The following is a 42,909-nucleotide window of genomic DNA, read 5'->3' as shown; positions in this document are numbered from 1 at the left end:
CGGCGCGGTGCCGGCGGTCACGGCCCGTGCCGCCGCCGGCAGCACCGTCAGCGGCGTGGCGGATGCCAGCAGTGGCCAATACCAGGTCGGCGAACAGCTCAAGCAGAGCCCCGCCGTTACCGACCAGCCCTACCAGGCCTCGGGCAAGCTGGTCAACGGTTACCAGGAAATCGCCTGGGAAGCGCTGATCCCCAAGGACTGGGACCCGATGGCGCCGTTCAAGGACCTGAAGCTGGACCAGTTGACCGACGACGATCCGCGCGCCGATGCGGCCTTGTGGAAGGCCAAGAAATACTGGAAGGACGCCCCGGTGGATGCCTCCATGGAAGGCAAGCCGGTGCGGCTGCCGGGATTCGTGGTCTCGCTGGACCGCGAGGGTGAGGCGCTCAAGGAATTCCTGCTGGTGCCCTACTTCGGCGCTTGTATCCACGTCCCGCCGCCACCGGCCAACCAGATCATCCATGTACGCAGCGCCAAGGCCGTCAAGAACGTGCGCACCATGGATGCCGTCTGGATCAGCGGGGTGATCAAGGTGGAGCGCTCGGACTCCTCCATGGGCGCCTCCAGCTACAGCATGAAGGCGGTCAGCGTCGAACCCTATACGGCTCCGGACAAGGGCTGATCACTTTCTCTACCCCGAGGGGTTTATCCCCAGCTTCTCCTCTCCCCCGATGGGGCCTGCGCCAGGCAGGCCCTTATCCACACTTTCCGGGGGCAAGCTTGTGGACAAGGCTTTGACAAGCCTCCCAAGCCCTTGATTGCAAAGCCTTTTCTTTCCACGCCTTCGCACCGCGCAAGCAATGTGCAAACACCCTGCACGGATTTCCCAATGCATCGCTGCAGCCGCACCGTGACGGATATCCACATTTTTTGGGAGCAAGCCTGTGGAGAAACGCTGGGCAAGCCAGACAAGCCATTGATTCCAAAGCGCTTTTGCCCGGCGGCGCAGGTAGTGGCAAAAAATGAGCAGCTGCCTGTCGACCACTTGCCTGGCGCGCGACACGCGGCTGTCCACATTTTCTGGTGGCAAGCCTGTGGAGAAGGTCTTGACAAGCCATTCAAGCGATTGATTTCAAACAACTTTTCGTTGATGCAACAAAGCTCGGCAAAGGCCTGGAAACCGACCAGAATCCTCTCCCGGAGGCACATTCCCAGGATCGGGAAGCTACATTTCACCGGTCTTTGGCGGATATCCACATTTTTTGGGAGCAAGCCTGTGGACAATGCCTTGGCAACACGATCAAGTCCCTGATTTACAAGGATTTTTCATGTTCGACGCAGTCCGTGGCAGCGAACAGGCATCGAGCGCCAGGCCAGATGGGGCCTGGGTTTTGGCGAGATATCCCCGCATTTTGGTGGCAAGCCTGTGGACAAGGGCTGGACAAGCGCCTTAACACATTGATTCAAAAGGATTTTCTTGTTTCGACCACAATAAAATCAGTATCGACCACCTGGCCGGCGCCGGACGGATATCCACATGTTTTGGTGGCAAGCCTGTGGACAAGCGCTTAGCAAGCGATGCAAGTATCTGAAAGCAAAGGGAAAACAGCGGGAGTGCAAGCGGTGGGCAGCGGGAAGGATCGGGCAGGGAGGCCACGGGCCAGGGGCGCCAGCAAAACCGGCCAAAGAGGGGTCGACGCACCCCGCGCCGCGCACCGTCAGGCTAGCGCCCGGCGGGAAGGGAGGACCGCGGCTTCCAACACGTGTGCGTACTGCCGGGTTACGACGCCACTGTCCGGCATGGGCGTGAAGCTTGAAGCAAGGGAATCCGGCTGCCCGGCAGAAAAAAGCCTGCGATGCGCTCGCATCGCAGGCAAAACATCTGTACAGGTACAGAGGAGACAGGCGGCAGTCTAGCCAGCCCGTATGACCGTGCAATGACAGTGGAAGAAATGTGAAGGAAAAGCCGGAACGCGCGCGGCCAGAACAAGGTGATGGGAAGGGAGCACTGTCATCAAGCCGTCACATCAGCGACCTAATATAGGAACCCTAGTGCGGTACATGCAACCGATATGCATGATCGTACGGTGTGTTGGACGCCTGTCCAGCACACCCTCCCCTCGGAGGCATTCGCCTCATCCCGTCCCTGTAAAAACAACGGTGCGTCTTACCAGACGCCGTCGATACGCGTGGCTTGCAGCTTGATGCGCGAGACTTCGCCATCGGCGCCCTGCAGGGCCAGATCGTCCGGCATCGCCTTGGGCGGCTTGCGGAACCATTCCAGACAGAGTTGCGACAGATTGGTCAGGGCTTTCTTGGCCATGAACTGCTGCAGCAGTTCACGCGTGAGTTCCAGATTGGGGGCCAGGTGGAAGTCACCGGCTTGCGCCAGCCCTTGCACGCTCTCGCGCATGCGCCCGAGGTCCTTCTGGAACATCTGGCGCGGCACCGGCAGCGGATGGCCGGCCGACACCAGCAGTTCCTGGAACAGCGGCGCCATGAAGTCGATGGCATAGCCGTCGCACTGCACCCAGGCGTGGAACGCATCATGGGTGCTGGCCACGCTCTGGCCGTCGTCGGCCAACGTGCCGAAGGACAAGGCGCCGCCACCGTCCTCGCGGATCAGATAGAAGGCGGCACCGGCGACCGGGAAGGCATTGCGCTTGTAGAACTTCTTGAGGATCTGCGCGGCGGTGACGCTGAAGAAGAAACTGGCGGCCGGGATATCGGCTTCCACGCTGTGCAGCACGGAATGGATGACGCGGAAGATGCGTTGGTAATCGGCCAGGGGAATCAATGGGCGCAGGGACTGCGCGGAGGAGGATGAGCTTTGCATGGGCGCTATTTTCTCATGGAAAAGAACGGGCAAGCCGCTAGGCCGCTTCACGCAAACGCCGCACTGCACGTCTGCGTCGCGTGACGCGCGCTTTGGAACAAAAGCGGCTGCACGACTTGCCGTTCCACCCTCAAGAGATATTTGCTGCTACTGCCGTACTACTACTGCCACTGCTACTACTACTGCCACTGCAACTGCTACAACAACTGCGACTGCGACGACACCGACCACTGCAACTGCTACGACAACTGCAACCGCGCTACAACCTTGGCTCATGCTCGCTGCTGCCTGCTGCTCACTGCTACTGCGGAAACTGCCGATACTGCCGTATTGCCGTATTACCTTGTTGCAGGCACTACCCCTAGAACCTGCAACGCGACTGCTTCACTGCTTTACTGCTCCACTACTCCCCCACCTGCAACATCCCCACCTGCTACTTCCCCTCTTTACCGCTCCCCTCCAGATTCCCCTCAGGTATTCAGTCAGACTTCTTCTGCTCCGGCATGAAGCAGGTGCAATCCACATCGTGATACTGGGCGCAATGCTGCAACGAAGGCCGGGTCAGGCCGTTGTTGAACATCGAGCGTTCATCCCGTTCCACGGCCGCGTAGCGCATGGCGTTGGCCAGCGGCAGACGGTTCTCGGCCAGTTCATCGAGCGATACTTCCAGGCTGCCCCACTCGCGGTCGGTCCTCACGAAGAGGTACATCAACACGGTGCAGAACACCAGGTAACTGATGAACATCAGGGTGATTTCACCCGGTACGGATTCGGTGATGAAGTGCATGACTGGCTCCTGGCAAGATACTTCGGCGAGGTCTTGCGTGCCAATCACGACTCCACTGTGATGCCGGGAGTCAAAAGCACAGACCGCGTTTCATTGGTTCCCATGGTAGTCATCCGGCCGGGCGTCGAACATCGGGGAATTCCTGACCCCGCCACACTGCCTGATCCAGCTCAACAGTAGGCGGGCGCTGGGCTGGCGGGGCGCGAGAGGGATCTCGCAGGGGCAGCGGCAATCACGCGGCAGTCACGGCGGAGTTACGTTCCCGCGCAAATCCTCGTCGCGACAACGATAGGTGCTTCGGGGAAACATGCAAAAAAAGAAACCCGCCAGGCTTGCGCGTGGCGGGTTCAGGCTCGAATTGTCCAAGTCCAGGACGTCTGAGGAGACGCACCCACTGTAATGGCGCGCGGTGGCGGCGACAACGAAGCATTCGTCATGCGCTTATGCATTGCCGGAATATGCGCCGCAAGGCAGCGCCCGTCATCAACGTGCCATCAATGTGGCATCAGCCCGGCTTGACCGGCATCCAGCGCTCCACCAGCCGGGTCCAGTAGGCCGCGCCGACGGGGATGTTGTCGTCGTTGAAATCGTAGCCGGCATTGTGCAGCATGGGCTTGCCCTGGCCATTGCCCACGCGCAGGAAGCAACCTGGCCGTTGCTGCAGGAAGTAGGCGAAGTCTTCGCTGCCGGCAATCGGTCCGAAGGGGGCGATCACCTTCTCCGGCCCCACCAGTTCCTCGGCCACGCTGCGGGCGAAGTCGGTCTCCGCCTCGCTGTTGACCAGCACCGGATAGCCGCGCAGATACTCGATGCTGGCCTGCGCGCCATAGCTCTCGGCGTGGGTGCTGACCAGGGCGCGGATGCGTTGCTCCAGCAGCTCGCGCACTTCCGGCTTGAAGGAGCGCACGCTCAGCTCCATGGTGGCAAATTCGGGAATCACGTTGGATGCCTTGCCCGCATGCAGGCTGCCCACCGTGACCACGGCGGTTTCCATCGGATCGACATTGCGCGAGACGACGGTCTGCAAGGCCATCACCAGGCTGGCCGCGGCCACCACCGGATCGACCGACAGATGCGGGCGGGCCGCGTGGCTGCCCCGGCCGGTGATGCGGATCTTGACCGTATCGCAGGCCGCCATGAAGGGGCCGCTGCGGAACATGAAGGTGCCGGTCTCCACGCCCGGATGATTGTGGATGCCGAACACGGCATCGCAGGGAAAGCGCTCGAACAGGCCATCGGCCAGCATCTTTTGCGCGCCGCTGTCGAAGCCGGCTTCTTCCGCCGGCTGGAAGATCAGGTTCAGGGTGCCGTCGAAATGGCGGGTGCGCGCCAGGTGCTTGGCCGCGCCCAGCAGCATGGCGGTATGGCCGTCATGGCCGCAGGCATGCATGGCGCCGGGCTTGACGCTGGCCCAGTCCAGACCGGTCTCTTCCTGGATCGGCAGGGCATCCATGTCGGCCCGCAGGCCGATGCTGCGCGTGCTGCTGCCTGCGCGCAGGGTGGCCACCAGGCCGTTGCCACCGATATGGCGGGTCACGGCATAGCCCCATTCCTGCAGGCGCTCGGCCACCAGTGCGGCGGTATCGACTTCCTGGAAAGACAGCTCGGGATGCTGGTGGATATGGCGGCGCAGGCCGGTGATCTCGTCGTGGAGGTCGTGCAGGTCGGCGACCTCGCACAGCTTGTGCGGGTGGGGGTGATTCATGTCTTCTCCGGTGATGGGGCGCGTCGCGCCAGCACTTGCCGGCCCTGCTCGGCCAGGTCCCAGAACAGACCCGCCATCAGTTGCAGCGACTCGCGCGACACGCTGGCCAGTATATGCTCGTTGGGCGCGTGCTGTGAGCAGGCCGGATAGGAGTGCGGCACCCACAGGGTCGGCAGGCCCAGGGTTTCGGAGAACACGTCATTGGGCAGCGAGCCGCCCAGGTTGGGCAGGAGCGTGGGCTGCTTGCCGCTGGTCTCCTGCATCGAGGCCAGGCCCCAGCGCACCCATTCGTCGTCCGGGTCGAGCCGGGTGGCGGCGAACTGCACGCCCGAGAGCGTGACCTCGATGTCGTCATAGCCATGCTCGTCCAGATGGGCGCGGATGTGCTCGATGAAGTGCGCATCGTCGCTGCCGACCACGAAGCGGATCTGGCAATGCGCGCTGGCCTGACCGGGGATGGCATTGACCGGTGCCTCGGGATTGCCGGTCTTGAAGGCCAGCACTTCCAGCGTATTCCAGCCGAACACGCGCTCGGCCGGGGTCAGGTCGGGCTCGCCCCAGTCTTCGTCGATCTCGGGGTCGGTCGGTCCACCGCCCAGCTTCACATCAGCCAGGGCCTTGCGCACGCTGGGCGGCAGCGAATCCGGCAACAGCGCCGGCACGCGGATGCAGCCGTGCTCGTCGACCAGGCAGGCAATCGCATTGGCCAGCCGCACGCCGGGGTTGCGCAACAATCCGCCCCAGTTGCCGGAGTGGTGGCCGCCATCACGCAAATGGCACTTCAGGTCGAAGTTGCAGCCGCCGCGCGAGCCCAGGAACATGGTCGGCGTGGGTGCATTCACACGCGGCCCGTCGGAGGCGATGAAGAGGTCGGCCTTCAGGCGCTCGGCATATTGCTGGCAGACCGCGTTCAGTCCGGGGGAGCCGGTTTCCTCGCCCATTTCCAGGATCAGCTTGACGTTGTAGCCCAGCTGGCCGCCACGCACCTTCATGACCTCTTCCAGCGCGGCGAAGTTGATGGTGTGCTGGGCCTTGTTGTCGGCGATGCCGCGCCCATACCAGCGCTCACCCTCGACCACGATCTCCCACGGCGACAGGCCGCTGCGCCACTGCTTGTCGTAACCGCGCACCACGTCGCCATGACCGTAGGTCAGCAGGGTGAAGGCGGCGCCCTCCTCCGTGCGCTCGGCGATCAGGAAGGGGCTGCCGCCGGGCAGCGGATTGTCGATGATCTCGCAGCCAAAGCCCAGCGACTGCAGATAGGGCGTGATCTCCTGCTGCAGGTAGTCGTACAGGATGGGACGGCTGGCCGGTTCCTGGCTCTCGGTGCGGATGGCCACGCGGCGCTTGAGCGTGTCCATGAAACGGCCGTCGTCGAAGTAGGCTTCCACGCCGGCGATGGCTTGTGCTCTGCTCATGCTGCTGCTCCTCTGTAGGTGTGGTTGTGATCGCTGTGATCGCTGTGATCGCTGTGATCGTTGTGATGGTTGTGATTCGGGGGATACGTCCTCACGCCGCCGCAGCCAGTGCCGGGATACCGAGCCCCGGTTCGGGCGTAAGCGCCGAGGCCAGCAGCATGCGGGTGTAGGGATGTTGCGGATCGCTGAAGATCTGCTCGCGGCTCTGCAGTTCGACGATGCAGCCCTGGTTCATCACCGCCACCCGGTCCACCAGATGCTCCACCACGCCCAGGTCATGGCTGATGAAGAGATAGGTGAGACCGAACTCGGCCTTCAGGTCCAGCAACAGGTTCAGGATCTGCGCCTGCACCGACACATCCAGGGCCGAGGTCGGCTCGTCGCAGATGAGGATGTCCGGCCGCAGGATCAGGGCGCGGGCGATCGCCACGCGCTGGCGCTGACCACCGGAAAGCTGGTTCGGATACTGGGCATGGGTGCGCTCGGGCATGCCGACCAGGTCGAGGATGTCCTTGACCTGGCGGGCGCGGTCGGCGGCCGTGCCGATGCCGTGCAGCTTGAGCGGCAGGCCGACGATCTCGCCCACGGTCTTGCGCGGGTTGAGCGAGGAATACGGGTCCTGGAAGATCGGCTGGATATGGCGCGCATGTTCCTTGCGCTGCGTGGGATCGACTTCCTGGCCGTTGATGAGCACATTGCCCGAGGTCGGTGCCAGCAGGCCCAGCAGCATCTTGGCCAGGGTGCTCTTGCCGCAGCCGGATTCACCGACCAGGCCGAGGGTCTCGCCGCGATACAGCCGTAGCGACACATCGTTGACCGCTTTCAGTTGGCCCGGCGACTGGAACAGTCCACGCTTCAAGGGATAGACCTTGGACAACGCGCACAGCTCCAGAGCGATATCGCCCAGCGGGGCCGACGGCAGGGGACGATTGTCATTCATGCTGCCACCTCCATGGCGGACGCGAGTGAAACGGGAACATCGAGCTTGTGACAGCGCGCCGCGTGCGGTGCGGCCGCACTGCCCTGCTGCACCATGGGTGGATCGGTCTCGCAGACGCTGTCGGCCAGCGCGCAGCGATTGCGGAAGGCGCAGCCACTGACCTGACCGACCAGGCTGGGCACCACGCCGGGAATGGCCTGCAGGCGGCTGCCCGGCGGCGTCTTGCCGCGCACCGGGATGCAATTGAGCAGACCCCGCGTGTAGGGATGACGCGGCTGCGCAAACAGCGAGCCGACATCGGTGGTCTCCACCACCTGACCGGCATACATCACCGCCACCCGGTCAGCGATGCGCGAGACCACGCCCAGGTCGTGGGTGATGAAGATGACGGCTGTGCCAAACTCCTGCTGCAGCTCGCGGATCATGCGCAGGATCTGCGCCTGGATGGTCACATCCAGCGCCGTGGTCGGCTCATCGGCGATGATCAGATCGGGATTGCACATCAGCGACATGGCGATCATCACCCGCTGCCGCAGGCCGCCGGAGAGCTGGTGCGGATACTGGCGCAACCGGTCCTCGGCATTGGTGATGCCGGTGCGATGCAACAGGTACAGGGCGCGCTCGCGGGCCTCGGCGCGGGTGACGCCGGGCTGCTGCAGCATGGCCTCGCAGAGCTGGTTGCCCAGCGTGTAGGCGGGGTTCAGCGAGGTCATCGGCTCCTGGAAGATCATGGACATGCGCTTGCCGCGCAACTGCCGCAACTGCTTCTCGCTCATGCCGTTGAGGTCCATGCCATCGAAGCGGATGTGGTCGGCGCTGCACTGCGCCTTGCGCGGCAGCAGCCCCATCAGGGCCAGCGAGGTCATGGACTTGCCGCAGCCCGATTCGCCGACCAGGCACAGCATCTCGCCCCGGCGCACCTGGAAATCGATGCCGCGCACGGCGTGCAGCGTGCCGCGCTCGGTGGGCAGGTCCACCTTCAGATTCTTCACGTCCAGCAATACGCTCATGGTGTGCTCCCGGTGGGGTTCAGTTACGGCCGTCGGGCGCGTTGACATCGCGCATGCCATCGCCGACCAGGTTGATGGCCAGCACCAGCAGCGCCAGCGCCACGCCCGGGATGACGATCACCCACGGCTTGAAGAACATGTAGGTCTTGCCCTCGGCCACCATCAGGCCCCAGGACGGCGTGGGTGGTTGCACACCCAGGCCGAGGAAGGACAGCGTGGCCTCCAGCAGGATGGCGTGGGCCATTTCCAGGGTGACCACCACGATCAGCGCGCCCATGATGTTGGGCAGGATTTCGCGCAGCAGGATGTAGGGCGTGGAGGCGCCGATGGCCTTGGCGGCGGCGATGAATTCGGCGTCCCGCAGTTGCTGCGTGGCCGAGCGCGTGACCACGGCGAAACGGTCCCACAGCAGCAGCCCCAGCAGCAGGATCACCACCTTCAGCGAACCGCCCACCAGCGAGGCCATCGCCAGCGCCACCAGCACCACCGGCATGGCCAGACGGGTGGTGATGAGGTAGCTGATGAAGGCATCGGTACGACCGCCGAAGTAACCGGCCAGCACCCCCAGGGTGGTACCGATCAGGCCCGAGATGAGGGCGGCGGCGATGCCGATGGTCAGCGACACGCGGGCGCCATAGATCAGGCGCGAGAGGTAGTCGCGGCCCAGCTTGTCGGTGCCGAGGATGTGTTCCCAACTGCCCTGGGCCTGCCATACCGGCGGGATCAGGCGCGCCGTCACATCCTGGTCGAAGGGATCGTGCGGCGCCAGCAGGGGCGCGAAGATCGCCGCCAGCACGATCACGGCCAGGATGGCGGTACCCAGCATCAGGCCACGATGACCGAGCAGGCGACGCAGCTTGCGGCGCCAGGCCGGTAGCGGCGGCAATGCGGCCTGCAGCAGGGGCGTGGATGAGGTGGATGGCGTGGAAGGCATGGTGACGGAGGTACTGGAAGTGGCGGTCATGTCGGCTCCCATGGGCTCAACGGGTACGGATGCGCGGATCGAGCAGCGCATTGATGACATCGGCCAGGAAGGTCAGGCCGATGTAGAACATGGCGATGATCAGCACCACCGCCTGCACCACTGGATAGTCATTGCGGGAGATGGCGTCCCAGGCCAGCTGACCCAGGCCCTGCATGGAATAGACCGACTCGATCACCACCGAGCCACCCAGCATGAAGCCCAGTTCAACCGCCGCCAGCGCCACCACCGGGATGACCGCATTGCGCAACGCATGCTTGAACACCACCCGCGACTTGGACAGGCCCTTGGCGCGGGCGGTGCGGATGTAGTCCGAACCCAGCACCTCCAGCATGCCCGAGCGCGTCAGGCGCATCATGGCCGGCATGGCGTAGTAACCCAGCGCCACCGCCGGCAGGACGAAGTGCTGCCAGCTCTCGTTGCCGGCCACTGGCAGCCAGTGCAGCGTGACGGCAAAGATCAGGATCAGTGTCAGCCCGAACCAGAAGCTGGGCATGGCCTGCCCGACCACGGCAATCATCAGCGCCACGCGATCCAGCCAGGTATCGCGATAAATGGCCGCCAGCACGCCCAGCGGAATGGCGGTGAGAATGGCCAGCAGCAAGGCACTGCCACCCAGCTTGAAGGTGATCGGCAGGCGTTCGGCGATCATCTCCATGACCTGCCCCTGGAAGTAGAAGGACTTGCCGAAGTCCAGCTGCACCGCACGACCGAGCCAGTCCGCATATTGCGTGGTGAGCGGACGGTCCAGACCGAACTGGGTGCGTACCGATTCGACCTGGGCGGCCGTGGCCTCCGGCCCGGCGATGGAGACCGCCAGGTCACCCGACATGTGCAGCAGGGAAAAACTGACGACGGACACCGTCAGCGCCACGCACAGGGCGATAGCCAGGCGGCGCAGGATGTAGATCAACATGGCGACCCTTCCTTGAAGAATATTGCGTGATTCATCCAACACCCATCACCTACCGTTCGGACTGAGCAGGCCCCAGGGGCCGTATAAGGCGCTCAGGACGAACGGTAATCTGGACTGCCAGACTTACTTCCAGGAAGCCTCGTAGAAACGCGGCAGCTCGTCCGGGTAACCCTGGAAATTGAGCTGGGCGTTGTAGGCGTAGAAGGTCGAATAGGAGAACATCGGCGCCACGTAGGCCTGCTTGGAAATCAGTTCCTGGGCCTTGGTGTAGTTGGCCTTGCGCACTGCCGGATCGATCGAGGTATCGGCGGTCTGCAGGTACTGCTGCAGTTGCGGGTCCTTGGTGATGTCATCGGCGCCGCCCTTGAAATAGACACCGGCGAAGGCCGAGGTATCGTTCATCGAGAACGAGCCCCAGGAGTAGAAGCTCATTGGCGTCTTGCCGCTGCGGTACTCGGTCTGCAGCGCGGCAAACTTCATGTAGTGCAGGCGGGCGCGGATGCCGACCTTGCGCAGGTCACCGATGATGGCTTCGGCCACTTCACGTTCGCGATAGGCATAGATGTCGGTATCGAAGCCGTTCGGGTAGCCGGCCGCCGCCAGCAGTTCCTTGGCCTTGGTCGGGTTGTAGTCAAACTTGATGGCGGCATTGCTGTCGCAACCGAACTGGGTGCGGAAGCAGGCCGTATAGACCGGCTGGCTGCCGCCGCGCATCAGGTTCTCGGCATAGCCCTTGCGATTGATCGCATGGTTGACCGCCTGGCGCACGCGCACATCCTTGAACGGCGAATTGGGGGCCGAGGTACCGGTGGTGTCGAGGGTGATGAAACCGACCCGCATGGTCTCACCGCTCTGCACCGCCAGCTTGGGATTGGTCTTGAGCGAATCGGCCTGGTCCGGCGGCACGCGCCAGATCCAGTCGATGGCGCCGGTCATCAGTTGGGCGGCGCGGGTTTCCGGATCGGGGATCACCACGAACTTGATGTTGCCGATCGAAGGCTGGCCCTGCGGACTGTCCTTGAAATAATTGGTGTTCTTGACCAGGGTCACGCCCTGCCCCGGAGTGACACTGGTGACCTTGTAGGGGCCGGTGCCGATGGGCGCCTTGGAAAAGCCTTCCAGGCCGACCTTCTTGAAATAGGCGGCGGGATAGATCGGCAGCGGGCCGGCCAGGTATTCCAGCGCTGCCGGGAACGGTCCCTTCAGGTTGATGCGCACCTTGTAGTCGCCCAGCTTGTCGACGCTCTTGATCCAGTCGGTGTTCTGGCGCGTGACGGCCTTGGATTCTGGCGAGACCGCATAGTTGAAGGTGAACACCACATCATCGGCGCCGAACTTGTCGCCGTTCTGGAATTGCACGCCCTGGCGCAGGTCCAGCACCAGGGCCGTGGGCGATTCCCACTTCCAGGCGGTGGCCAGTTGCGGCTTGTATTCGTTGGTCTTGGGATCGCGATAGACCAGCGTGTCCCAGATCAGGTGGGCCAGGATCACGCCTTCACGCAGGTTGTTGTGATACTGGCTGATGTTTTCGACTTCGCTGTCGGAGGCATAGACCAGGGTGTCGTTGGCCTTGTTGGCATGGGCCGCAAAGGCCGTCATGGCGCCCGCCACCAACACTGCACATCGTGACCAGCCCAGCATGGATTTCTGTAGTGCGTTCATTCCAGCCCCTTCATTCGAATAAGAGAATTGTGAAAAAACAGCGACGTCGAAGGGCATACTAGGCTAGGATTTATCGATGCCACAATCATCAAATTTCTATGCCTGCGTTCGCAAACCAGCAACGCATAATTTGTGCACCACAATGTACACACCCCTGCCAAAGCCGCATCGCTACTGGGCCGGGGCCCTTGGCGCAGGTGCAGCATCGGCGTGCGGACGAAGGACGAAGGCCTTGCACCAAAGGCGTGAGGCGCGCACCAAATAAAGCAGTCTCCCTTGCTGCAAGCCGGCGCGAAAAGAAGGTCAGCATTGGTCAGGAATCGGGATTGATCCGAGCTGACCGCATCCAACGAGGTCAATGATGAAATCGCAGCATCTGCAAGACACCGCCCTGCGTTACTTCCTGGAAGTCGTTCGCTGTGGCTCCATCAGCGAGGCGTCGCAACGGCTCAACGTGGCGAGCTCGGCCATCAGCCGCCAGATCAGCAGCCTGGAGGAAATCCTGGACACGGTGCTGTTCGAACGGCGGCCACGCGGCATGGTGCTCTCGGCCGGCGGCGAGATGCTGGCCGCGCATGCGCGCAAGATGGCGCTGGAGGCCGACCGCGTAGTGGCCGACCTGCAAGCCCTGAAGGGCTTGCGCAGCGGGCGGGTCCGGTTGTCGGCCTCGGAGGGTTTCGCCATCGACTTCCTGCCGCGCGTGATCAACGCCTTCCAGAAGAAGTATCCGGGCTTCGTGTTCCAGTTGTTCGTGGGCGCGCCGGCCGTGGTCTCGCGCCAGGTGCGCGAAGGCAATGCGGACATCGGGCTGACCTTTGCGCGCCTGCCCGAACCGGAAATCAAGGTGGTGCACCGGCAGCCGGGACCGATCGGCCTGGTGATGCGCAACGACCATCCACTGGCGCGTTTCCGTCATCTCTCGCTGGGGCAGCTGAAGCCTTACCCGATGGCCCTGCCCGACCCCACCACGACGCTGCGCCAGCTCTTCGACATCGCCTGCAGCCGGCAACAGGTGGCCATCGAACCGGTGATGACCAGCAACTACATCCAGGCCCTGCACAACTACGTGCTGGACAACGATGCGCTCTCCATCACCGGCGACGTCACCGTGCGCTACCGCATCGCACGCGGGGAGCTGACCATGCGCCCCATCCGCGACTGTCCTGCCGATGGGCGCTTCGTCGAGGTGCAGACGCTGGCCGGCCGGACCCTGCCGCGCAGTGTGGAAATCTTCCTGGACTACCTGGTGGCCGAGTTGAGCAAGGATCTGTGAGCACCTGCCATCTGCAGCCCGGCCAACGAAGACCCGCCCCCCGGCGCCGCTCAACGACCCGTAAACGCTATGCGGCCGCTACGAGAGCGGCCGCATAGGGACTTCAGGGTTTCAGCGTGTCAGCGCATCCACGGATGGATCAGAAGCGCCAGCGCGCCTTGACCGACGCCGACTGGTTGATAAAGCCGCTGCGGCCTTCGGCATCGTAGCGCAAAGCGATGTCCGTCATCTTCGGCAGCTTGAAGCCATAGCTCACACCCGCCTTCAACAGCCACGGCGAGTGCGACGGTCCTGGCGTGGTGAAGGCCTGGCCCAGTGCACCCGCATAGGTGGCCACCAGTTCGTCACGGCCGTTGATGACATCGTAACTGACCCCCATGTGGCCGCTGATCTGCGACGACGGCGTCAGCACGTAGTTCAGCCGCGCACCGGTGCCGAGCAACAGCGCTTCGCTGCTCTTGCCCTGTACCGACAGGTTCAGGTCCCCGGCTCCCCTCTCGGTGTAGGACGGGCTCTGCAGACGGGTGTAGTCGATCTGCAGGGAAGGCACCAGACTCATCACTTCAGTCAAGGGCAGAGTGAATGAAGCGCTGGTCCCCAGATGCGCATCCCAGCTGTGGAAGCGGCTGGTGGCAGTGCGGTGCAGGCTACCGAACCGCATCTCGCGCGACAGCCGGTTGCCGTTGCGACCCAGATCCGCCTGCCAGGTCAGCGATAGCTCGCCCAGCGGGGCAGTACCGTAGAGGGCCACCACGTTGGACTCGAGACGGCTGCGGCTGCCGGTACCGGTGAGGGCGGTATTGCCGTTGGCCTTGGTGCTGGCATAGGCGTAAGAAAGGCCGATGCGTCCGTTGCCCAGGCCCATCTCGGCACCGGTCGCCATGCCCCAGGTACTGGCGCTGAAGCCGGATTCACCGTTGCGGTCACCCTGGTTGGTGCGCGACTCGAAGGGCATGAGCCAGACCTGGCGATCACTGCCAGTCTCACCCGACGACACCCCGCTGCCGACCCCTGCGCCGCCGACGCTGCCGATCTCGGCGCGGGCTGCGATGACGCGATTCACCGACGCCATGGAGCCACGAATGGCACCGGAGCCGACATTGCTGGGCAAGGTCTGGCTGGCGGCGCGTTGCACGCTGGCAGCATCCGGCAACCGGGCGATCGTAGCGGCAACCTCAGCCATATCCTTGGTGGACGGCGCCTGGATCTGTTGGCCCAGCACCGGTGCAACTGGTGCTGCAGCAGTGGCGGCGATCGTGATGGGTGAGGGACGGACGACAGGAGCGGGCGCTGCGGGTACCGGCGCTGGCGCCATCGCTGATGGCACCGGAGAGCGTCATGTTGTAGGCCTGGGTGTCGATATTGCCTGTGCCGCTGAGGCTGAGCGCATTGGCCAGCGCGAGCCCATCGGCAGCAGCGCGCAGCGTGGTGCCATCCGACATGGACAGCGATCCGCTGCCCAGCGCGGTGTTGGACCCCACGCCCAGCGTGCCGCCCTGCAACAGGGTGCCGCCGGAATAGCGGTTATCTCCCGTCAGCGTCAGGCTGCCCGCGCCGGTCTTGACCAGCACGCCCACGTAGTCGGTATCGGTCTTCTTGGCGACATGGTTGAGATAGGCGCTCTGTGCCTCGTAGGCATCCAGCGGCCCCCTGGCCAGCTTCACGGACGGCTCGGCTGCCAGCAGCGTGGCGATGACCTTGTCGGTGCTCGGGTTTTCGCCGGTCTTCATGAGGGTCATGATGGTCGAGGCGATGGTGTCACCACTGACGGCCTCGGCGGCGGCCGTGTAGGCATCCAGAAGCTCATCGCTCGAATCCGCCTTGACCTTGACCTCCAGCTGGCGCAAGGTCTGCACCCGCTTCAGGGAGACGTCATAGGATGACTTCATCTGTTCGCCGATACGCATCAGGGGCTCGCGCGAGGCCTCCTGCACGGCCGCCTGCAACGTTGCCACCGGGATGGCGCGCCAGTCCGCCAGCTTCTGTCGTTCCTCGCTCTTGCGTTGCACCAGCGCCGCTTCGGAGATGTGGTTGCTCCAGGTATCCTCGGCGCCGGCAGGAAGATGCGCATTGAACCGGCCCAGCAACTGCGCCGGACCGTTCAGGGCCTTGCCCAGGTCGGGGATGCCCCAACCGAAGAGCTCGTTGGGCGCATCGGCTGCTCCCTTGCCCAGGTGCTTGGCGGTAGTGAGAAGGATGGTGCGGATGGCCTGGTTGTCCAGGGTGGGATAGCGTTCCATCAGCAGGCCGAGCGCGCCGGTCACATGGGGCGCGGCCATCGAGGTGCCGTTCTCGCTGTCGTAGGCAGAGTCGGATTTCGCCCCCAGACTGTTGATTGCCGCCCCCGGGGCCGACACGCACCAGTACTTGGCCAGTCCGCAGCGATTACTGAAGCTGGGCTGCACCAGTTCCTTGGTCAAGGCAGTGACCGTCAGCCAGTTCTGCTCCAGGTCCGGCTGGAAGTACGGCAGCGCCGAACGCACGTTGACGTTGTCGCGTCCGCTGTTACCGGCCGCCCAGACATGTAGCACGTTGGTCTCGCGCGCCACATCGGCGGCGGCTTGCAACCAGGATTTCTTGTCGCTGCCCATCACGCGCAGATGGGCGGCATATACGCCGGCGACGGTGTTGACGTCGTCGCGTGCATCGGGGTTGCCCCAGCTACTGTTGATGACCCGCACACCGGCGTTGGCCAGGTTGCCGTAGGCCGCCCTGAAGTAGTTGTAGTCCATGTTGATGCCATACACGGAGGCATCGGTGCCGTTGCTGTTGGTGATGTGATAGTCGCTCTCGAAGGCCACGCCCATCATGCCCACGCCGTTCCTGGCGGCGGCAATGCTGCCCGACACATGGCTGCCATGATTGTCGTTGCGCGACGACTTGGCACCGGTCGTGTTGAAGGCATCGCCGGCTCTCCAGGCTTGTCGTCCACCGGACATCTGGAAGCCATCGTTGGCGTAGATGCCGCTCACGATCAAGGCCTTGACATTGCGTTTGGCGAATTCCTGGTGGGTCAGCGAGAGGCCGGAGTCCACGGCTCCCAGCTTGATACCACGGCCACTCAAGCCCGCTGCATAGGCCTGCTGCGCATTCATGGCGCCCAGGCCCCAGTCGCTCTTGAACTCGTCGGCGGCGGCCCAGCTGGCCGCAGCTGCGTCGCGGTCGTTGCTGCGCGTTGCGTCGTAGTGGACGAAGCTCTGTGCGCTGGCCGGCAGCACCAGTGCCGGGGCAAGCGTCATCAGCACGGCGCAGTACAGTTGATGTCTGCGGAAGACGGGCGCGGCTGCACGCGCACGGGCTCTGCCCGCGTTTTTCTTGATGTTCATTCCCTGCCCTGAGGTATTTTTTTTGATCGAGACTCACTCGCCGCAGAAGGCCGCGACGGCTGTCCTTGTTATGTGATGGGTCTGGTGGCCAGGTGGCCAGGTGGCTGGCGAGCAGGCGGCGGCGACCGGCAGCCGACGGCATCGGGCCTGTCGGTCCAGGCGACATGCCGCGGCGCCTTTGATAGGACGCATCCCTCTCTCATGGAGTCTCCCTGACGTCCTGATTTCTGGTTTTCCGGGAACGCGATATGCAGCGGCCCGATGGTTTTTTGGGAGGGGATTGTCGGGTTGCGATCCGATTCTTAATATTGTCCGATGGTGCAGGGCGGACGATGTGCCGGGCTTGCGCCAGCGCTGAAAAGCTGCCGAAGAGCGACACCGCGACTGTCATGCATTACGTCGCGTCTATTTCCAGGGTCGATGCTCAGAACAATAAAAAGTGAAGTGTTGTGCAGAGGAAGAACAGCGGACGCACATGCCCGCCGGCACACAAGGAAGGAAGGTGAAGAACTGCGCGGAAGTTCTGCAGAAATGGAAAGGACGGCGGCGCGGTGAGGGAGAAATGAAGCGGAACGGGGACTGCGAGGGGCTGCGAGGGACAGCGAGGGAAAGGGAACGAGGCCACCGCGCCCCGTCCCCCTACCGCGCAGGATCAGTGCGCGGGATCAGCTTTCGGCCTCTCCCCAGCCCAGTCCCAGGGCTTTCTGGATGCCGACGAAACTGCGCGTCAGGTTGGCCTCGGCCTGCAGCAGGTTCTGCTGTGCGCTGATCTGCTGGCGCGTGGTATCGAGTACCTCGATCAAGGTGCCGGTGCCGGCCTGGTAGCGTTGCCTGGCCAACTCCAGCGCACGGTCGGCGGAGGCCTTGCTGCGCGCCAGGGTGGCGACCGTGATGCGGCCGTAACGGAAGCGCGAGAGCGAATCCTCAGCGTCGCGCAGGGCTTCCAGCACGGCCTGGCGATACTTCATCTCGGCTTCGTCACGCACCTGTTCGGCTTGCGTGACGCGTGCCTTGGCACGGCCGAAGTCGAGGAAATTCCAGCTCAGCATCGGCGCGCCCAGGGCCACGAAATCATCCAGCCGGGTGAGATCGGAGGGATGGGTACCGCCCAGGCCGATCACGCCGAAGAGCTTCAGGCTGGGATAGCGCGCGGCCTCGGCCTGGCCAATCTTGGCGGTGTCCGCGGCCAGGGTGCGTTCGGCAGCACGCACGTCGGGACGCCGCCGCAGCAGCGCGACCGGATCGCCGACAGCAACCTGTTGCGGTGGCAGGGGCAAGGGTGAGGCCGCGTTCAGTTCGGCATCCAGCGTGCCGGGCTCCTGCCCCAGCAAGGTGGCCAGCTGGTTGAGGTAGGCCTCGCGTTCGGCCTGCAGCGGCAGGAGCTCGGCGCGGGTGGCATCGAGCTGGTTCTGCACGCGGATCTGGTCCAGCGAGGACGCGGTGCCGCGCTGCACGCGCTGGCCGGTCAGGGCGAGCATGTCCTGCTGGGCCTGTACCGATTGTTCGCCCAGGGCCAAGCGCTGCTGGCGGTCGCGCAGGTTGATGTAGGCGTTGACCACTTCGGCGGTGAGGCTGACCTGGACATCGGCCAGCGAGGCTTCGGCGGCTTGCGCGCTGGCACCGGCGGCCTGGATGGCACGACGATGGGCGCCGAAGAGGTCGGCCTCCCAGCTGGCGTCCACGCCCAGGTTGTAGAGATTCACGCTGGAGGCGGACGAACCGCCGGAGCTGGAACCGCCGGTCAGCGCACCCAGGTTGGCCGGCGGCAGGCGCGCATGCGCGGCCAGTGCGGAGGCGCCGACGCTGGGGGCGGCGTTGGCCTGTTCCAGGTCGAGATTGGCACGCGATTGCTGCAGCCGGGCGCGGGCGCTACCGAGGCTGGGATTGGCTTGCAGGGCTTGCTGCACGAGGCGGTTGAGCTGGGCGTCGTTGAGCGCTTCCCACCAGCGGTTCAGCGGTGCTGCGGCATTGGCGAGATCGCCGGCGCGCACGAACTGCCCGCTGCGCTGCGCCTGCGGCGCGGCGTCGGGTGGGCCGGCGTATTCCGGCCCGAGGGCGCAGCCAGCCAGCAGGGCGGCAGCGGCCAGGGCGACCAGGCGTACGGGAGTAAAGAGAGGGAGAGTCTTGTCCATGTTCATCATCAATGAGAAGCCACCGGCGCGGCATGGGTGGGCAAGGGGCGCAGGAACAGCACCAGCGGCGTGACGCAGAGGATGGCCACGCCCAGCATCCAGAACAGGTCGGCATAGGTCATGGTCAGCGCCTGGACCTGGATGGTGGAGCCCAGCAACTGGATGGCGGCATCCTGGCCGCCCAGCAGCTGGGCTTGCGCGCCGATGCCGGATTGCACCAGGTCGGAATTGGCAGAAAGGCTTTCTTCCAGGCGGCGGCTGTGCAGCCACAGGCGCTGGTCCTGGATCACCGCGATGGCGGCCAGCGCCAGCGAGCCGCCCAGGTTGCGCGCTGCGCTGTAGAGACCGGAAGCGTCGCCGGCCTGCGAGGCCGGCACCGAGCGGATCGCGGCCTGGTTCAGGAACAGCATGGCCAGCACGGTACCGACACCGCGCATCAGCTGCGAGGCCACGAAGGAACCGCCATAGGACAGCGGGCTGAGATCGGTCTCGATGAAGGCCGACGCCGCCAGCAGCAGGAAGCCGGTACCGACGGCGATGCGGATATCGACCAGCCGCATCAGCAGCGGCGTGAAGGGCATCATCAGGATCATCGGCACGCCCGAGAGCAGCACGATCCAGCCCGACTGCAGCGAGTTGTAGCCGGCAATCCCGGAGAGGAACTGCGGGATCACATAGGCCGTGCCGTAGAGCGCCACGCCGACGATCATGGCCATCATCACCACCGAGCCGAACTGGCGGTCCCGCAGCAGACGCAACTGGATCACCGGGTGGCGCGAGCGGATCTGGCCGATGGCCAGCAGGAGGAAGCCCAGTAGCGAGGTGGCCGCCAGCCAGCGGATGCCGGGCGAGGAAAACCACTGCTCGCGCTCGCCCTCTTCCAGCACCACCGTCAGGCCACCCAGGCCCAACGCCAGGCCGGCGATGCCGAACCAGTCGGCCTGGGCCAGTTGCTCGAAGCGGGGACGCTCATAGGGAATCGCCACCAGCAGCAGCGTGATCAGCGCCGCGCCCACCGGCAGGTTGATGAAGAAGGCGTAGTGCCAGCTGACGTTCTCGGTCAGCCAGCCGCCCATCACCGGCCCCAGCACCGGGCCGAGAATGGCGGTGGCGCCGAACATGGCATTGCCCACCGGCTGCTGGGCGCGTGGCAGACGGGTGGCGATGATGGTCATGGCGGTGGGGATCAGCGCGCCACCGGTGAAGCCTTGCCCTACCCGCCCGACGATCATCATCGGTAGCGTCGTGGACAGGCCGCACAGCACCGAGAAGAGGGTGAAGAGACTGGCCGCCGTCAACAGCAGCACGCGCAGGCCGAGCAGGCGTTCCAGCCAGGCCGACATGGGGATGATGACGATCTCGGCCACCAGGTAGGCGGTGGCGATCCAGGTGCCTTCGGTCCCGGAGGCGCCGATCTCGCCCTGGATGGTGGGCAGCGAGGAGTTGACGATGGAGATGTCCAGCGTGGCCATGAGCGCGCCCAGGGTGCCGGCGGCCACGGCCAGCCAGGCGCCGGCGTCGGCCTTCTCCGGGTTGGCGCCATTGGCCTTCACCGCAGGGGTGGGGGCGGCGCTGCTCACTGCGGCTCCTTGCGGGTGGCGTTGGCTTCGCTGGTGCGCTCGCGCAGCGCGCGCAATTCATCCTTGGCGGCGATGGTGTTGACCTCCACCGTCACCGACAGGCCGGCCACGAAGGCACGGGTTTCTTCCGGCGTGGCGTCGATGGCCACGCGCACCGGGACGCGCTGGACGATCTTGGTGAAGTTGCCGGTGGCGTTTTGCGGCGGCAGCAGCGAGAATTGCGCGCCGGTGCCGGGCGAGAGGCTTTCGACATGACCGTGGAATTCCACGCCGGGCAAGGCATCGACCTTGATGCTGGCCGGCTGGCCGATGCGCATCAGGCCGATCTGGGTTTCCTTGAAGTTGGCGGAGACGTAGAAGCGGGTCGGCACCACCGTCATCATGCGCGTGCCGGCCGAGACGAACTGGCCGACGCGCACCTGCTTGTCACCGATGCGGCCATCGACGCTGGCGCGGATTTCCGTATAGCCGAGGTTGACGCTGGCGGCGTCGTACTGGGCCTTGGCGGTTTCCCCCTGGGCCTGGGCCTGGCGTACCTGGGCCTGCAGCGAACGCACCCGCAGCTGGGCCGCATCCAGGGCGGCACGACGCGCCGCCACCGTGGTGCGGGCCTGGGCCTGCTGGTTGCGCAGGGTGGTCAGGCGCTCGCGGGTTTCGGCGCCGGAGGCGGCCAGGGGGGTGTAGCGCTCCACTTCGGAAGAGGCAAAGCGCGCATCCTCTTCGGCGGCGGCCAGTTGCGCCTTGGCCTGGGCGATGGCGGCCTGCTGCTCGGCCAGTTGCGCATTGGCCGCTTCCTGGCTGGCACTGGCGGCGTCGATCTGGGCCTTGGCTTGCGCCGCCTGGGCGGAATAGTCGCGGGCGTCGATGCGTACCAGCGGCTGGCGGGCCTTGACGATCTGGTTGTCGGCCACCAGCACCTGGTCCACGTAGCCGGTGACCTTGGAGGAGACGGTCACGCTGTCGGCATGGATGAAGGCATCGTTGGTGCTTTCCAGGTACTTGCCGCGGAACTGGTAGTACAGCACCCAGGCCACGACTACCACCAGCACCACCAGCCCGAGGGCGCGCAGGATGAAGCGGGCGCGCGGGCTCATGCGCTTCTTGGCTGGGTTGTTCTTGTCGCCGTTGGTGTTCGTATTGGCATTGGCGCCGGGGGCGGAGGTGGATGGCTCCGCTTGCTGCTGACTGGGCTGCTGGTTTGACTGCTGACTGCTGGGTGTGGCGTCGGTCATCTTTTTTATCCTAATATCGGGGCGATGATGGCGTGGAGTGACGTTGGGGAATTGCCGGGGACTTCAATGTGGCGTCATCAAGATTTCTGATCAGCAACACTACGCTTCACTTTTTGTGAGCGAAAATATTAATGAGGTACCATATGATATGGTATCCAGGAAAATCATGTCTACAGGCTTTTCAAACGATTACAGCGGGGCTGCCGAGGCGCTGCGCGACTTCTACATCCGCTCGCACCGCACGCTGGACAAGCTCATGGCCGGCGAAGGGGCTTCGCTGGCGCGCAACAAGATGCTCGGCCACATCGAGCGCAACAGTCCGGTGCGGGCGGCCGACCTGGCCACGGCCTTCGGCTTCGCGCCGCGCACCATCACCGAGGCCATCGATGCGCTGGAGCGCGACGGGCTGGTGCAACGGACGGGCGACATCAGTGACCGGCGGGTCAAGCACATCGCTTTGACAGCCGCCGGCAAAGAAGTGCTGCGCGCCTCGGAGCCGGTCAAGAAAACCTTTATCGATGGCTTGTTCGCGGCGCTGGAGGAAGAGGAAATCGCCACGCTGACGCGGGTGCTGGGCAAGCTCAACGGGCGGCTGGCGGAACTGGAGGAAAGTTATTCGGCACAGGCTGCCAGCGCGGCCACCGCGGCCGGTGCCACGGATGAGCCAGCCGGCAAGCGCGGCCGCAGGAAAGACTGAGGCGTAAAAAAAGCACTCCCCGTGAAAGGGAGCGCTTGGCGCCGGGCAGGCTGGAGGGTCTGCCGGTCCGCCGATCAGCCGCCGGCGAAGCGGTCGGTGGCGGCAACCAACTGGTCCAGGATGCCGGGTTCGTTGTAGGCGTGGCCAGCGCTGTCGATCAGGTGCAGCTGCGAGCCGGGCCAGGCCTGGTGCAGATCCCAGGCCGACCTGGCCGGCGTGGCGAGGTCGTAGCGCCCTTGCACGATCACGGCGGGAATACCTTCCAGACGCGACACATTGGCCAGCAACTGGCCCTCTTCCATGAAGCCCTTGTGGAAGAAGTAGTGGTTCTCGATGCGGGCGAAGGCCAGTGCGAACTGGGCATCGTTGAAGGAATCGATCAGGCGTTCATCGGCCACCAGCGTGATGGTGCTGGCTTCCCAGCGGCTCCAGGCGCGTGCGGCCTGCAGCTTGGCAGCTTCATCGTCGCCGGTCAGGCGCTTACGGTAGGCATGCACCAGGTTGCCGCGCTCGGCGGCGGGGATCGGCGCGAGGAACTCGTCCCAGCGGTCCGGCACCATCCACGATGCGCCCTCCTGGTAGTACCAGTCCAGCTCGGCCTGGCGCAGCAGGAAGATGCCGCGCAAGACCATTTCGGTCACGCGCTGCGGATGGGTCTGGGCATAGGCCAGTGCCAGGGTGCTGCCCCAGGAACCACCGAAGACCTGCCAGCGCTCGATGCCCAGCATCTCGCGCAGGCGTTCGATATCGGCCACCAGGTCCCAGGTGGTGTTGGCGTCCAGGTTGGCGTGCGGCAGCGAGCGGCCGCAACCGCGCTGGTCGAACAGGACGATGCGGTATTTCTCCGGATTGAACAGACGCCGGTGCGACGGGCCGCTACCGCCACCGGGCCCGCCATGCAGGAACACCACCGGCTTGCCGGCCGGGTTGCCGCATACTTCCCAATAGATCTGGTGACCGTCGCCGACATCCAGCAGGCCATGATCATGGGGCTCTATCGGGGGATAGAGGCCGCGCAAGGAGGTGCTGGAGGTGGAAGTGGTCGAGGTCATCGGGAATCCTTGAAGGTGAATGCAAGACGGGAACAACGTTCAGACGTGAAATGCAAAGGTGAAGAAAGGTGAAGTATAGGACTGGAATCGAGATCCTTCATTCGACCACGAGTTCCGGATTGTTCTTCACCTCGTTGAGGACGAAGAAGGAACGCAATTGCCGCACACCCGGCAGGCGCAGCAGCGTATTGGCGTGCAGCCGGTTGAAGGCCTGCAGGTCCTTGACCCGCAATTTGATCCAGTAATCGAATTCACCGGCCAGCAGCAGGCACTCCTGCACGGCGGCGATGTCGCGCACGGCCTTTTCGAATTCGGCAAAACTCTCCGGCGTGGAGCGGTCCAGCACCACGCCCACCGTCACCAGCACCGGCAGGCCCAGTTTTTCGGGGTCCAGGATGGCGCGCACTTCCTTCACATAGCCCTCGTCCATCAGGCGTTTGGTGTGGTTCCAGCAGGCCGTGGCGCTCATGCCCAGCTTCTTGGCCAGCTCGGCATTGCCGATGCGGCCATCCTTCTGCAGCGCCTTGAGGATGCGCTTGTCCATGCGATCTAGCGTCATGATGATTATTCCGATTATTCTTGCAATGTCGAATGGATATTTTCACGAAATAATTTACGTCACTTCTTTCAACCGAATCATGCCATAAATTCGGAAGCACCATTTAAATGAGGCGGCGTAAAGTTGATCCCGGCGATTCGATGTGAATCGGACCACTTTTCCTGAATCCACCTGAACCGGAGCAACCCCATGCTGGCACTCGACAAACTCTTCCCGCGCAAGACGCTGGGCTTCTTCCCTTCCCCCATTCACAAGCTGGAACGACTCTCCGCCATGCTGGGCGTGGAAGTCTGGGCCAAGCGCGATGACGTGTCCTCGGGCCTGGCCTTCGGCGGCAACAAGATCCGCAAGCTGGAATGGCTGGTGGCCGATGCCCTGGCCAAGGGTTGCGACACCCTGGTCTCGATCGGCAACATCCAGTCCAACCACACGCGCCAGGTCTGTGCGGCAGCGGCCGCAGTCGGCATGAAGTCCTATACGGTGCAGGAAACCTGGCTGGAATGGGATGACCCGGTCTACGACAAGGTCGGCAACATCCTGCTGACCCGCATCATGGGCGGCAACCCCATCATGGGCGGCTACGGCTATTCGACCACCGAGAAGGACACCTGGGCCCGCGCCCTGGAAGAAGTGCGCGCCAAGGGCGGCAAGCCCTACGCAATTCCGGCCGGGGCCTCGGACCACCCGCTGGGCGGCCTGGGCTATGCCAACTTCGCCGACGAAGTGGCGATGCAAGAGCAGCAGCTGGGCATCTTCTTCGACAACATCGTGGTGGCCACCTGCACCGGTTCCACCCAGGCCGGCATGGTGGTGGGCTTCGCCGCGCAGGAAAAGCGTCGCCGCGTGATCGGTATCGATACCGCCGACGACGAAGCCATGACCCGCCGCGCCGTCACCAAGATCGCCAACGACACCAGCGAGCTGATCGCCTCCAAGGGTGGTCAGCGCGTGGTGGTGCGCGATGCCGACATCGAGATCATCCCCGACTACAGCGGCCCGGCCTATGGCCTGCCGAGCGAGCAGACCATCGCCGCCATCCGCACCGCGGCCGAGATGGAAGCGATGCTGACCGATCCTGTCTATGAAGGTAAATCCATCGACGGCCTGATCGACATGGCCAAGAAGGGTCATTTCAAGGGCCAGCGCGTGCTGTATGCCCACCTGGGTGGCGCACCGGCACTGAATGCCTATTACAAGGCCTTCGAAGATCCGGAAAACCTGACCAAGCTGGCCCGCGAAGCCCGCTTCAAGGAGTAAGCCCGGGCGCGGCCTGCGGGCCGTACGCTATGCCTATGGCCGTCAACAGCCCGACCTGTGTATGCAGGCCGGGCTGTTGCGCTTTCTGTGATGCTTTCTGTCACTCTTTCGTGACTCTTTCGTCACTCTTGCGCCCGCAGATCTGCTGTTTCCACACCTTGTGCCGACCCGCTTGATCGGCATCAAAGCCCGCCAGCCGCTTCACGCGTACCTTTCGCACATCCTCACTCGACAGGTAAAAACCGTGAAAAAAATCGTCACAATCACTGCCGCCGTGGCAGCCCTGGCATCCTCGTTTGCCGCCCCCGTCTTCGCACAGGAAGCCCAAAGCCCGTGGCTGGTGCGCGTACGCGCCGTCAACCTGAGCCCGGAAAACAAGTCCGACCCCGTGCTTGGACAAGGCGCCTCGGACCTGATCACCATCAACAACAAGGTGATCCCCGAATTCGACATCAGCTATTTCTTCACCCCGAACATCGCCGCCGAGCTGGTGCTGACCTATCCGCAAAAGCAGGACGTGCGCCTGTCCGGCACCAAGATCGGTACCTTCAAGCATCTGCCGCCGACCCTGACCCTGCAATACCACTTCATGCCTGAAGCAGCCTTCAGCCCCTACGTCGGCGCCGGTATCAACTACACCCGCATCTCCAGCGTCAATATCGATGGTGGCCTGCGTCTGGACAGCAGCAGCGTGGGCGGTGCCCTGCAGGTGGGCGCGGACTACAAGATCGACAAGAACTGGGTGCTCAACTTCGACGTCAAGAAGGTGCAGATCTCCAGCGACGTGAAGACCGCCTCCGGCACCAAGATCAGCAACGTCAAGATCGACCCGTGGCTGATCGGCGTTGGCGTGGGTTACCGTTTCTAAGGTATTCTTGCCGCACCCAAACGGCGCGATCCGTCATCCCTGATGACCGGTCGCGTTGTTTTTTGGGATCAGCGCTAACGTCCCCGCCATCGGTCCCGAGCCGAACGCCCACACCTTTGCAAACGCCATCCGCCATTTGCAGCGTTAGCAGGAGCAGTCTCATGCGGCATGCTCCCCCGTCCACCGTTTGAAAGTAGGAAGAGGTAAATTCGATGTCGACGACTTCGCACCCCAACACACCGGTCGCGCCAGGCGCACCGATGCCCCATCGCAAGATCATCCGATCGTGGGTGATCCCGATCAGCCAGCGCAGCACCGCCATTGCGCTGGCGCTGTCGGTACTGGATTTCTGCCTGTTCGGCGCCAGCCTTGCGGCCGTGATCTGGGTCCCCTGGCTGCTGGCCAAGATCGCGCTGGGCGTGGTCAATGGCTTCATCATCGGGCGCCTGTTCATCCTCGGCCACGATGCCTGCCACCAGGCCTTCACGCCCAACCGCAAGCTCAATACCTGGCTGGGCCGCATGCTGTTCATGCCCTCCCTGACCCCCTACAGCCTGTGGGCCGTCGGTCACAACGTGGTGCACCACGGCTATACCAACCTGAAGGGTTTCGATTTCGTCTGGCAACCGCGTTCGCTGGAAGAGTTCCGCGCCCTGCCGCGCTGGCGCCAGCGCCTGGAGCGCATCTACCGCAGCGGCTTCGGTCCCGGCCTGTACTACATGATCGACATGTGGTGGAAGCGCATGTACTTCCCCTCGAAGAAGCAGATGCCTACCCGTCGCGCCGAATTCATGTGGGATGGCGTGCTGGTGACCATCGTGGCCGCCCTCTGGGTCGGTGGCCTGGCCTGGGCCGCGCAAGCCACCGAGCAATCGTTCTGGACGCTGCTGGTGACCGGCTTTGCCATTCCCCTGCTGTTCTGGAAGGCCATGATCGGCTTCGTGGTGTATGTCCACCATACGCATACCTCGGTGGCCTGGTATGAAGACAAGATCACCTGGGCCGCTGCCCAGCCCTTCGTCTCCACCACCGTGCACCTGACCTTCGGTCGCTACTGGGGCGCGCTGCTGCATCACATCATGGAACACACCGCGCACCACGTGGACATGAGCGTGCCGCTGTACCGCCTGAAGCAAGCCCAGAAGAAGCTGGAAACCATGCTGCCGGGCCGGATCGTGATCCAGCGCTTCTCGTGGCGCTGGTACTTCGATACTGCTCGCCGCTGCAAGCTATACGACTTCAAGCGCCTGTGCTGGACCGACTATCGCGGTCGCCCCACCAGCACCCCGCTGCCGCTGCCGGACATGAGCAAGAGCACGGCAGAGGCGTGATCGGCAATCAATGGCACTGCCTGTGCCATCCGTTCAGGTAGCCACGATGTAGCTGAAGCTTCAATAACAAGACGGTCGCATGGAAGGGCATTCGCGGGTCCCCGGTAACCCCGCGATACCGCCCACTTTCCCCCATCAAGGCCGCTCCTCCCTTCTTGCACTTCTCACGCCAAAAGCAGACAACTGTCGCTTTTCAGCGGAGTTCCAGCCCCGAATGCCCGCCTTGCAGCCCGATGCGGCGATTAGAACTCATTTCATAAATAGTCGCGAGATGCGTTCTGCCCAGAAAGGGCGCTGGCAAGGCGCGCGACGCGTCGTGTGGTGGTGCCACACGCAAGGAGCGCAACGCGGCCCGCGCCCTTTCTGGGCAGAACCCGGAGGGAGCGGCCCGTTTGGGCGAATTGCTGCGTTACGAATTTGGGTCAAGACGCCCAGTCTTGACCCAAATTCGAGCCTTGCACTTCATCCCAAACGGGACTCGCTCGCACTCGCGCCTATTTATGAAATGAGTTCTACTTTGTTCATGTTTGATCTGGGACAAGAAATGCCGTCTGATTCGGGAATACTGTGCTGCTTATCTTGTTCCGCGCACTTAAAATCGAGTCATTCGATTGCCACATGTCCGCCGGGAACATCGTATGAACCAGTCTTGTCACTCCGCTCCACTTTCCGCATCGGCCAATGCCGCTGCTCCCCTGTCCCAGTGTTCGTCGTTGACGGCTGCACGTGAAGCGGCCGCCAGCTCCGCACTGCGTAGCTGCACCGCATGCGGCATGCACCAGCTGTGCCTGCCCATGGGCCTGGACGAATCCGACATGAAACGCCTGGACAAGATCATCGGTCGCCGCAAGGTGGCCCGCGATGATTTCCTCTACCGCATCGGCGACCAGTTCACGGCCTTGTACGCAGTACGCGTGGGCCACTTCAAGACCTATCAGGAAAACCTCGACGGCGATCGCCAGATCACCGGCTTCCAGATGCCTGGCGAACTGCTGGGCATGGATGCGATCAGCACCGAGACGCATCAATGCGATGCGGTGGCGCTGCAGGACAGTGAAGTCTGCGAGATCCCGTTTGCACGCCTGGAACAGCTGTTCGGCCAGATCCCGCACCTGCTGCGTCACTTCCACCGGATGATGAGCCACGAGATCACCAGTGAACAGAACGTCATCATGCTGCTCGGTAATATGCGTGCCGAACAACGCTTTGCCGCCTTCCTGGTCAACCTGTCTTCGCGCTATGCAGCCCGTGGGTATTCGTCCACCCGTTTCCAGCTGCGCATGACACGCCAGGACGTGGGCAACTATCTCGGGCTGACCATCGAAAGCATCAGCCGGCTGATCTCCAAGTTCCGCAAGCTGGGCTTGCTGGCCGTGGAGCAACGTGACGTGGAAGTGGTCGATCTGCCGGCCCTGAAGCGCCTGGCGGCTGGGGTGGAGTCATCCACCCCCGCACCTGCCACGACCGCACGCGCAGCCGTGTAGTCCCGACCTCGTCTGGGGCGTTCAGCCCTGGACGAAATGACGCAGGCGCTCGCGAGGCAGCGCCCGGGTCAGCCGCACGGCCAGCAGGCCGCACACGGCAAAACTCCCCCAGAAGCAGAAGAAACCGACGGTGTAGGCGCCCATCGCTTCCCATTCATGGCCTGAGACCATGGCCAGCTCGTCCGGGTTGAACAGGGAAAAGAACACGCCTTCGGCCGCGATGGCCATCAGAAAAGCCACCCAGAGGACGATGGCGATATTACGTTGCTGTTTGCGCATGGCTGTCTCCTTCAGTTATTTCATCCGTAGACTGACCGGTCTTGCAGCCGGTTTGATGGCAGCTTAGCGCATTATTCGACCGGTGCGTAGGCCTCTGCATTCATTTCGATGCTGCGCTGTTGCGGCCACACCCAGTTGCCGTGCAACCGCCAGGCATGGCTGCCGTCTTCGGCCACCAGGCGCCAGCGCGCCTGCTCCAGCTCCGCCAGGGGAACCGAGAACGTTCCGTCGGCGGCAGGACGGACCATCAGGGTCCGGTCCTTGGAAGGCTGGGTCGGATGCACCAGGCTGATGATCAGGGTCTGCCCTTCCTGGCCGACCGCCGGTACTTCGCGCATCTGCAGCCGGCCCCGCAGCACGGCAGCCGCCGGGTCGTAGCCGATACCAATGGCCGCGCCCAGGCGCTGCGCCTCATGGTCACGACGCAGGTCCTTGTTGATGGCCTTGCCCTGCTTGTAATAGTCGTCAGCCACCAGCGCATCGGCGCGCGAGATGGCCAGCCAGGCGGTGAAGATGCCGGCGACCACGACCACGGCCGGACCGGACATCAACAGCCACGGCCAGCGATGACGATACCAGGGTGTGGCGGGGGCCAGCTTGGGGGATAAGGTTTGCATGATTTCCTCTCTATCTCTGAACGGATGGGGACAGGTCTTGGCTCAGCGTCGCGGCACCAGGAACACGGCCTTTTCGCTGACCTGCACTGACGGCTGGTCTTCCGCCTGCAGGGCGATGCGAATCTTGTTGGAGCCGACTTCACCCGCGCCATGCGGCGCGCGCACACGGATCGGTACCATCAAGGTCTGGGTGGCGGCCATCTCGATGGGTTCGGCCGGATCGACCGTCAATCCATCGATGCCGCTGGCGCTGATGCGGTAGCGATGGCCGCGCTCATCGGTGTTGATGACCTGCAGGCGGTAGACGTTCTCGATGATGCCGTCTTCCACCTCACGCCCCATGGAGCCACGATCACGGATCACATCCAGCTTCAGCGGCGTGCGTATCCACAGCGAGCTGGCAAACAAGGCAATCACCACGCCCAGGATGGCGGTGTAGATCAGGATGCGCGGACGCAACAGGCGACGGCGGATTTCCGAGGTCGAGAAGCCCTGCTCGACGGCGTTTTCGGTGGAGTAGCGGATCAGGCCACGCGGGCGCTTGATCTTGTCCATCACGCTGTCGCAGGCGTCGACGCAGGCGGCGCAACCGATGCACATGTACTGCAGGCCCTGCCGGATATCGATGCCGGTGGGGCAGACCTGCACGCACATCGTGCAATCGATGCAGTCGCCGGCCTTGCTGCCAGTCTCCAGTTTGGCGGCCCTGGCGGCCGGCATGCGCGGCTCGCCGCGAGCGGCGTCGTAGGTGATGATGAGTGAATCGCGGTCGAACATGGCGCTCTGGAAGCGTGCATAGGGGCACATGTACTTGCAGACCTGTTCGCGCATCCAGCCGGCATTGCCATAGGTGGCGAAGCCATAGAAGCCGATCCAGAACATTTCCCACGGTCCCAGGGCCAGGCTGCCGATCTCCGGCAGCAGGTCGCGGATGGGCGAGAAATAGCCGACAAAGCTGATGCCCGTCCACAGGGCTAGCGCGCCCCAGGCCAGATGCTTGGCCGACTTGCGCCACAGCTTGTCGAACGACCAGCCCTGGCGGTCCAGGCGCATGCGCGCGCTGCGATTGCCTTCGATGCGGCGCTCGATCCACAGGAAGATTTCGGTATAGACCGTCTGCGGGCAGGCATAGCCACACCACACACGGCCGGCCACGGCCGTAAACAGGAACAGGCTGAACGCACAGATGATCAGTAATGCGGCCAGCCAGATGAAGTCCTGCGGCCAGAGTACCAGGCCGAACAGGTAAAACTTGCGGGAAGCGAGGTCGAACAGCACGGCTTGGCGCTCGTTCCAGTTGATCCACGGCAGCCCGTAGAACACCAGCTGCGTCAGGAACACGCAAAGCCAGCGCAGGCTGGCAAACCGGCCCTGGATCTCGCGCGGGTAGATCGGTTCACGCGCGGCATACATACGTATGACGGCGTATTCCTCCTTGCCGTCCTTGCTGTCGGCGCTCTGGGGTGGCAGGTCCCCCTCCTTGTCCTGCCCGGGTTTCGTTACGGCCTTGTCCATGGTATTGCCTGATCTGCTTTCACTCTCTGTGCGCTTCCAGACTGTGGTGAGAAGCGCCTTTCACGAAACCGCCGGGAGCGCGCAGATCTTTGTCTGCGTCAGTCCCGGCGGCGGATGACGTCACGTCGTCAAGACGGCTTACTTGGCGGCTGCATTGCTGGGCTTGTTGGACAAGCTCCACACATAGGCGGCCAGAACATGCACCTTGGGTTCGCCGAGGAACTCGCCAAACGACGGCATGGTGTTGTCACGGCCCTTGTTGATGGTTTCCTTGATGGTGTCGATGCTGCCACCATAGAGCCAGATCTTGTCCGACAGGTTGGGCGCGCCCAGTGCCTGGTTGCCCTTGCCGCCGGGACCGTGGCAGGCCATGCAGGCCGCAAATTTGGACTTGCCCAGTTCAGCCTTGATCGGGTCATGTGCCGAATCGGACAGGCTCAGCACGTAGTTGGCCACGTTGTCGACATCCTTGTCGCTGCCCACTGCGGCGCCCATCGGAGGCATCACGCCATGGCGACCCTTGAGGATGGTTTCCTTGATGATCTCCGGGGTACCGCCATGCAACCAGTCGTTGTCGGTCAGGTTGGGGAAGCCCTTGTTGCCGCGGGCATCCGAACCGTGGCACTGCGCGCAGTAGGTCAGGAACAGGCGCTCGCCGATGGCATGGGCTTGCGGATTGGCGGCGACCTCTTTCAGGTCCTGCTTCATGAAGCCCTCGAACAGCGGACCGTACTTGGCCTCAGCGGCCTTGACGTCGGCATCGTGCTCGCCGGTCGAGCGCCAGCCCAGGGTACCGGGCAGGTTGCCCAGGCCCGGATAGGCGACCAGGTAACCGACCGAGAAGAAGATGGTCAGGTAGAACAGCCACATCCACCAGCGCGGCAGGGGGTTGTTCAGTTCGCTCAGGTCTTCGTCCCAGACGTGGCCGGTGGTGGACCCGGCGACCGGCTGGTCGCCCTTCTTGACCTTCCAGTTGGACTGCTGCCAGAGCAGCAGCGCACAACCGGCGATGCCCAGCACGGTCAGGACGATGATCCAGATATTCCAGAAACCATTGGTGAAATCAGCCATGGCGCACCTCCTTGTCGACGCCTTCCGCAGCCGGCTGGCCGATATCGCCGTCGGCAAAGGGAATCATCTCGGCTTGCTTGAAATCGGCGGGCTTGTGGCCGACGTAGGTCCACCACAGGATGCCGGCAAAGGTGATGAAACTGATCAGCGTGATCAGGCTGCGTGGATCGGTAATCATTTCAATCATGGTCTTATCTCTCCGCCTTGATCAGGATGCCCAGGCCCTGCAGGTAGGCGATCAGCGCATCCTGCTCGGTCTTGCCGACCAGTTCGGCCGGGGCGTTCTTGATGTCTTCTTCGGTGTACGGATCGCCGATGCGCTTCAAGGCCTTCATGCGCGAGACGATGTCGTAGTTGTCCAGCTTGGTCTGTTCCAGCCACGGGTAGGCCGGCATGTTGGACTCCGGCACCACGTCACGCGGGTTGTGCAGGTGGGCACGATGCCATTCATCGCTGTAGCGGCTGCCGACGCGGGCCAGGTCAGGACCGGTCCGCTTGGAACCCCACTGGAAGGGGTGGTCGTAGACCGATTCGCCCGCCACGGAATAGTGGCCATAGCGCTCGGTCTCGGCGCGCAGCGGGCGGATCATCTGCGAGTGGCAGTTGTAGCACCCCTCGCGGATGTACACGTCGCGGCCCGCCAGGCGCAGCGCCGAGTAGGGCTTCAGGCCGGCGATCGGCTCGGTGGTCGATTTCTGGAAGAACAGCGGCACGATCTCGGCCAGGCCGCCGACGCTCACCACCAGCAGCACCAGGCCGATCAGCAGCCAGGGGTTCTTCTCGATCCATTCATGCGAAAACTTCATATTTCCCCCAAATCAGTGCGCAGCGTTGGTCACGGCAGGAATCGGTGCGACGGCCAGTTCGGTGCCGCGCATCGTGCGCCAGGTGTTGTAGGCCATCACCAGCATGCCGGACAGGTACATCAGTCCACCCATCAGACGGATGACGTAGTACGGATAGGTCGCCTTGACGCTTTCCACGAAGGTGTAGGTCAGGGTGCCGTCGCTATTGACGGCGCGCCACATCAGGCCTTGCATGACACCGGCGATCCACATCGCGGCGATGTACAGGACGATGCCGATGGTGGCGACCCAGAAGTGAATCTCGATGAGGTCCTTGCTCCACATCTGGGTCTTGCCCGACAGACGCGGAATCAGGTAGTACATCGCACCCATGGTGACGAAGCCGACCCAGCCCAGGGCACCGGAGTGCACGTGGCCGATGGTCCAGTCGGTGTAGTGGGACAGGGCATTGACGGTCTTGATGGCCATCATCGGACCTTCGAAGGTCGACATGCCGTAGAAGGACAGCGACACCACCAGGAACTTCAGGATGGGATCGGTGCGCAGCTGGCTCCAGGCGCCCGACATGGTCATCATGCCGTTGATCATGCCGCCCCAGGACGGTGCCAGCAGGATCAGCGAGAACACCATGCCCAGCGACTGGGTCCAGTCAGGCAGTGCGGTGTAGTGCAGATGGTGCGGACCGGCCCACATGTAGGTGAAGATCAGCGCCCAGAAGTGCACGATCGACAGGCGGTAGGAATAGACCGGACGGTTGACCTGCTTGGGGATGAAGTAATACATCATGCCCAGGAAGCCGGCGGTCAGGAAGAAGCCCACCGCATTGTGCCCGTACCACCACTGGATCATGGCGTCCTGCGCGCCGCTGTACATGGAGTAGGACTTGGTCATGGTTGCCGGCATGGTCATGCCGTTGACGATGTGCAGGATGGCCACGGCGATGATGAAGGCACCGTAGAACCAGTTGGCCACGTAGATGTGCTGCACCTTGCGCTTGACGATGGTGCCGAAGAACACGACGGCGTAGGCGACCCAGACCACGGCGATCAGGATGGTCAGGGGCCATTCCAGTTCGGCGTATTCCTTGCCACGGGTGAAGCCCAGCGGCAGCGAGACCGCTGCACCGACGATGACCACCTGCCAGCCCCAGAAGGTGAAGGCGGCCAGGAAGTCGGAGAACAGTCGTACCTGGCAGGTACGCTGCACGACGTAGTACGAGGTTGCCATCAGCGCACTACCGCCGAAGGCAAAGATGACAGCGTTGGTATGCAAGGGACGTAGCCGGCCGAAGCTCAGCCAGGGAATCCCCATGTTCAATTCGGGCCATGCCAGCTGGGCGGCGATGAACACACCGACCAGCATGCCGACTACGCCCCACAGGATGGTCGCCACGCTGAACTGGCGCACAACCTTGTAGTTGTAGCTATTTTCTTTGCTCACGAAACTCTCCCCACTATGTTGAGTACTGATCAACGCGAGCTTACGGGTCGAGTTCCCCTGGGGCATTGACGTGTATCAAAGCGGGGAGAAGCATGAAAACAAAGACGGATAAACAACAGGAAAGACGCAGGAAAAAGACGATATCTGCCCCCAGGGACAGGCTTGAAGGAAGGACTCAGGGCGCGCCTGGAGCATCCTTGCCGGGGACGGCATCGTCGTCATGGAGGATGCGCATGGCCGGGCCTTCCAGGTCATCGAACTGACCACTATCGGAGGCGCGGAAGAAGATCCAGATCGCCACGAACACCAGCAGGGTGCTCAAGGGAATGAGCAGGTAGAGCGCTTCCATCAGACACCTCCTGCCAGCGCCGGCGCGGGTGCAGCGATGTCGCTGGAGGCCTCGTCGACAACGCGCCCGGAGCCGCGTGCGCGGCGGCTCAGACGCAGGGCATTGCCCACCACCAGCAGCGAACTGAGCGACATGCCCACCGCCGACATCCACGGATCGAGCAGGCCGAAGGCAGCGGCCGGGATGGCCAGGAAATTGTAGAGGGTGGCCCACACCAGGTTCTGCCGCACGATGCGCATGGTCCGCTGCGCCATGCCGGCGCAATCGGCCACGGCCTGCAGGCGGTCGCTCATGATCACGGCATCGGCACTGATCTGCGCCAGCGCCGCGCCCTTGCCCATGGCAAAGGAGACATCGCCGGCACGCAGCATGGCCGCATCGTTGATGCCATCGCCGACGATGGCCACCACCGCCCCGCCCTGCTGCAACTGACGCACGTAGTCCAGCTTGCCTTGCGGCGTACATCCGGCGACCACGTCGCTGATGCCTGTTGCGGCAGCGACGTCGGCACACACGTCGGGCTGGTCGCCGCTGAGAAGAATGGTGCGCAACCCGAGCCTGCGGAACGCGGCCACGGTGGCCACGGCATCGGGCCGCAGTGCATCGGCCAGGTCGAAGCGCGCCAGCCAGCCGGCACTGCTGCCCAGGTACACCGCGCCGGCACCGGCTGCCACCGGCTGGTTCAGTGCACCGGGCAGGGCGTCACCCGCGATGTCGGCGACGAAGCGGCGCGCGCCGATGCGGTGGATCACGCCGTCGATCTGGCACTGCATGCCGGCGCCGGTCACCGATTCCAGCATGGTGACGTCGACCGGCCGGATCTGTTGCTCCATCGCTTCCTGCACCAGCGCGCGCGCCAGCGGATGCAGGCTGCCACGCTCCATGGCGGCGGCCATCGCCAGCATCCGCGACTGCGGCCCTTCACTCCAGAAGGCGGTGAGTTGCGGCCGCCCCTGGGTCAGGGTGCCGGTCTTGTCGAAGACGATGGTATCGGCGCGTTGCAGGGCTTCCAGCACATTGCCGCGCACCACCAGCGTGCCTTCGCGCAGCAGCCGGTCGGTCGCCGCCGCCAGCGCCGAGGGCGTGGCCAGCGACAGTGCGCAGGGACAGGACACCACCAGCACCGCAATGGCCGTGGCCCAGGCGCGCGAGGGATCGATCAGATGCCAGGCAAGGAAGGTCGACGCCGCCAGCAACAGCAGGGCGACCACGAAGCGCGAAGCCACCAGGTCCGCCCACTGCGCCAATGCCGGCTTGCCCTGCCCGGCCTGTTCCGCCAGTCGCGTGAGGGCGGCCAGGGTACTGTCGCGGGTAGTGCGCACCACCCGCAGCAACACCGGCTGGCTCAGGTTGACGGCGCCACCGGGGGCCTCCTGGCCAGGCTGGAAAGATTGCGGGCGACTCTCGCCGGAGAGCAGCGCCAGGTCCAGTTCGGTCTCGCCTTCGATCAGGCTGGCATCGGCCGCGATGGTGTCGCCCGGTCGGGCCAGGATGACATCGCCGGGCTGCAGTTGCGCGGCTGCCACCAGTGTGGTGTCGCGTTGTTGCGGATAGCCGCCCAGCACCAGGGCCGACGCCGGAAAGGCTTGCTGCATGCGTTCCAGCGCCGAAGCCGAGCGACGCCGCGCCGCCGTCTCCAGATAGCGGCTGGCCAGCAGCAGGAAGATGAACATGCTCACGCTGTCGAACCAGATCTCTCCCTCGCCGCGCCAGGTAGCGATGGCGCTGCCGGCGAAGGCGGCGGCGATGCCGATGGCCACCGGCAGGTCCATGCCCGGTGCGCGCGCACGCAGGCCGGCCCAGGCACCGGTGAAGAAGGGCAGGGCCGAATAGAACACGGCAGGAATGGTCAGGAACAGGCTAGCCCAGCGCATCAGCGACATCATGTCGGGATCGATGCCTTCATGCGTCATGTAGACCGGCACGGCGTACATCATGACCTGCATCATCGACAGCCCGGCGATGAACAATTGCCGGAACAGGCGACGCGAGGCGCGCCTGGCCTGCTCGCCCTGGCGCAAGGGGTCGAAGGGATAGGCGGTGTAGCCCAGGCCACGCAGGCCGCGCAGGATGACGGAGGTGGGGCACAACGCCGGATCACGGCGGATATGCAGACGGGCGCTGGCGACGTTCATCTCGGCCATATGGATGCCGGGCAGACGCGCCAGGTATTTTTCGATCAGCCAGACGCAGGCCGAACAGCGCAGGCCATCAATGGAGAGCACCAGTTCTGCGGCCTGGTCCTGGCTATCGGGGGCGTCGTGATGCTGCGCCTGCAGGGGCAGGTCCACCAACGCCAGTTCCGGTGGCAGCAACTGTTCAGGATCGACGCGTGCCGAGGGCACCGTGCGACGCAGGTAGAAATCTTCACACCCGCTATCGACGATCAGACGGGCCACGCTCTGGCAACCCACGCAGCACATCGCGCGCGTATGGCCACCGATTTGCAGCGGCCAGGCCTCCCCGGCCGGTACCGGCTGACCGCAGTGGAAACACGGGTTCCCCTCCCCGCTCCCGTCGCCCTTATCGCTGCCGTTCATGCTCAAGCTCCATGTCCTGGCGTGATGCAGAACACATCGATCCAGCCACGGGCGATGCCCATGCCGCCGATCTCGGCGGCACGCAGCAAGCCCAGTATGCCGAATGCCAGCACGATCACGCCGGCCGCGCGGCGGACTGCCGGCCGTGACGCCAGTTGCCGCAGGCGCGCCCCGGACAAACCCGCCGCCAGCAACACCGGCAGTGTGCCAGCGCCGAAGGCCAGCATGGTCAGCGCACCCTGCACGGCGCTACCGGCCATCAGGGCAGTGAGCAAGGCGCTGTAGACCATCCCGCAGGGCAACCAGCCCCACAGGCTGCCCAGTAGCAAGGCCTTCTGGGGCGTATCGACCGGCACCAGGCGTGCCGCATGCGGACGCAGGCGCGCCCAGAGGCCGCTGCCCAGCTGTTCGATGCGGGTCATGCCCGTCCACCATTGGGTCAGGTACAGCCCAAGCAGAACGAGGACGAGATTGGTCATCACATAGGCGGCCGTCTGCGCCGGTGCCAGCCAGCCGAGCACGTCCGCACCCCGCAAGAGCCCGGCTGCGATGCCACCAGCCAGGGCACCTGCCAGCGCATAGCTGGAGAGGCGACCGAGGTTGTAGCTCAACACACGTACCAGGTCCTGCGTGAAGACCGGGACGGTGCCAGTGCTACCGCCCGCAATTTGGATGGGAATGACACGGCGAAGAGCCCCGGGCTCAACCGCGCCGAGTGCGGAGGCCGACAGCGTGACCGGTGTACGCGCCGACGCGGCCCGGCCCGGACCTGCCGAACTGAGCGCACCGACGATGCCGCCGCACATGCCGATGCAATGGACGCTACCCATCAGGCCCACCAGGAAGATCGGTAGCAGGTTCACGTCGGCTCCCCTCAGACCGTCTGCGAATAGCGCTGTGGTGCGTCCTTGTTCTGGCTCGCGGCCTTCTCGCGATCCTGCGTCAGGTAGCGGTCGAAGACCATGCAGATATTGCGGATCAGCAGGCGGCCCTTGGGTTCGACGGTGATCCACTCGGGTTCGATCTTGATCAGACCGTCTTCTTCCAGCTGCTTCAGCTTTTCCATCTCGGTAGCGAAGTATTCGCGGAAGACGATGGGATAGGCGATTTCCAGCGAATTGATCGACAACTCGAAGTTGCACATCAGGCGCTGGATGATCAGGCGACGCAGCACATCGTCCATGCCCAGCTGGATGCCGCGGGCGATGGGCAGGGTCGAGTTTTCCAGACGGGCGTAGTAGTCGTCCAGGGTCTTTTCGTTCTGGCTGTAACTGCCGCCAACGGCGCTGATGGCCGAGACGCCGCAGGCCACCAGGTCGGTTTCGGAATGGGTGGAATAGCCCTGGAAGTTGCGGTGCAGACGCCCCTGCTGCTGGGCGATGGCCAGGTCGTCGGTCGGCTTGGCGAAGTGGTCCATGCCGATGTAGACATAGCCGGCTGCCGTCAGCTGGCGGATGCACAGGGACAGCATGTCCAGCTTGCTGTCGGCGCTGGGCAACTCGTCTTCCTTGATCTGGCGCTGGGTCTTGAACAGCTGCGGCATGTGCGCGTAGTTGTAGACGGCGATGCGGTCGGGGCTGGCGGCGATCACCTTGGAGAGCGTGCGCGACATCGACATCACGTTCTGCCTGGGCAGGCCATAGATCAGATCGATGCTGACCGAACGGAAGCCGGCGTCACGCGCGGCCTGGATGATCTGCAGCGTCTGTTCCTCGGATTGCACGCGGTTCACCGCAAGCTGCACTTCCGGATCGAAATCCTGCACACCCAGGCTGACGCGATTGAAGCCCTGCTGGCGCAGCTTGTGGATGCGTTCCACCGACACGGTGCGGGGATCGATTTCGATCGAGTATTCCCCCACGTGATCAGGTGCCAGAGCGAAGCAATGACGAATGTGGTCCATCAGGTCCGACATCTGTTCGTCCGAGAGATAGGTCGGCGTACCGCCGCCGAAATGCAGCTGCTCGACCTGGTTCATGCCCGAGAACAGCGAGCCCTGCATGCTGATCTCGCGCTTGAGGTAGCTCAGGTAGAGCGCCGCCTTGGAGCGGTTCTTGGTGACGATCTTGTTGCAGGCGCAGTAGTAGCAGATGGTGTCGCAGAACGGAATGTGCAGATAGAGCGACAAGGCGCGCCAGGCGCTCATGCTGCGACGGTCGGAGACCGCATGCAGGTAGTCGGTCACGGCGAAGTCGTTGGAAAAACGATCGGCCGTGGGATAGGACGTATAACGCGGGCCACGCTGGTCCATTTTGCGCAGCACGCTCTTGTTCATGCCGGCGAGACTGGCGGAAGGATGCAGGGTGGACGGATGGGCGACTTGCATGCGATGCTCCTGGCCGGCCGCCGCGCCGGACTGACGCGGCGCGCACATGCGCTGGGCCGCGAGCCCACCGGGCGAGCTGGTATTGACTGGAGCTTGCAGGATAGTCACTTCATACCCGGACTACATTGATATGCATCAAAGGGCTAGCCAGGTCCTGCTTCTGCCGTCCGTCCCGTCCCTTTTCTGACGCGGCATGGCCACGGGTTATCATCCTGTCCAGCATAGTATCGCCCTGCAATCACGATAGGCTACAGACCAAGGAGACTCCATGACCACCCCTTCGCTCGCCGCTTCGCCCACCTGTTCCCCCATACCCTCCAGCCTGCCGGCCAACCCCTACGAACATTGCGATCCCCGCTTTTCCAGCCTGATCGTCCCGAGCGCCCGCCTGGACTGCCTGCACGGGGGCAGTCGCTGGACCGAGGGCCCGGTCTATCTGCCGGCCACCGATGAACTGATCTGGAGCGATATCCCCAACAATCGCCTGCTGCGCTGGTCGGAAGGCGCAGGGGCCGGCGTGTTCCGCCAGCCCTCCGACTACAACAACGGCAATACCCTGGACCGCGAGGGCCGCATCGTAGGCTGCCTGCATGGCGCGCGTGCCGTGGTGCGCACCGAGCACGATGGGCGCCGCACGGTACTGGCCTCGCACTGGCAGGGCAAGCGTCTCAATTCACCCAACGACGTGGTGGTCAGGTCGGATGGTTCGATCTGGTTCACCGATCCGGCCTATGGCATCGACAGCGATTACGAAGGCCACAAGGCCGACAGCGAGATCGGTGGCTGCCACGTCTATCGCATCGACGGCCAGAGCGGTGCGCTGACACTGGTCAGCCATGATTTCGAGCGCCCCAACGGCCTGGCCTTCTCGCCCGATGAAAAGCGGCTCTACATCGCCGACACCGGCCGCACCCATCGCGCCGATGGGCCGCACCATATCCGCGTCTTCAACGTCGACGACGATGGCCAGCTCAGCGGCGGCCGTGTCTTCGCCACGATCACGCCCGGCCTGGCCGACGGCTTCCGGGTCGATGCGCTGGGCAATGTCTGGACCAGCGCCGGCGACGGCGTGCACTGCTACGCGCCGGATGGATGCCTGCTGGGCAAGATCCGGGTGCCGGAGGTCGTTTCCAATGTCTGCTTCGGCGGGCCGCGGCACAATCGCCTGTTCATCACGGCCACGACCTCGCTGTATGCGATCTACCTGGCCGTGAATGGCGCCCACCGGCCGGGTTGACGAAGCGACATCAAGCCAGCGTGAAGCGAGTCCGCACTGTGGCGTAAAGGGAACGCGACCGTTTGCCGGGGCTTCCCTTTCATTGCTTTTCGGCACTGTCGCGCTTTACACCTTCTCCCCCTCAACCATAGGCTGCGATGGTCAGGTCTGCATCTGCCTGAACCATCACTTTTCTATTATCCCGGGGGATTCTTCGTGCACCGTCTTCATCTTTCCTGTGCTTGCCTCATCGGCCTGGGCGCCGCCAGCCTGGGCAGCGTTCATGCCGCCAACCTCGGTCTCAGCGGCGAGGTCGGCACCACCGGCGTGGGCGTTCACCTGAGCGTCCCGCTGGCCCAGCAGCTCAATGCGCGCTTCGGTGTCAACTACTTCGATTACTCGTTCAATTCCAGCACCAATGACGTCAATTACGACGCCCGGGCCAAGCTGCGCACCTTCGATGCCTTGCTGGACTGGTTCCCCTTCTACAACGGCTTTCGCCTCTCGGGCGGCGTGATCTACAACGGCAACAAGATCGACGCCACCGGCAAGCCCAAGGCCAACGGCATCTACACCATCAACGGCAATGTCTATACCGCGGCCCAGGCCGGCCAGGTGGATGGCCGCATCGATTTCAAGAAGTTCGCACCCTACCTGGGCCTGGGCTATGGCAATGCCGCAGCGCCCAACCGCGGCTGGGGCGTGACGGCTGATCTGGGGGTCATGTTCCAGGGCAATGCCTCGACCTCGGTCAGCAATTCGGGATGCAACGCCCCCGCTGCCCTGTGCGCCCGTCTGGCCACCGACGTCGCTGCGGAAAACGCCGAACTCAGCGACAAGGTGCATGGCTACAACCTGTATCCGGTCGTCCGCATCGGCGTGAGCTACAGGTTCTGATCCGGACCTAGGCCACGCCAGCCTGGCTGCGCGTGGCCCGCCAGCACAGGATGGAACCGGCACACACCAGCGCCGCGCCGACCCAGAACGAGGCCGGCAGCGGCGCCTGCAACAGCAGCGCCGACAGGGCCGACGACAACACCGGGATGAAATAGGATGCGCCCGCCAGCACCGTCACTTTGCCGTGCAGGATGCCGACGTTCCACGCCGCATAGCCCAGTCCCATGGCGGCCGCCGCCAGCAGCAGGTAGACCAGCGCCGGCAGGCTCAATGACATCTCTCCGGCATGACCACCCAGCAGGAACTTGCCCCACAAGGCAAGCGCCACCAGCATGAAAAACGGCGTCACGCCGTTCTGGCCGCCGGCGATGCGGGTCGTCACGGTGCAGTAGGCGGCCCAGATGACGGCGCCGGCGAAGGCCAGGCCATAGCTGAGCGGGTTGTCCTGGATGTTGACCAGCATGCCGGCCACGTCCAGCCCCTGGTCGCCGCCCAGCACCCAGCAGATTCCCAGCATGGAAAGAAGAAAGCCCGGCACCACCAGCAGGCTGGCCCGCTGCCCGCCGAACAGGATGGCCGCGATCATGGTGAAGGTCGGCCAGAGATAATTGACCATGCCCACCTCGATGGCCTGGCGCCCGCTATGGGCGTAACCGATCGACAGTGACAGGCACAACTCGTAGGCCACGAACAGCACGCTACCCCACAGCAGGTATTTGCGTGGAAAGCTGGACAGGCGCGGAAAACCCACCGACGCCAGCAGGATCAACGAGGCCACCGTATAGATCGCTGCCGCCCCGCCGGTGGCGCCCAGATGTTCGCTCACGCCACGGATCAGGCCGACGATGGCGCTCCAGAGAACGACG

At 63.9% G+C, this 42,909-nt stretch carries 38 protein-coding genes (1 of these 38 only partly in view); 10 read left to right on the top strand and 28 right to left on the bottom strand.

Annotation, left to right across the window (positions count from 1 at the left end; translation table 11 throughout):
• Both HFRIS_RS15045 and HFRIS_RS25300 read left to right on the top strand, forming a co-directional pair.
• Positions 1-622, top strand: a 622-nt coding sequence (locus HFRIS_RS15045) for a DUF3299 domain-containing protein (RefSeq protein WP_006464253.1), incomplete at its 5' end; no start/stop codon positions are given.
• Between the two features lie 228 nt (positions 623-850).
• On the top strand, positions 851-1,252 hold the full coding sequence (locus HFRIS_RS25300) for a hypothetical protein (RefSeq protein ID WP_152486703.1): 402 nt from the start codon (positions 851-853) through the stop codon (positions 1,250-1,252).
• An 855-nt stretch (positions 1,253-2,107) separates the two neighbouring features.
• Here the strand turns inward: HFRIS_RS25300 and HFRIS_RS15040 are convergent.
• The 9 genes from HFRIS_RS15040 to HFRIS_RS15000 form a co-directional block, all read right to left on the bottom strand.
• On the bottom strand, positions 2,108-2,776 hold the full coding sequence (locus HFRIS_RS15040; protein ID WP_006464252.1) for a DUF2026 family protein: 669 nt from the start codon (positions 2,774-2,776) through the stop codon (positions 2,108-2,110).
• 478 nt (positions 2,777-3,254) lie between these two features.
• Positions 3,255-3,563, bottom strand: coding sequence for a hypothetical protein (locus HFRIS_RS15035; RefSeq protein WP_006464251.1), 309 nt, complete (start codon positions 3,561-3,563; stop codon positions 3,255-3,257).
• Between the two features lie 505 nt (positions 3,564-4,068).
• Positions 4,069-5,268 (bottom strand): M20 aminoacylase family protein, encoded by a 1,200-nt coding sequence (locus HFRIS_RS15030; RefSeq protein ID WP_006464250.1) that lies wholly within the window; start codon positions 5,266-5,268, stop codon positions 4,069-4,071.
• Positions 5,265-6,686, bottom strand: a complete 1,422-nt coding sequence (locus HFRIS_RS15025; protein ID WP_006464249.1) for a M20 family metallopeptidase — start codon at positions 6,684-6,686, stop codon at positions 5,265-5,267. The genes HFRIS_RS15030 and HFRIS_RS15025 overlap by 4 nt, the downstream gene beginning before the upstream one ends.
• Before the next feature lie 91 nt (positions 6,687-6,777).
• Positions 6,778-7,626: an ATP-binding cassette domain-containing protein gene (locus tag HFRIS_RS15020; RefSeq protein WP_006464248.1), complete on the bottom strand. Its 849-nt coding sequence runs from the start codon at positions 7,624-7,626 to the stop codon at positions 6,778-6,780.
• Complete coding sequence (locus HFRIS_RS15015) at positions 7,623-8,636, bottom strand: ABC transporter ATP-binding protein (RefSeq protein ID WP_006464247.1); 1,014 nt, start codon at positions 8,634-8,636, stop codon at positions 7,623-7,625. The genes HFRIS_RS15020 and HFRIS_RS15015 overlap by 4 nt, the downstream gene beginning before the upstream one ends.
• Positions 8,637-8,655: 19 nt before the next feature.
• Positions 8,656-9,570 carry an ABC transporter permease gene (locus tag HFRIS_RS15010; protein WP_039875938.1) on the bottom strand — a complete coding sequence of 305 codons (915 nt, stop codon included), beginning with the start codon at positions 9,568-9,570 and terminating at the stop codon, positions 8,656-8,658.
• A gap of 46 nt (positions 9,571-9,616) precedes the next feature.
• Positions 9,617-10,534 (bottom strand): ABC transporter permease, encoded by a 918-nt coding sequence (locus tag HFRIS_RS15005; RefSeq protein ID WP_006464245.1) that lies wholly within the window; start codon positions 10,532-10,534, stop codon positions 9,617-9,619.
• A gap of 123 nt (positions 10,535-10,657) precedes the next feature.
• Positions 10,658-12,196: an ABC transporter substrate-binding protein gene (locus HFRIS_RS15000; protein ID WP_006464244.1), complete on the bottom strand. Its 1,539-nt coding sequence runs from the start codon at positions 12,194-12,196 to the stop codon at positions 10,658-10,660.
• A 361-nt stretch (positions 12,197-12,557) separates the two neighbouring features.
• On the opposite strand from HFRIS_RS15000, the gene HFRIS_RS14995 reads away from it, so the two are divergent.
• On the top strand, positions 12,558-13,469 hold the full coding sequence (locus HFRIS_RS14995) for a LysR family transcriptional regulator (protein ID WP_006464243.1): 912 nt from the start codon (positions 12,558-12,560) through the stop codon (positions 13,467-13,469).
• Between the two features lie 139 nt (positions 13,470-13,608).
• On the opposite strand, the gene HFRIS_RS14990 is transcribed toward HFRIS_RS14995, so the two are convergent.
• The 5 genes from HFRIS_RS14990 to HFRIS_RS14970 form a co-directional block, all read right to left on the bottom strand.
• Positions 13,609-14,652: an autotransporter outer membrane beta-barrel domain-containing protein gene (locus tag HFRIS_RS14990; RefSeq protein ID WP_244436304.1), complete on the bottom strand. Its 1,044-nt coding sequence runs from the start codon at positions 14,650-14,652 to the stop codon at positions 13,609-13,611.
• Positions 14,645-16,708: a S8 family serine peptidase gene (locus HFRIS_RS24555; protein WP_161625981.1), complete on the bottom strand. Its 2,064-nt coding sequence runs from the start codon at positions 16,706-16,708 to the stop codon at positions 14,645-14,647. Before HFRIS_RS24555 ends, HFRIS_RS14990 begins: the two co-directional genes overlap by 8 nt.
• 752 nt (positions 16,709-17,460) lie before the next feature.
• The gene (locus tag HFRIS_RS14980; protein WP_006464240.1) at positions 17,461-18,936 is read right to left on the bottom strand and encodes an efflux transporter outer membrane subunit; all 1,476 of its coding nucleotides are present in this window, start codon (positions 18,934-18,936) and stop codon (positions 17,461-17,463) included.
• Complete coding sequence (locus HFRIS_RS14975) at positions 18,936-20,507, bottom strand: MDR family MFS transporter (protein WP_006464239.1); 1,572 nt, start codon at positions 20,505-20,507, stop codon at positions 18,936-18,938. The genes HFRIS_RS14980 and HFRIS_RS14975 overlap by 1 nt, the downstream gene beginning before the upstream one ends.
• Positions 20,504-21,739, bottom strand: a complete 1,236-nt coding sequence (locus tag HFRIS_RS14970; protein ID WP_006464238.1) for an HlyD family secretion protein — start codon at positions 21,737-21,739, stop codon at positions 20,504-20,506. Before HFRIS_RS14970 ends, HFRIS_RS14975 begins: the two co-directional genes overlap by 4 nt.
• A gap of 166 nt (positions 21,740-21,905) precedes the next feature.
• Here HFRIS_RS14970 and HFRIS_RS14965 point away from each other — a divergent pair, with 166 nt between their 5' ends.
• Positions 21,906-22,436 (top strand): MarR family winged helix-turn-helix transcriptional regulator, encoded by a 531-nt coding sequence (locus tag HFRIS_RS14965; RefSeq protein WP_006464237.1) that lies wholly within the window; start codon positions 21,906-21,908, stop codon positions 22,434-22,436.
• A 74-nt stretch (positions 22,437-22,510) separates the two neighbouring features.
• Here HFRIS_RS14965 and pip read toward each other — a convergent pair whose 3' ends face one another.
• Together pip and HFRIS_RS14955 are read right to left on the bottom strand one after the other, a co-directional pair.
• Complete coding sequence (gene pip, locus HFRIS_RS14960; protein ID WP_039875918.1) at positions 22,511-23,488, bottom strand: prolyl aminopeptidase; 978 nt, start codon at positions 23,486-23,488, stop codon at positions 22,511-22,513.
• 97 nt (positions 23,489-23,585) lie between these two features.
• Positions 23,586-24,047 carry an Lrp/AsnC family transcriptional regulator gene (locus HFRIS_RS14955; RefSeq protein ID WP_039875916.1) on the bottom strand — a complete coding sequence of 154 codons (462 nt, stop codon included), beginning with the start codon at positions 24,045-24,047 and terminating at the stop codon, positions 23,586-23,588.
• A 189-nt stretch (positions 24,048-24,236) separates the two neighbouring features.
• On the opposite strand from HFRIS_RS14955, the gene HFRIS_RS14950 reads away from it, so the two are divergent.
• From HFRIS_RS14950 to fnr, 4 genes are all read left to right on the top strand, one after another.
• Positions 24,237-25,304, top strand: a complete 1,068-nt coding sequence (locus HFRIS_RS14950; protein WP_006464234.1) for a 1-aminocyclopropane-1-carboxylate deaminase — start codon at positions 24,237-24,239, stop codon at positions 25,302-25,304.
• 244 nt (positions 25,305-25,548) lie between these two features.
• Positions 25,549-26,172 (top strand): OmpW/AlkL family protein, encoded by a 624-nt coding sequence (locus HFRIS_RS14945; RefSeq protein ID WP_006464232.1) that lies wholly within the window; start codon positions 25,549-25,551, stop codon positions 26,170-26,172.
• 212 nt (positions 26,173-26,384) lie between these two features.
• On the top strand, positions 26,385-27,503 hold the full coding sequence (locus tag HFRIS_RS14940) for a fatty acid desaturase (RefSeq protein ID WP_244436303.1): 1,119 nt from the start codon (positions 26,385-26,387) through the stop codon (positions 27,501-27,503).
• A 638-nt stretch (positions 27,504-28,141) separates the two neighbouring features.
• Positions 28,142-28,987 carry a fumarate/nitrate reduction transcriptional regulator Fnr gene (gene fnr / locus HFRIS_RS14935; RefSeq protein WP_039875915.1) on the top strand — a complete coding sequence of 282 codons (846 nt, stop codon included), beginning with the start codon at positions 28,142-28,144 and terminating at the stop codon, positions 28,985-28,987.
• Between the two features lie 21 nt (positions 28,988-29,008).
• Here the strand turns inward: fnr and HFRIS_RS14930 are convergent, their stop codons facing one another.
• From HFRIS_RS14930 to hemN, 11 genes are all read right to left on the bottom strand, one after another.
• Positions 29,009-29,266: a hypothetical protein gene (locus tag HFRIS_RS14930; RefSeq protein ID WP_006464229.1), complete on the bottom strand. Its 258-nt coding sequence runs from the start codon at positions 29,264-29,266 to the stop codon at positions 29,009-29,011.
• Between the two features lie 71 nt (positions 29,267-29,337).
• Positions 29,338-29,883 (bottom strand): FixH family protein, encoded by a 546-nt coding sequence (locus HFRIS_RS14925; RefSeq protein ID WP_006464228.1) that lies wholly within the window; start codon positions 29,881-29,883, stop codon positions 29,338-29,340.
• Between the two features lie 42 nt (positions 29,884-29,925).
• Positions 29,926-31,398, bottom strand: a complete 1,473-nt coding sequence (ccoG, locus tag HFRIS_RS14920) for a cytochrome c oxidase accessory protein CcoG (RefSeq protein ID WP_006464227.1) — start codon at positions 31,396-31,398, stop codon at positions 29,926-29,928.
• A gap of 138 nt (positions 31,399-31,536) precedes the next feature.
• Positions 31,537-32,469: a cytochrome-c oxidase, cbb3-type subunit III gene (gene ccoP, locus HFRIS_RS14915; RefSeq protein WP_006464226.1), complete on the bottom strand. Its 933-nt coding sequence runs from the start codon at positions 32,467-32,469 to the stop codon at positions 31,537-31,539.
• Positions 32,462-32,656, bottom strand: a complete 195-nt coding sequence (locus tag HFRIS_RS14910; protein WP_006464225.1) for a cbb3-type cytochrome oxidase subunit 3 — start codon at positions 32,654-32,656, stop codon at positions 32,462-32,464. The genes ccoP and HFRIS_RS14910 overlap by 8 nt, the downstream gene beginning before the upstream one ends.
• A gap of 4 nt (positions 32,657-32,660) precedes the next feature.
• Positions 32,661-33,275, bottom strand: coding sequence for a cytochrome-c oxidase, cbb3-type subunit II (ccoO, locus tag HFRIS_RS14905; protein ID WP_006464224.1), 615 nt, complete (start codon positions 33,273-33,275; stop codon positions 32,661-32,663).
• 12 nt (positions 33,276-33,287) lie between these two features.
• A complete protein-coding gene (gene ccoN, locus HFRIS_RS14900; protein WP_006464223.1) occupies positions 33,288-34,715 on the bottom strand; it encodes a cytochrome-c oxidase, cbb3-type subunit I in 1,428 nt (475 codons plus the stop codon).
• 175 nt (positions 34,716-34,890) lie between these two features.
• Complete coding sequence (gene ccoS / locus HFRIS_RS14895) at positions 34,891-35,064, bottom strand: cbb3-type cytochrome oxidase assembly protein CcoS (RefSeq protein WP_006464222.1); 174 nt, start codon at positions 35,062-35,064, stop codon at positions 34,891-34,893.
• Positions 35,064-37,604, bottom strand: a complete 2,541-nt coding sequence (locus tag HFRIS_RS14890) for a heavy metal translocating P-type ATPase (RefSeq protein WP_006464221.1) — start codon at positions 37,602-37,604, stop codon at positions 35,064-35,066. The genes ccoS and HFRIS_RS14890 overlap by 1 nt, the downstream gene beginning before the upstream one ends.
• A gap of 2 nt (positions 37,605-37,606) precedes the next feature.
• The gene (locus tag HFRIS_RS14885) at positions 37,607-38,467 is read right to left on the bottom strand and encodes a sulfite exporter TauE/SafE family protein (RefSeq protein ID WP_006464220.1); all 861 of its coding nucleotides are present in this window, start codon (positions 38,465-38,467) and stop codon (positions 37,607-37,609) included.
• An 11-nt stretch (positions 38,468-38,478) separates the two neighbouring features.
• A complete protein-coding gene (gene hemN / locus HFRIS_RS14880; RefSeq protein ID WP_006464219.1) occupies positions 38,479-39,930 on the bottom strand; it encodes an oxygen-independent coproporphyrinogen III oxidase in 1,452 nt (483 codons plus the stop codon).
• A gap of 268 nt (positions 39,931-40,198) precedes the next feature.
• Between hemN and HFRIS_RS14875 the strand changes: the two genes are divergently transcribed.
• Complete coding sequence (locus HFRIS_RS14875) at positions 40,199-41,167, top strand: SMP-30/gluconolactonase/LRE family protein (RefSeq protein ID WP_006464218.1); 969 nt, start codon at positions 40,199-40,201, stop codon at positions 41,165-41,167.
• Between the two features lie 195 nt (positions 41,168-41,362).
• Positions 41,363-42,043, top strand: coding sequence for a hypothetical protein (locus HFRIS_RS14870; RefSeq protein WP_006464217.1), 681 nt, complete (start codon positions 41,363-41,365; stop codon positions 42,041-42,043).
• Positions 42,044-42,050: 7 nt separating this feature from the next.
• Here the strand turns inward: HFRIS_RS14870 and yddG are convergent, their stop codons facing one another.
• Positions 42,051-42,909: the 3' portion of an aromatic amino acid DMT transporter YddG gene (gene yddG / locus HFRIS_RS14865; protein WP_006464216.1), read on the bottom strand. 38 nt of this gene lie beyond the right edge of the window; only the last 859 of its 897 coding nucleotides appear in the window; its start codon lies beyond the right edge, outside the window; it ends in the stop codon at positions 42,051-42,053.

The sequence above is a fragment of the Herbaspirillum frisingense GSF30 genome, assembly GCF_000300975.2.
Lineage (GTDB): Bacteria > Pseudomonadota > Gammaproteobacteria > Burkholderiales > Burkholderiaceae_D > Herbaspirillum > Herbaspirillum frisingense.
The sequence above is the reverse complement of the archived record's forward strand: the minus strand, read 5'-3'. Positions and strand labels throughout refer to the sequence as shown.

Excerpts from the sequence above, each read along its gene's own strand:
- HFRIS_RS15040 (WP_006464252.1), bottom strand. The coding sequence starts at position 2,776 with ATGCAAAGCTCATCCTCCTCCGCGCAGTCCCTGCGCCCATTGATTCCC.
- HFRIS_RS15035 (WP_006464251.1), bottom strand. The coding sequence starts at position 3,563 with ATGCACTTCATCACCGAATCCGTACCGGGTGAAATCACCCTGATGTTC.
- HFRIS_RS15030 (WP_006464250.1), bottom strand. The coding sequence starts at position 5,268 with ATGAATCACCCCCACCCGCACAAGCTGTGCGAGGTCGCCGACCTGCAC.
- HFRIS_RS15025 (WP_006464249.1), bottom strand. The coding sequence starts at position 6,686 with ATGAGCAGAGCACAAGCCATCGCCGGCGTGGAAGCCTACTTCGACGAC.
- HFRIS_RS15020 (WP_006464248.1), bottom strand. The coding sequence starts at position 7,626 with ATGAATGACAATCGTCCCCTGCCGTCGGCCCCGCTGGGCGATATCGCT.
- HFRIS_RS15015 (WP_006464247.1), bottom strand. The coding sequence starts at position 8,636 with ATGAGCGTATTGCTGGACGTGAAGAATCTGAAGGTGGACCTGCCCACC.
- HFRIS_RS15010 (WP_039875938.1), bottom strand. The coding sequence starts at position 9,570 with ATGCCTTCCACGCCATCCACCTCATCCACGCCCCTGCTGCAGGCCGCA.
- HFRIS_RS15005 (WP_006464245.1), bottom strand. The coding sequence starts at position 10,534 with ATGTTGATCTACATCCTGCGCCGCCTGGCTATCGCCCTGTGCGTGGCG.
- HFRIS_RS15000 (WP_006464244.1), bottom strand. The coding sequence starts at position 12,196 with ATGAACGCACTACAGAAATCCATGCTGGGCTGGTCACGATGTGCAGTG.
- HFRIS_RS14995 (WP_006464243.1), top strand. The coding sequence starts at position 12,558 with ATGAAATCGCAGCATCTGCAAGACACCGCCCTGCGTTACTTCCTGGAA.
- HFRIS_RS14990 (WP_244436304.1), bottom strand. The coding sequence starts at position 14,652 with ATGGCTGAGGTTGCCGCTACGATCGCCCGGTTGCCGGATGCTGCCAGC.
- HFRIS_RS24555 (WP_161625981.1), bottom strand. The coding sequence starts at position 16,708 with ATGACGCTTGCCCCGGCACTGGTGCTGCCGGCCAGCGCACAGAGCTTC.
- HFRIS_RS14980 (WP_006464240.1), bottom strand. The coding sequence starts at position 18,936 with ATGATGAACATGGACAAGACTCTCCCTCTCTTTACTCCCGTACGCCTG.
- HFRIS_RS14970 (WP_006464238.1), bottom strand. The coding sequence starts at position 21,739 with ATGACCGACGCCACACCCAGCAGTCAGCAGTCAAACCAGCAGCCCAGT.
- HFRIS_RS14965 (WP_006464237.1), top strand. The coding sequence starts at position 21,906 with ATGTCTACAGGCTTTTCAAACGATTACAGCGGGGCTGCCGAGGCGCTG.
- pip (WP_039875918.1), bottom strand. The coding sequence starts at position 23,488 with ATGACCTCGACCACTTCCACCTCCAGCACCTCCTTGCGCGGCCTCTAT.
- HFRIS_RS14955 (WP_039875916.1), bottom strand. The coding sequence starts at position 24,047 with ATGACGCTAGATCGCATGGACAAGCGCATCCTCAAGGCGCTGCAGAAG.
- HFRIS_RS14950 (WP_006464234.1), top strand. The coding sequence starts at position 24,237 with ATGCTGGCACTCGACAAACTCTTCCCGCGCAAGACGCTGGGCTTCTTC.
- HFRIS_RS14940 (WP_244436303.1), top strand. The coding sequence starts at position 26,385 with ATGTCGACGACTTCGCACCCCAACACACCGGTCGCGCCAGGCGCACCG.
- fnr (WP_039875915.1), top strand. The coding sequence starts at position 28,142 with ATGAACCAGTCTTGTCACTCCGCTCCACTTTCCGCATCGGCCAATGCC.
- HFRIS_RS14930 (WP_006464229.1), bottom strand. The coding sequence starts at position 29,266 with ATGCGCAAACAGCAACGTAATATCGCCATCGTCCTCTGGGTGGCTTTT.
- HFRIS_RS14925 (WP_006464228.1), bottom strand. The coding sequence starts at position 29,883 with ATGCAAACCTTATCCCCCAAGCTGGCCCCCGCCACACCCTGGTATCGT.
- ccoG (WP_006464227.1), bottom strand. The coding sequence starts at position 31,398 with ATGGACAAGGCCGTAACGAAACCCGGGCAGGACAAGGAGGGGGACCTG.
- ccoP (WP_006464226.1), bottom strand. The coding sequence starts at position 32,469 with ATGGCTGATTTCACCAATGGTTTCTGGAATATCTGGATCATCGTCCTG.
- HFRIS_RS14910 (WP_006464225.1), bottom strand. The coding sequence starts at position 32,656 with ATGATTGAAATGATTACCGATCCACGCAGCCTGATCACGCTGATCAGT.
- ccoO (WP_006464224.1), bottom strand. The coding sequence starts at position 33,275 with ATGAAGTTTTCGCATGAATGGATCGAGAAGAACCCCTGGCTGCTGATC.
- ccoS (WP_006464222.1), bottom strand. The coding sequence starts at position 35,064 with ATGGAAGCGCTCTACCTGCTCATTCCCTTGAGCACCCTGCTGGTGTTC.
- HFRIS_RS14890 (WP_006464221.1), bottom strand. The coding sequence starts at position 37,604 with ATGAACGGCAGCGATAAGGGCGACGGGAGCGGGGAGGGGAACCCGTGT.
- hemN (WP_006464219.1), bottom strand. The coding sequence starts at position 39,930 with ATGCAAGTCGCCCATCCGTCCACCCTGCATCCTTCCGCCAGTCTCGCC.
- HFRIS_RS14875 (WP_006464218.1), top strand. The coding sequence starts at position 40,199 with ATGACCACCCCTTCGCTCGCCGCTTCGCCCACCTGTTCCCCCATACCC.